The sequence below is a fragment of the Comamonas odontotermitis genome (genome assembly GCF_014207855.1).
Lineage (GTDB): Bacteria > Pseudomonadota > Gammaproteobacteria > Burkholderiales > Burkholderiaceae_C > Comamonas > Comamonas odontotermitis_A.
Window position 1 is genome coordinate 1 of the sequence record NZ_JACHKZ010000026.1, and the last position, 53,657, is coordinate 53,657.

Sequence of the window (53,657 nt, forward strand, 5' to 3'; positions counted from 1 at the left end):
TGGGTTGAGAGGGGTCTAACACGGTCGGTCTGCGCCAACAGCCGATAGCGGCTCTGGTCCCTCACCCCGACACCTGTAAACATACAAGCGGCTCTTATTTAAAAACGGCACGACAGCGTCTCCTCAGCCTGGATGGCCAGCGCATTCCACATGCGCTCGGTAGATGCATCAACAATGGCCGACTTCCCGAATTCGGGACGTTTTGAAACCAAGGCCGCGATAGCGTTCCCGTAGCGCCGATTGACGCGAAGCAGCAGCCATGAAGGGGTCAAGGTTTTCTAAGAACCTGTTCAAAGAAGCAGATCGCATATGCGCGGCGCTTGGCGGAGTCAGGCACACCCGTTGTGAATGTCTGTCACCCGATCGGCGCGAGGGGCAAGGCATGACACCGGCCAGAGAAAATTCGATGCCTTGGATGGCACCGAGCGTCAACGTCTGAATATCCTCAAAGGCGAGGAACAGGTCGAAATGGGCGCTCGGTAGCAGTGCCAGGATGCCAGAGGGATGAACGACGGACTGGTGTCGAGCAGCCACTCGCAGCGCTTTCACAGCCGGGGATTTTCTGCAGCCATGCAAAGCGGCACGCAATGCCACAGCGTTGGGGCATCACCTTGCACATGTGCAATTCACTGCGCTTGGCTATTTGCGCTGTCCCCCTGCGCCTGCGCCCTCAAAATACGCTTGACGCTTTGCGCAAAGGGCGGCCCTGTGCAGCCACTGTCGCACAATAGATGCAGCCTTTCAAAAAACCCGGGCTTGTATCCGCCATGCCCCTTTGATCGCATGCGCCAGACGCAGGGTATCTACCGCAATACGGGTTTTGATCCCCAGTCCCTCTTGCCCACTTCGTTGTCCGGTCGCACCATCACCCTGCACGGCCGCCGTATCCGTGTTCTTCATGCTTTACGCGTCCACGATCAAGATACGCGGCAGGCGTTGCGCCCGAGTCTCTTGCAAGCGGCACCCACCTGATTTTTAGCGCGCATCAGCAGGCCGCCACCTTTCCTGGCGCCGCCCGCTTCAGATCGCAACGTACGCATATGCAGTGCCCCTCTTGGGAAACTCCTCGGGCAGTATGCGCCACTGGCAACCGCTTCCGAGCAGATACAGCACCGCAATGAAAGCCACATACAAAGCGTGGAGCTGCCCTCCAGCGCGCACTCACCAGCATGGCGGCAGATCTCGAATGGGGCCCGGACAGCTCTTTCTCAAACCTTGGGGAAGACTTTGAACAGGTTCCCAGAAGAGACAGATCATTGAGAAGAGGAATTCAGCAAGCGGCTGATCTTGTTGCGACAAAACATGTAGGCCGGGTGCTCTACCCAGTGATAGTAGGCGGCAGATGCCAGTAGCAAAACCATCATGGTAGCAACCGCGACAATAATACGATAATGATTATTTAAATTACCCCATGGCAATAATGAAAGCATCATGCTAAACGCCAAGGTGTGCAACAAGTAGATGGCATAAGAGTAATCTCCCAATTTTGCGAATGCCAACGCAATTCTATTTCGGGGAGATGGCAATTTCAATGCCATGCCTACCATTGCCAATGCGGCCCCACCTATAAGCACTGCTCGCTCGGGCCAGTAGTAGGGGTTTGCCAAACCATATGGGCGATCTGCAAAATGCGGCGCCAAGTATATGATTAATGCAGCTAACACTATCGCAATCAATCCCCACATTTTCCATGATAGGCGAGAATTGTCTTTGATGTAATGATATAGGAAGTACCCCATGAAAAATTCAGCGACTATGGGCGCAATGTAAAACATCTGAATCCAATTGAAATCAGCATTGCCATTTACAGCAGAGCGCTTCACCAATAAATAGACATTCATCAAAACCAGAATTATGAAAAACAGTTTTAAAAAGAGGTGTCGATGCCGCTTCTGAAACAACAAGCCAATTGACAATATGACGTAAAAATACAATTCAAACATCAATGACCAGATCGCAATATTGATAAGACCTGATAGCTCTGTGAAGTAGAGAAAAAATGATGCTTTTAGATCGACTTGAGGACCAAGCTGATGCGTCACTTTGAAAAAAAAGACATACAGCAACATCGCTGGCCACCAGCCTGTATAAATCCGAGAAAAGCGAATAAGAAAAAAAGCACCTGCGGCACGCGGCCTATCAGGAGTGTTCTTTGTCGAGTGCGCCATAATGACGCCACTGATTACAAAAAAAATATCAACCCCTGCATATCCCCAATTGATGACAAAGTCCATCCAAGGGGCCACGCCCAAAAACATCCCTACCAACGCCCCATGAAAAATAGCAACCCAAACGGCTGCTACAAAGCGAAGTATTTGTATATACTCAATCATTTCATTGCTTTATAAATATTCCGCAAGATTCAAGCGAGGCAGAATAATTCTTTCGCCATAAATAAATCACAATTTCTGAAGTATTTGCCTGTTATTATTTAATCTAAAAAAAGCGATTTAATAGCAGCCTTGCCTAGATCCATGCCATCAAAATCATATTTATCATCAATTCTTAAAAATTACAAAGCATTTTATTATTGAGGATATTGATCAATCTGAAATCAAGACATCAATTATAACCAAGCGAAGCGGCTGCCATCGCAATCGCAATCACAATCACAATTGGTGATTGATTGTCCTGACTGTCATCCCAGGACAACGACATTTCTCCGGGATCATGGTTGCACCTATACCTGCCAAATTATAGTCCCCAATAACCCAATTTGTCGATAACCTCAATCGAAGATACCTCGCAAGGTGTCTTGTCAATGAATTCATTGCAGCAATTGACAAGCAAGAAAATGTGCCGGATTGCTCGATTTGGTATTCATATGAGGCGGGGGGGTGTTGCAGAGAATTTCTAGCCCAAAATGAAATTATTATTGAGCCATCGCAGTTTACGAAAAATGCACCATAGACTCTTCCACCCTCTCAATGGTTTATGGCGAAGGCATTCTATTTTTTGCTTATTTCCAGACATGCGGAATGGGTCTTTGAAAGATAATTTTTCATCAAAATACCCTACGGGTAGAGTGAAATAGCTTGACGACTTCATATATAGCTACCCCGATCTGGGTTGAATACCTTTCTCAAAGCATACCTTTTTCAAATTCATTATGTGTATTCAACAACAAATCGTGGACGAAATCGTTCGAATTGCGCTTTGAATTGCTTTTGGTTTTTCCGCAACCACAGTTGAATTTATTGTTTTTGATGACTTTTTTAGGGCGAAGTGGTGTTGCCTCTCTTCTGGATGGCTGCGATGCGCGATCCAGACCAGCCAGGCTGCTGTCAGCGTGGTATCTCTCGGCATGCCGGCCCATTCCCCAGAGCGAAGGGGTGGTGATGCCACGCTAGTGCGCTCATAGCGCCGAGACAGCTGATGAACAGTAAAACCCTCTGAAGCGCGCAACACCTCAAGCGTGAAGAGTACGGGGCGGCACTGGGTGTCGATTCTCAGTGCTCGCAGAACTGACGCGGACGGATCCGCCCAACCCCAGGCGTAGTTATGCAGTCGAAGCGTTCCTTCAAGGCATCTAGAATGCGGACCGCTCTGAACAGCTATTCCGAATCCCGCGAAAGAGTGGCGCTAGGGCGCCCAGCAACTGGCTCGGCGAGACTGGCTCTCCTCCGGGCTCCCAAGCGTTCTGGAATTCAGCAATCTCGACGCCTATCACTTTGCTCTGCGCAATCGTGTTGCATGCGCTTCTCAGATCGTCCAGCGAAAGTCCGCCTTCGTGCACATAGTCGGTTGGTACGATGCCGGGATTCAGAACGTCGCAATCCAGGTGAACGTACACCGGTCGTCCCGCGATCGCGGCGCGAAGTCTGGATTCAATATCCGGGCCAGGTTGAACGTGCGCAATGTGTCGCTGCCGCATGAGGTCAACTTCGAACGGATCCAAGTCGCGCTGGCCAACAAGAACGACGTTCTTCCAGTCCAACCCATCGCCAAAGCCTGATGCCCAGAGGCCCAATGATGCAGATAGCGCTAAGCCGCCAAGGTAGCCGGAGGTCGTCGATTCCGGGGTATTCAAATCCGCATGGGCGTCAAACCACACAACGCACGCTTCTGGATGATGGAGCGCAACCATCGGCAGCGTTGCAATGGAGGCTGCGCATCGGCTGGTCGCCGAGATGGCGCGATGTCCGCGCGAGTAGATGTCTTGGAGCCGTGCCTGCAATTGCTGGAGTGCCGGTCGCGCGTGCATCAGCTCAATGTCCCAGTTGGCGTTGAGTGCGGGTTCCGGCCTGCCGACCACAGTTGGCTCGATTCCGAGCAGATCGCTAATCGCCATGGCCAGTGACCGCGCTCCAAGCATTGCCAAATCGTTGTGATCGCCAACGCGGCCTTCGAAGAGGGTGAGTTCAATGGTCATAAATTGCAGGGGCAGGTGGAGATCAAATTTTATGCATGTCGCTTGAATTCAATTTGCGAATCAATCGCGCTATTCGGTCAGTTATGAAAAAATAATTCAAATACAGTCTTTACGATGAATTTTTATGTCAAACGCTGAACTTGATGATGTCGACCGCTCAATCCTGCGCAGCTTGCAATCGGATGCGACGCTCAGCAGCGCGACCCTGAGCGAAATGTTGTCGTTGACTGTTACAGCCTGCTGGCGTCGGCGAAAGCGGCTTGAAGAACTCGGCTTCATCACCGGAGTGCGAGCCACCTTGGATCGCAAAAAGCTTGAACTCGGCGTCCTGGCGTTCGTAGAAGTTCGGTTCGGCGATCAATCCGGGCAGGCGCCGGAGAGGTTTGAGCGTGCGATTCAAGGGCACGACGAGATCCTGTCCTGCCACGAGATAACTGGTAGCGCCGACTACATGCTGACCGTCGTCGCACGTGACCTCGAAAGCTATGGTCAATTTATCGAGAAAGTGGTTCGTCGACAGCCTGGCGTCATGTCAATCCAGTCGAGCCTGGCGCTGCGGGAAGTGAAAGCCTCGGCCAGGCTTCCTGTCTGAGGAGCTTCGTGGCTGACGGGGCCTGTCAGGGCCTGCTTCCGGCGCAAGCCACCGACTGGTGTGAAAACTCCAAGGGCCCATTCTTGGCCGATCTGCACCTGCCCTCTGAGCGGCCGGTTGAACCCATTGCTGTCGATTCGCACTGAGTTTTGAACCTTGTCATCTTCTGGCAACCGCGTTCGACCAAAGCAGTCTTAGCAACTTCCGGAAAAGGGAGGTCAAAAAGGTGAATTGTGTAGTAGTTTTAGCGACCGTCCAAGTCCAACATGGGATAACCAATTTCGGCGAGGTCTTCCTTGAGTGACTCCAAATCGAGTTCAGGATTGAGTCTTTGGCCGAGCGCCTCGCTAAGCGGTTGGTGACGGTAAATCGCAGAGACGTCGCTCAGATTGAGGTCCCGCTCATAGTAGTTCTTCGCGAATTCGACGTATTGCTCAGGTCGACCCGCAAGAATATTGAGCAGCTGGGCGGAGCCATCCGGATCTCCATCCGTGGAGAACTCAATCGGGCCACAAGACCAGCGCTCTTCATTGTCAAGACGCCAAATGCAGAAAGTGCTGTCTTGGGTAGTGAACGCCGGTTCGTGCAGTAGGTTAGCGTGGAACGCCTTTGGCAAACAGTTGAAGATTGCAGGCAATGGATGCCCAGGCCGGAAGGCAGGAGCCTCGTGCACAACGCCATGGAGAGCGACGCCTGCAGCACAGAAGATAGCAAACCACTGGTCCCCAGAGCCATCGCGCATCGAAGCCATCATCTCGCCGTCTGACCATGCATGATTGAACGAATAGTACCGATACTCCCACTCTGGCGACAGAATTGCGTCGAGTACTGCAAGCGATTGCGTCAGCCGCATCAGGCCCAGCGCATCTGGAAGCTCATTCAGATTTTTTGTTGAGATCGTCATATCGTTTGCGACAGTGACACATTGTTGATGAGGAATTCTAGGCGGCCGACGCGGCAGTGCCAGATAGGGCCCAAAATCTTCTGAAAAAGTCGACTCTAGCTTGATACCGAATGCCTGTTAATGGCCGACAGTGTCTGGCTGGACGCGATATCAGAGGGGCCAGAATGACGCCAATTGCGCCACGCGTTGGAAATGAAGTTCCATAAGGTAAGTACGCAAGATCGAACTGCCAAATGGCCATCGGTGAATTCCTTTGGATACGACTTCCTGATAGCACAATGCATTTCCGATTTATGAGTTCTCGCAGCTTACCGGTAATTGTCTTCTTCTGGCCGAGCCGCGACTGTGACTGGCCGCCCCAAAGAGGACACACGGGATTGTGAGTGTGCTCACCTATACTGGTCAAAAACCATGGAGAGCCAAAATAGTGCCGTTCCAATCGACCCTGAATTTTCGCTCAGTCCTCGTTGCCTCAGTTATCGCTCTGTCGTCTGTGTCAAGCTGGGCTGCGCGAGATTTCACACCTCAAGCTGGAACCTGGGTAATCAGCAGCGAGGTTGATGGTAAACCGGGCCGGGGCCTAGCGATTGACGTGCAAGGCAACACCTTTTTCATGCAGGTGTTTGGCTACGAGAAAAATGGCGACGCCACTTTTTACACGGCCACTGGCCAGATGGAAGGCCACAGCGTCACCGCACCACTGAAACGATACCAAGGTGGACGCAGCTTTGGCGGCGCGGCACGTGACGCGGTGGAAGATGGCTCGCCGGGGAGCGTTACGGTCAGCTTTGACAATGGGTTGCAGGGGGCGGTGCAATTTCCTGGGGAAGCCAAAGCAGCTATTGAGCGCTTTCAGATGAAGAGCGCTGAGTTTGAAACGCGTTACACCGAGACGGGAATGAGGCGTGTCTTTTTGGTTGGGACGTTTGATGCCGAAACGCAGCATCATTTTTTTTCCGAGCTCTCTATCGGGAATTCTGATGTAGCGGGTGAAGGCATAGTGATGATTTTACGTACGGAAGCCCATGCTAATCGGCAGCGCCTGTCCTGTGAGAAGTTAACCGGGCGCGACGCTTATTCCTGCAAGAGTAATGAATCTACAGGTGCCGTCCGAGAGGTTCAACTGAACGTTGCAAATACCGATGTCTATGGCACAGTCGACTTGTTGAAAGACGAAGTACTTCATCGCTTATCGATGCATGGCATTGCTGTAAGTGGTGGTGGTGGTGTGACCATTACCGGCTGCGGATTGGAGCGCGACGTATATGTAGCTGATATCAATAACTGCAAACAGGTGTCGACGCCAAGCAGCGGCACCTGGGTAATTGAAGATGAGTTGTCAGGCAAGCCTGGGCGAGGCTTTGCCATAGATGTGCAAAACGGCATGGTGCTTGCACAGGTGTTTAACTACCTACCCAGTGGGGAGCCGACCTTTCATATGGGAAGCGGCACTTACCAGTACATTGAACCGAGTTTTCCGCTGTACCGGTATGCAGGAGGACGTTGGTTTGGCGGCCCACCGGCGAGCGCCCATATGGCGGAATTCCCAGGGGATTTCCATATTCGATTTTCCGAAAATGAGGTGCAAAAAGGATTTGATGCTGCACGTTTGGTTGGCATTGCCCACATCCCAGGTGAAGCACCAAAGCGCATGGTGCGAATGGCATTGGAGTCCGGCGCAGTCTCTGCGCAAGGGCTGCTCGGCCAGTGGTGGCTCAGATTCCAGTCGAATACAGGTGTCCAACGAGAGGCCCGACTGGTGAACTTGACCACCGTGGATGGAGACCAAGTACTCAGTGACGACGGTGCCGTGGGCTGTGTTCGCCCCAATGCATCTAAACCTCAACGTGTTCAGTGCACATGGCAGCATGGTGGCGTGGACATGAAGGCTTACTTTCATCAGGAAACCAATAACCGTAGCTATAACGCACTGCAGATGCGCGACCGTCATGGCAACCTGATGGGGCTAGGGAGTGTCCCTCTGAATTGATTCACCGCTGGTAGGCGACTGTCTCAGATCGATCCGTTGCAGTCTTTCACGTGCGTTCATAATGAATTTGCTGGGCAGCTATTGTTGTCAACTCCGCTTGAAAAGTCGACGCCAGTTCTAGGGGCACTGCTGCGGCTCAAGCCTTAAAAACTCAAGTGTCTTAGCCAGCCAGAAGCATTGGCGATTCACGCAGCCTTACCCGAAATCCCTGTTGCCATGCGCATGAATCGATCGAAGGCGCGATCTGAAAGCAGGCCTCGCATAAAGATCATTGGTTTTGCACCGAAGCCGACTGCGTAGCGAGTTTTTGGACGGTTAGCTTTGACAGCCTTTCCAATGGTTTCTGCAATGAGCTCCGGCGGTGATTGACGCTTGCGACTGGCTTCGCCAACCATTGACTCGGCCATTGGTCGCGCTTGGCTTGCGTAGGCACCGTTACCAGAAACCTCACGCAACTTGTGCGCGGCGATTCCCGCCCATTCAGTCTTGATCCCTCCCGGTTCAATCACCACGACCTCGATGCCGAACGGCTGGACTTCCATACGCAAACAATCGCTGATGGCCTCTAGTGCAAATTTCGTGCCGTGATACCACGCACCTAGCGGTGTGTGGATCTTTCCGCCCATCGAAGTGATGTTGACGATGGTGCCCGCGCGGTTGCGACGCATATGAGGTAACGCGAGCTGTATTAGGCGAACGGCGCCGAATACATTGACTTCAAACTGAGCGCGAGCCTCTTCAAGCGACACATCTTCTACCGAACCATACGAGCCGTAGCCTGCATTGTTCACAAGCACATCAATGCACCCAGACATTGAAATGATTTTTTCGATTCCGGCCTGCATCGATGCGTCGTCGGTCACATCCAACGCCAAAACATTGATGCCAGCATCTGCAAGATCACGCATCCGGTCGATGCGTCGAGCGGCTGCATAAACGGTATAGCCAAGACCTTGCAGCTTGCGGGCTGTGGCGGCACCGATGCCGGAAGACGCACCGGTGACGAGAGCAACTTTGGAATTCATGGCTGGAGTCCTGTGGAGTGAGTTGAGGGTTGCGACTGCCTAGCTCGGCTTGCCTTCTATGTCATCAACTTTAGGGAACTAAGGTCGGCACGACTCTAGCGATTCACGCCACCCTTCAGGCAAACCGCGCCAGTTGGGTGGCTGTTGGTGCCAACTTCAGAGGGACCACTCCATGCTCTCTGAGGGCATTGCTCACGGTGCAGGGGTGCCGAGTCGAACCAATTCATCAGATGGCAGCACTACCACTCCACATGCGGCAGGAACGGTACGCACCAGCGCCAATGCAACCGCTTGTGCATGTACCGGCCGATAGATCCCCGGAAGCAAGGGCGCGAGAACCCTCGCAATGGGAATCGCAATCCGTTCTCCGAGCCGTGAAGGCTGATTCAGGCCCTCTCGCTTGTCGAGCAATAGAGAAGGCCGTGCCACTACCAAAGTCTCGAGGCTCAAGGCTTTCAGCGCATCTTCCAACTCACCTTTGATGCGGTTGTAGAACATGGACGATCTCGCATCGGCTCCGGCCGCGCTGACCAAGCCTACGCGACGTGCACCTGCTGCGACGGCTGCAACAGCCACCGCTAGATTGGCGTCCAGGTCGACGGAACGGAATGCGGCCTGGCTACCTGCCACTTTGATCGTGGTTCCCAATGCTAGATAGATCTCGTTTGTTTGCGGCAACTGAGGAAGGTTGTCAAAGTCTACGATGTGCAAACGGAGCTTGGCGTGTTTCGTGGGTAACGCTCGGCGGCTCAACGCATGCACCGCCGTGACCTGTGGATCGGCAAGCAGTGCTTTGAGCATCAAACCTCCGACCAGCCCCGTGGCGCCTGCAAGTAGCACGGTTCGTTGTGTTTTCATACCGATTTCCTCAGTTCAGCCGCAGGGCGTGACGTGCGCCATCGGGCGTTTGTCCAGTCCAGCCTTGGAAGGCACGATAGAAGGAGTTGGGGTCCTCGAAACCCAGTAAGAACGCGATTTCTCCGCCGGACATCGTCGTGTTACTGAGGTAATGGCGAGCCAGGCCTTCGCGTGTTCCATTGACTAACGCACGGAAGTTCTCACCCTCCTCTTCGAGGCGGCGCTGCAGGGTGCGTTTGCTCATGCCCAATCGTTCCGCAGCATTTTCGATGGTGGCGACATTGGCTGGCAGCAACTCCAGAAGAACAGCTCGCAAGCGCTCGGCTGTTGTGGCTGTCACATCGAGCTCACTGAGCCGACGGCGAAGCTCCGGTTCGAATACTCGCCACATCCCTTCGTTGACGGTCAGGAATGGACGCCAGACATCTGCTGCCGCAAAAGTAATGCTTGGGTGAGCGCTCTGTTGCACTGCTATGCCAAAGAAGCTTTCGTAGCGCCGCGCATACGCGCTGAGTGGGCTCTTGGAAAGAGTCACCCGAAGCGCCTTCATAGGCTCGCGGGTTGCTAAACGCGCCAACCGAAGCAGGAACGCCACCTCCGCAATCTCAAGCGATGGAGGTACTTCTAATTGCATCGCCTGCCACCGTGGCGAGACGGTCAGGTTCCCCACAGGGCTAACTTCGATCTCCAGACTCATCGGCGCTACAAGTTGCTTGAACTTACTGAGACGTTGTACGCCTTGCATCAGGTTGGCACTGCAAAGCGCAGCAAACAGCGGGGGACTGAAGGTATCTGCGGAAACGAGATCGACAAGCCGTAGTGGAAACATTGGGTCGCAGGCTTCCTCCTCCAGGCTTTTCCAGAACCTGAAGTAGTCTTGGCAGGAAATCTCCTGCGCCCCGCGCGAAAGCAGGTCTTCAGCCAGTTCGGCGCGACGCAACACATGCTCTGGCCGTAAGCCAAAGTCTTTGAGCAGTGCCTGCCAGCCAACATCCAGAGAAAAAAACCGATTGCGCGCCATGAAAGCTCCAGAGAGGGAAGAGCGGCTCCATAGTTGGCCGCGATCTTACGCGCCAGTCTAGTCACTTGCCCCGGAATGTGTTCTGGCCAGCCGCGCCAGATTAGATGCAGTCGGCGCCAATCATCCCGTTCATAAAGCCTTGCCTGCATACAGCAGCTACTAGAGCCCACCATCACACCCTCAACGGGAGCAATTGTTGTCGATTGACCTGTGATGGACAGAACTGCCATTCTCTTTTTGAGTCACGACTGACACAGTCAGCCTGCACCTGTCTTCCGGAGTTGCACTGCGGTTGTCCGCTTCTGGCCGTATGCCGTCACCCCAGCTCGAAGGCGCGCAGGGCACTGCCAGCCTGCAGCCTGCAGCCGGCACAAGCAGAAACTCCAACAGCACCTCCCGGTTCAGTCCTCAGTGATAAAAAAACTCACTGAGGACTGAACCGACAACCGACATCGCCTACACGATAAGAGACATCTTCTTGTAGCCGCATTTTCCCTTAGTCTTCAAAAATTAGAACGAGTGTGCTTTTTTTGCCGAAACTAAGCAGTTATCCCGTCGACAGCGCTTGGCTCACTTCGTATGCTGTCTCCCATTACCAACGCTTTTTCGACCCCGTTCAAGCAGTAAACAAGGAGACAAACCATGACTCATCAGGCAAAAAAATGGATGTTGGTGGCCGCCACGGCCATGCTCGCCAGCAGCGCCTATGCGCAAAAAGCAGGCGATTGGGTGATTGGCGGCGGCGCCCTGCTCTATGCCCCGCAGGACAGCACCACGCCGCTGCGTTTCGTAAGCCCGGTTGAGCGGGAACTGCCGGGATCGGGGGCAAGTGTGAAGAATGCCACCACACTCGGCCTGAACGTGCACTACTTTCTGACCGACAACTGGGCCGTTGAAGGCGTGCTTGGCATTCCGCCCAAGATCAAGCTCGATGGGGCTGGCACACTGGCTCCACTGGGTGAACTCGGCAGCGCCAAGCTGTATGCCCCATCGGTGCTGGGCAAGTACTTCTTTGGCAACCCCGATGACAAGTTCCGCGTATCGGTGGGTGCCGGTGTTACCTACTCCGCTTTCCGCAGCATTCGCCTGAGCCAGGGCCTGCAAAACACGCTGGGCGGCGCGCTCAAGCTGCCACCGGGCGCATCGTCCACTTCCGCCAGCATTGACAGCAAGTGGGCCCCCGTGTTCAACGTGGGGGCCAACTACGCCATCGACAAGAACTGGGGCGTGACTTTCTCGGTGTCCTATATCCCGATGAAGACCAACGCCACGCTGACCACGCAGGCTGGTGGCAAGACCGTAGCGGTGTCCAAAACACGTGTGACGCTGGACCCGATCGTCCCCTTCCTGTATGTAACCTACAAGTTCTGACGCGCCGCTCACGCGCCCTTGCGTTTTGCGATGGCTCCAAGCCATCCTTGTGCGCCCCGCTGCAAAGCCGGGCGCTTTTTTCATGGCTTGCAATGATCTGCCGTGAGCAACAAACGCCATCTTCATGTCGGCATGATGACTTTGTACCCGCACGGGCTGGGCAGTTTCCTCAATGGGCAAATGCGCAGCGGTCATCCACAATGTCTCGGCCCCCTGTTCTTTATTTCACTTGAGGAGTCTTACCCATGGCAGCGAAGAAAATACTGATGATCTGCGGCGACTACTGTGAAGACTATGAAACCATGGTGCCTTTCCAGGCGCTGCTGGCCGTGGGCCATACCGTGCATGCCGTCTGCCCCGACAAGAAGGCGGGTGACCAGATCAAGACCGCCATCCACGATTTCGAAGGCGCACAGACCTACAGCGAAAAGCCTGGCCACAACTTCACCTTGAACGCAACGTTTGCCGACATTCAGGCGCAGAGCTATGACGCCCTTGTCATTCCCGGTGGGCGCGGGCCCGAATACCTGCGCAATAACGCCGCCGTGCTGGCTGCGGTGCGCCATTTCTTCGATGCCAACAAACCAGTGGCCGCCGTGTGCCATGGCGCGCAGTTGCTGGCGGGCGCCGGTGTTCTGAAAGGGCGCACCTGCTCGGCCTACCCTGCGTGCAAGGCAGAGGTGGAGCTGGCCGGAGGCACCTACGCCGACATCGCCGTAGACCAAGCTCATACCGAAGGCAACCTGGTGAGCGCCCCGGCCTGGCCCGCCCACCCGCAGTGGCTCGCGCAGTTTCTGGCCTTGCTGGGCACGCGCATCCAACTCTGAGAACGTTTTTACGATGGAGCCGGCTGCTGGCGCGCGCGGCAAAAGCGCCAGCAGCTTCTGAAGCATTAGCAAATACAGCGCCGCCGCCTCCGCTGTTGAACGTGTGCACAAAGGGCCTGTTACCATCGCAGCCCTGCTCAAGAACTTGCCGCCGCGCCATGACTGCTGATACCTACTCCACCGAACTTGCTGCTGGCAACCAACTCGTCGCCCAGGCGCAGCAAGTGGCAACCACGGATTTCGCCGCCGCCCGTGCGCTGTGGCAGCAGGCGGGCCAGGCCTTCTACCGCGCGCACCAGGCCGACCGGGGCCAGCCCGAAGCCGCATTCCGCCTGGCCCAGGCCTGGATGGCCGAAGCCCATGCACTGCAGAAGGAAGGCTCGCCCAACGCACAGGTGATGTGGCGAAACGCCGCCGCTCAGTGCGAGCTGGCTTTTGACCAGGAGCCCACCAACGCCCGTGTCGCCATGGCTGCTGCCAGTTGCCACCACTTCGCGGGTGACGATGAATCGGCCGATGCGTGGATGCAGATCGGCAAGCATCTGGCCGGGCCAAATCCGGCACAAAGCTGATCACCGGCACAGCTCATATGGTGCTGGCCCATCGCATTCATCAATGGATGCGGCCATATGGGATATGGGCCATATTGCGCAACTGTCTGCAAGACAGGGCTAGACAGGCGCGAACCCTCGGCAAGCCGATTATGGCGAGGCAAACTGCAACCGATACGCTCGTGGCGATATCCTCAGCGCGCGCCGGAACTGATCGCGCAACACCTGCACACTACGGTATCCCGTCTGATCGGCGATCTGCTCCATGCTTAGGGTGCTGGTTTCCAGCAGCCGCTTGACTTCCTCCACCCGCACCTGCGCAACCCAGGCGCTGGGGGCCATGCCGGTGCCCTCAGTGAATCGACGCAGAAAGGTACGGCGGCTCATGGCCACGGAATCCGCCATGACATCCACGGCCCAATCGCGGCGAAGATCCCCGCGGATCTCATCCAGCAGGCGAGGTAGTTTGCCAGAATGGTCTGCCGCCACAGGCCTTTCAATGAACTGCGCCTGCCCTCCGCTGCGGTGCGCAGGTACCACCAGGCGTCGCGCCACGCTGTTAGCCGCCTGCACCCCGAAATCGCGCCGCACCAGGTGCAGCATCAGATCAATGCCCGCCGCGCTGCCCGCCGAGGTAAAAAGACGTTCTTCCTCCGTGTACAGCACCTGTGCATCGACTGCAATGGCCGGGTACTGCACAGCCAGCGCCTGCGCGTATCTCCAATGAGTGGCAGCACGCCGTCCATCCAGCAACCCTGTTGCCGCCAGCACAAAGGCACCTGAGCATATCGAGGCCAAGGTCGCACCGCGCTCCCACGCCCGCTGCAAGGCTTGGATCAGCGATGCAGGCACCGGTGCATCCTTGCCGCGCCAGCCGGGAACCACGATCAGATCTGCCTCATCCAGCAATTCGGCGCTTCCATGGCTCTGCACTACCAGCCCGCCCTGCGCACGCAGCAGCCCTTGCTCCACCGCCGCACTGGCAAAGCGGTACCAGCCAGCGCCCATCTCTGGTCGAGGCAGGCCAAACACCTCCGCAACAATGGAAAACTCGAAGGTGCACAGCCCGTCATAGACGGGCGCAACTACCAACGGACCTCGCGGAGCGGTACACATGGCGCAAATCTTTCTTTTTATGTCATTTGCGCCAATTGTAAAGAAACCAGCGAATTCGCAGAATCTTCTCCATGTTTCAACCGGAGAACCCCATGACGAGCCTTGTTACCCAGAATCCCGCAGCGCCGAGTTCCGATGCCCTCACACACTTTTCGCAATCGTTCCGTTTCGAGACCGATTGCTGGGACGTGCACGATGCCCTGCACCAAGGGCACCAGGATTTCGTCCTGCTGGATGTCCGCAACGCAGCACTCTATGCCAAGGGACATGTGCCGGGCGCCATCCATATGCCACACGGCAAGATCGTAGAGAGCAAGCTGGCCCAGTGGCCTGCAAACACGCTGTTTGTCACTTACTGTGCCGGCCCTCATTGCAACGGTGCGGCAAGAGGCGCCTTGCGTCTGGCACAGCTCGGGCGGCCGGTCAAGATCATGGTCGGCGGCATCACGGGATGGCGCGATGAAGGCTTTGCACTGACCTCCGAGAGCTGACTAACACTGCGGGCCTTCGCAACCCGTCGGAATGAGACCGCGATCAAAGGTAAATACTGACCTCGGCACAGCCCTGGACCAAAAAAGGAGTGCGTCACCGCACTCCTTTTTTCGTTAAGCCATGAAGCCCGCTGAACGCGGGGTTTGCCCCGCTGTCCTAGCGATGGCCCCACACCTCCCTTAGCTGCGCTGCGTTGTGCAGCATGGCCTGCGGGCCTGCAACGCCCAACAGGTACCAGATTCTCGGCTCCAGAAACACCACCCGGCCTTTCTTGCCCGCCTCGGTGTTCTTGATCGTGTCGTTGTCAAACAGCTCCTGGCTCGCTACCACGGGCTTGCCTTCGCGGTCGGTGGTGCTGCCGGTTCCAGCGTTGCGGTCGATCACGTACAGCCACGATGGGTTGATTTTGGCGATGTCGTCCATCTGCAGCGGCACGCCGCGCGGCTTGGCCAGGTCTGCTGGCAGGGCGGGTTTGACGCCCAGCACGTCGTACAGCAGTCCAAAGCGCGAGCCTGGCGTCTGGCCGTTCATGTTCTTGCTGACCGCCAGCACCAGAAGGCCCGTATCCTGCTGCTGCGCGATGGCGCGGGTGCTGTCCACTTCGGCGCGTACACGCTGCATCAGTTGCTGGCCCTCGGCCTGTTTGCCCCACAGGCTTGCCAGCGTGTTGACGTTGCGCTGCATGTCGTCGAGCAGGTGCTGGTTGTTCACCGTGAGGTCAATCGTTGGCGCGATCTTGCTCAGAATGTCGAACTTGCCTGCACTGCGTCCGGCAATCACGATCAGATCGGGCTGCAGGCGGCTGAGCGCATCAAAGTCGGGCTCGAACAGGCTGCCCGCCACGGCGTACCGCGCATCGGCATAGCCTCTCATGTAGGCCGGGAAGTTGGCCTTGGCCAGGCCCGCTACGGGCAGCTTCAGAGCCTGCATGGTGTCAAGCGATGCGAGGTCATACACCACCACCCGCTTGGGTGCATACGGCACCGTGGCCGAGCCCCTAGCATGCTGCACGGTGATGGAGGCAGGCTGCTGAGCGAGTGCCGTGCCTGCCATCGGCAGGATCGCCAGGCCCAGGGCGATGCTCCACAGTGGCCGCAGGGAGCGTGATCCCATAGCTGGCATTGCGTTCGCTGTCATTGTTCTTTCCTCATTGGTTCAAAAGCGATGGCGCCGCAGCGCGCCTGTGCGCGGCTGCGGCAAGAGGGGGTGAAGGCCAATCAGAAGCCTGCAGTCACCTTGGCCCAGTAGCGGCGGCCGTCATACACCGCGCCAAAGTCGGTGGTATCGACGCGCTTGTCGAACAGGTTGTAGACACCGGCGCTGAACTTGACGTTTTTTGACAGGGCGTAGTTCACGCCCAGATCCATGAAGGTGAAGGATGGCGTGCCCTTGGCCATGGAGGTTCGGCTCAGGTAATCCGATGCGGCGCCTCGGAAGTTGACACGGCTCCATAAACCCAGCTTGCTGCTGGCTTGCCAATCCACCGTGGCGTTGAGCATGTGCTTGGGCATCTTGTTCAAGGGCTTGCCCGCAAACGCACCGCTTTTCTGCTCCGAACGGGTGAAGGTGTAGTTGGTGGCCAGGCGCAGGTCGTCAGAAGCCTTCCAGGTGGCGGTGGCTTCGATGCCGCGCATCGTTGCCTCGTCCACGTTCACGCGGTCGCTGATGAACTTGTAGGGTGTGCCGTAGATGCTGCAGTTGCCGGTGACGATGGCGCGGCCGCCGCCTTCGGTGTCCTCGCAGCTGCGCACTTCGGTGATCTTGTCCTTGAAGTTGGTGTTGAACAAGGTCAGGCTGCTGCTGAAGTTCTGGCGGTTGTCCCAGATCAGGCCCAGCTCCTGGCTGGTGCTTTTCTCGGGCTTGAGGTTGGGGTTGCCGCGAATGATGGCCGGATCGCCCCCGCCCCCTGTAATTTGCCCCCAATCGGCCACCGCTGCGCGCAGGTTGGGCGCCTTGAAGCCGGTGGAGATGCCGCCCTTGACACTCAGCTGCGGCGTGGCGTGCCACACGCCGTAGATGCGCGGCGTCCAGTCGGTGCCGTAGTTCTGGTCGTGGTTCATGCGCAGGCCCGCTGTCAGCGCGATCTGGTCGGTGGCCCGCCATTCATTCTCGGCAAATACCGCCCACTGGTAGCGCTTGAGCGTGTCGATCGGGTTGGCCACCCGCATCTGGTTGCCCTTGTCCGTCAGCTTTTCCTGCTTGTAGAAGACGCCCACGGTCGTCAGGTTGCGCTCGCCCAGCGGCATCACGATCTGGCTGTTGAACTCGGTGTTCTTCACGTTCATCTCGCGCGAAGGGTTGTCCACCTCTTCATGCTGGAGGTAGGTGGTCGAGGTGCCGAATCCCCAGCGCCCGGTGTGCGAGAGCGCGAAGTGGTTGCGGGTGTAGTCGGAGTAGCTGGAGGTGCTGCTGGCGGTCTTGCCCTTGGTGGAGTAGCGGTCTTGCAAAGTGCGGCCCAGCTCCAGCGCCACGTCATGGTCCTTGTTGGGGGTCAGCGTGAGCTTGGCCGTGCCGGAGGTGCTGTCCTGTTCGTTGAATCCATTGACAAAGCGGTCTTCGAGGCGCCGCGATTTCTGGCCGTAGATCTGCAGGCCCAGCACATCGCTCTTGATCGGCCCGGCCAGGTAGAAATTGCTCTGGTACATGTCGCCCGAGCGCGATGACTCCTGCTGCGTGGTCTCGGCGCTCACCGTTCCCGTCCATTGCTTGGCTACCTTGCGGGTGATGATGTTGATCACCCCGCCCATGGCATCCGATCCATAGAGCGAGGACATCGGCCCGCGCACGACTTCGATGCGCTCAATGGCAGACAGTGGTGGCAGCCAGCCCTGCTCGATACCGGCGCCGTCGCTGTTGGGGCGGGTTTCGCGCGAGTTCTGCGGTTTGCCGTCGACCAGGATCAGGGTGTAGTTGGCCCCCATGCCGCGAATGCTGATGTCGCTGGAGGAGCCACCGCCCGTCAGCACCACGCCGGGCACGTCCTTGAGCGCATCGGTCACATCTCGGTAGGCTTTTTTCTCCAGCTCCTGGCGCGGAATCACGGTGATCGAGGCGGGCGCGTCTTCCACCGCCTGCTCAAAGCCCGAGGCGGTCACCACCATGGTCGCCAGCGTGCTTTCTGCCACGCCGCCGGTATCCGCCTGGGCCACGGTGACAGCGGCTTGCTGCTGCTCGGCGGCCTGCGCCATGGCCGCGCCTTGCAGGCCGGCCGCTGCCATCGCCAGCGCAACGGCCCGCAACCGGTGCTGGCCGGTTGCCAACGGCAGAACAGAGGTGGAAGAAAACGGACGTGCCAAAGCAGCGCCCACCGCAGCAAATGCGCAGGAGGACATGGGTAAGCTCAAAACTAGTGGTAAACAACAGTCACGCCGCGGGGCTCCACGGGCTGCGCGCGCAAGGCACGGTCAACCTGGAAGCTGGCAACGGACCAGCGAACATTCGCTTGTTGTGAGGGCGGCGGCCACGGTACTCAGAGAGGGAGTCCGTCCTGGCTACACACACCGGCTAGTGCGGCATGGACAATGGCAGCGGTTGCGCGTGGGCAAGTGCCATATGGCTGGGCAAAGGGAAAACGCGAATTGCCTGAATTGTAATGCGAACAATTCTCATTATAAACGTGAATGAAGAAATGTTGCCGAATGTGAAGTAATTGGACGGTAGCGGGCGGCCGCGATCTCTTCGAGACCAGGCCTGAAAACGCTTAAAGAACACCCACTGCCACTTGTCTGCCATGCGCAGCAGATTCAATTTGAAAGCGCGCGCCTAACCTGCCCCTAGCCGCCCCGCAAGCCACCCGAGCCAGAACAGCACAAAGCCGATCAGCCCGCCCACCAAGGTGCCGTTGATGCGGATGTATTGCAGGTCTCGGCCGATGTTCCACTCGATCAGGTCGCTCAACTCCTTCGCGTCCCAGCGCTTGACGGTATCGGCGATGTGGGTGCCGAAGAACTGCGAAATCTCTGGCGCCAGATCACGCACCCAGATCTCCATGCGCTCGTTCAGCGAAGCGCGCAGGGCATCGTCGGCGGACAGCGATTTGCCCAGCCACAGCCCCATGCCACGCACATTGCGCGCCACGGCCGAGTGCTCATTGGCCAGGTCGCGCTGCAGGCTGGCGCGCAGGCTTTGCCACAGCTCCTGCACATACTGGCCAACGGCGGCGTCGTGCTGCAGGTAGCGGCGCACTTCCTCGCCTTTCTGCTGCCATGCGGGATCCGCCTCCAGGCGGGCGATCCACTCCTGCATGGTTTCATCAAACTTGGCGCGCAACACATGGCCCGGGTTGTCGGCAATGGCATCGAGCAGGTGCTCCAGGCTGCTGGCAATCATGGCCGAGCCCTTGTCGCTCAGCCAGCCGGTGGGCAGCATCTTCTCCTTCAACGGATGCTCGGTCTTGAGCCAATGGGCAATCGTCTGCGCCATCAACTCCCGCGTCTCGGCTTCGCGCAGCAGCTCCACCAGCTTGTCGAGCGCCTGCTCCAGCAGTACCTGGTGACGGCCCTCGTGGGTCAACACGGTCAACACCCTGGACAGCGATCTGGACAGATCAAGCTGCCCCAACAGCGTGCGCAGCGCCAGCTTGATGAAACGCTCCACCTGTGCATCCTGCACCGTGGCCAGCGCCGCAGCCGCCAGGCGCGCTACCTGGTGGCCCAACAACTCGGCGTTGGCGGGCGAGCGCAGCCACTGCGCCATCTTGTCGGCAGGCTGGTGCGTGCGCACCAGTTGCACCAGTGAGTCACCGTCGAGAAAGCGCTCACGCACGAACACGGCCAGGTTCTCGCCGATGCGGTCCTTGTTGCGCGGAATGATGGCGGTGTGGCGCGAAATCCAGGGGATAGGAATGTGCTTGAAAAGTGCCGACACGGCAAACCAGTCAGCCAGCGCGCCCACCATGCCCGCCTCGGTCATCGCACGCAGGCAGCGCAGCGCCAGCTGCCAGCGCTCGGCGCGCGCAAAGGGCTGGCCCAGGCTCCAGCTGGCCAGCACAAACAACATCGCCACAGCAAGCAGCAGCAACAGCGGGGTATGCTTGGCGCGGCGCAGCAGGCTCTGCTGCTCTTCGGTCAGAAGCATCGGCATGGGCCCACTGTAGCGGCAAGCGGCGGCACTTGCCAAGTCTGCCAGATCCTCGCCTCTGCCACGTTGCGCGGGGCGTCAGTTTCATTTTCCAGCCATTTCTGGTCATTTCCGGCCTTCGGAATTTGCCCAACTCCTGACGGAATTGCAAAGCATGGACAATGGCGGCCATCCACTTTCAAGGCCAAGCATGACCGAGACCAACAACACCGACCGCCCCGCATTGCCCGACCACCTCTCCATCGACCCCAAGAGCCCGCACTTTGTACGTGAGGTGTTCAGCCACGACATCGGCATCCGCTTCAACGGCACCGAGCGCAATGATGTCGAGGAATACTGCGTGAGCGAAGGCTGGGTGAAGGTGCCCGCGGGCAAAACCGTCGACCGCAAGGGCCGCCCCCTGCTGATCAAGATCAAGGGCACCGTCGAGGCGTACTACAAGGACTGACGCCGGGCTGCACCGAGCGATACCGCGCTGCGGATGTCGCACCGACGCCCCGCAAAAAAATAAGCTGCCTGCGCATGTCTTGAGGGCATTTCAATGGAAAACCCATTGAACACCTTGAAGAACGAGCGCAGGCAGTTCTTTTTTACTGCCGTGCAACAGGCAAGGAAACGCGCCGCATCAGGCGAGTGCTTCGGCGGGGCCGAAGAACTCGTAGCGCACCTGCTTGTCGGGCACGCCCAGGCTGTGGAGCGAGCGCTTGAGCACATGCATGAAGGGACGCGGGCCGAGGAAGTACACATCTGCGTCGCGCGAAGCGGGCAGCCATTCACCCAGGCGTTGCTCGGTGATGTAGCCTTCGGCATCGACTGCGTCTTCCGGCACCGCGCGGTCATAGCAGTAGTAGCGCGTGAGCTGCGGGTGCTCAGCCGCCAGTTGGTCGATACGCTCACGGAAGGCATGCACCGAGCGATCCCTTGCGCAGTGGATGAAGGTGACCGGGCGCTGGGCGGCCAGCGCGGTGGCGAGCATCGGCAGCGTGGGCGTGATACCTACGCCGCCGCTGATCAACACCAGCGGCTTGCTGCTTTCCTGCAGCGTGAAATGACCAGCCGGGGGAAAGAGCTGCAGCGTGTCACCCACCTGCACCTGATCGTGCAGGAAGTTGGACACCTTGCCACCCGCCTCGCGCTTGACGCTGATGCGCAGGCGCTTGCCGTTGGCCGGGGCTGAGAGCGAATAGTTGCGGCGTTGCTCCACGCCATCCACCACCACGCGCAAACCGATGTACTGGCCCGGCAGATGGGCCATCACCGCGCCGCCATCGGCAGGCGCCAGGTAGAACGAGGTGATTTCGGCACTCTCCTGCACCTTCTTCTCCACCTTGAAGGCACGCTCGCCGCGCCAGCCGCCTTCGGCCTCGGCCGTGCGGTCGTACACGCTGCGCTCGGCGGCGATCAGAATGTCGGCGAGCTGCTGGTAGGCAGCGCCCCAGGCGGCGATCACCTCGTCAGTAGCAATTTCGGCGCCCAGCACCTCGCGGATGGCGCGCAACAGGCAGGTGCCAACAATGGGGTAGTGCTCAGCCTGCACCTGCAGGGCCACATGCTTGTTCACGATCTGCGCGGGAAGATCGCCCAGATTTTCCAGCTTGTCGATGTGCTTGGCATACATCAGCACGCTATTGGCCAGCGCGCGCGGCTGGGCGCCGCTTTGCTGGTGGGCCTGGTTGAACAGCGGGCGCACCTCGGCGTACTCGCTCAGCATGATCTTGTAGAAATGCGTGGTCAGGGCCTCGCCACCCGTCTCCAACAGGGGAACGGTGGATTTGACGATCTCTTTTTGACGCTCGGTCAGCATGCTTACTCCTTGGGTATGTCTGCCCTCTTATCCGCAAGCTGCATGCCAATACCCTCCCTTGAGTAATATCAATGATTTAGGTCAAGATAGATGTCAGAATGACTTCTAATTAGTGCTGTAATTTTGACATCCAAGGTTGTTTTGACATCATCCAAAATCCTCAACGCGGTGATTCCTCTGGTGGCCGATCTGGCACAGGAGCTGTCCGAGCGCGAACGCCTGCGCCGCCTGCTGGCTGCACTGCGCACCCTGTTGCCCGCGGATGCCGTGGCCCTGCTGCGCCTCGAAGGCGAATGGCTGCGGCCCGTTGCCATGGATGGCCTCGTGCCCGACGCCCTGGGCCGACGCTTCAAAGTGGCCGAACACCCGCGCCTTGCGCAGCTGCTGGCCGCAGGCCAGGCCATGCGCTTTGCCCCTGACAGCCCCTTGCCCGACCCCTACGACGGTCTGATTGCCCACAGCCTGCACCAAGGCCCGCTGCATGTGCATGACTGCATGGGCTGTGTGCTGCAGACCGGAGGCCTCGCCTGGGGCCTGCTCACGCTTGATGCGTTGCAACCCGGCCGCTTTGAAGGCAGCCAGGCACTGGAGCTGCTGCAGGCGTTCAGCAATCTGGCTGCGGCAACGGTCGCCACAGCAGAGCGTGTGCAGCAAATATCGCTGGCAGCACGCAACGCCAATGCACCCGCCGCACGCGGCCCCGCCCCAGGCGCACATGGCATGCGGCAGATACTGGGATCGAGCCCCGCCATCCGCCAGTTGCAAAAGCACATTTCCCTGGTCGCCGCCAGCGATCTGGCCGTTCTCATCACCGGCGAGACCGGCACTGGCAAAGAACTGGTGGCCCAGGCCGTGCATGCGCAGTCGGCGCGTGCAGACCGCCCGCTCATCAGCATCAACTGCGCGGCTCTGCCCGACAACCTGGTGGAAAGCGAGCTGTTTGGCCACGTGCGCGGCGCATTCACCGGCGCGCTGGCCGAGCGACGCGGCAAGTTCGAGCAGGCGCACCAGGGCACCCTGTTTCTCGACGAAGTAGGCGAGCTGTCGCTGCCCGTACAGGCCAAGCTGCTGCGGGTGCTGCAAAGCGGCCAGTTGCAGCGCCTGGGGTCGGACCGCGAGCATCTGGTGGACGTGCGCGTGATTGCAGCCACCAACCGCGATCTGGCCGATGAAGTGCGCGCCGGCCGCATGCGCGCCGACTTCTACCACCGCCTGTGCGTCTATCCGCTGGTGGTACCACCGCTGCGCGAACGTGACAGCGACACGCTGGTACTGGCTGGCAGCTTTCTCGAAGAAAACCGCTCACGCCTGCAACTGGGCGGCCTGCGGCTGGATTCCGCAGCGCAGGCAGCGCTCCTTCGCTACCCCTGGCCCGGCAATGTGCGCGAGCTGGAACACTGCATCAGCCGCGCCGTGCTCAAAGCCCTGAGCCGCACCCTGCCCCAGGGCAAGGACCGGGCACGGCCGCGCATGCTGAGCATTGGCGAAGAAGATCTTTGGGATGCCGCTGCAGCAGCTCCCATGCCGCCCGGGCTGGCGGCCGCAGCACCGCTTGCTTCTGCCGCGGCACCTACCGCCGAACCTGCCAGCACACTTGTGGCAGGCCAAGGCCTGCGGGACAGCATTCAGGCCTATGAGCGCCAGTTGGTCAGCGCCAGCCTCGCGCGCCACAATGGAAGCTGGGCCGCAGCGGCGCGCGAACTCCAGCTGGACCGGGCCAACCTGCAGCGGCTGGCCAAACGCCTGGGCATTGAGCGACACTGAAGCCACACCGCGCCCCATTCCAAGCACCCCAGATTTGCGTCACTTGTAGCAGAGCAACCTATGAAAACCGGCCGCTTTCCACCCCCAGGTCACCCCGCAGACCACGTGCCCTTTCGCCGCCTGAACTATGGCTTCGCCTTTGAATGGGTGGAAGAGCCCGGCAGCCTGGAAGCGCTTCTCGCACATCTGGACAGCCTGCGCGCCGCCGATCCGTCGCACCGCTATTTGTGTACCCTGGACGACACCGCCCAGTGCAGCTATACCAGCGGCCATGCTGGCAGCGATGAGCGACTACAGCTGGACGCGCCCGAAAACATGGACTGGGATGCCCCCGCCGAGCTCGCCGCCTGGGAGCTGGCCTGTCTGCAGCACCGCGTGCAACAACTGGCCAATCCCGAGCTGGCGCAGGTATGGAGCGATGTATGCAGTAGCCTCAATGCAGCCCCGCAGGACATCGCTTCGCTGGTATCTGTGAACGCCGCCCCCGACGCCTTGCTGGACGAGGTGGTCTACATCCAGCGCCTGCCGGTGCCGACAGATGACCTGATGATCGCCGGCCAGCCCAATGGCTATTTCAGCTGCGACTGGGACACGTTCCAGAACCATGCGGTCATTCGCCACCTGGCTGCGCAATGGAGCTACCGCTTCTTTGGAATGGGCGCCGCCTGGATGGGTTTTGTGCGCCATGCGCCGCTTGGCAGCGACGAAGCGCAGCGCCTGGTAGACGATCTGCGTGCCTTGTACGGCAGCGGCCAGGGCAGTGAGACGCAGCAGCACCCCGCGTGGCAAACCCTGGAGCAACTGCTGCAGACGCAGCGCACCCTGCTGCTGGGCTACACCGAGGATATGGGCGAGTATTGACTGGATGCCTACGGCAGGCACCCTGCCCTCCCCATGAAAAAGGCCTGGACACGGATTTCCGTGCCCAGGCCTTGCATCTACCGATGCGGCATCGGGAGAATGGCCTTTGAGAATGGCCTTTTACTGGCCCCTGATACCCAGCACCTCCACCTCGAAGTTCAAGGTTGCATTGGGGGGAATAACGCCGCCCGCACCACGCGCGCCGTAGGCAATGCCGGGAGGGCATGTCAACTTGGCCTTGCCGCCCACCTTCATCATCTGCACGCCTTCCGTCCAGCAGGGAATCACGCCTTGCAACGGAAATTCGATGGGCTCACCGCGCTTGTAGGAGCTGTCGAACTCCTTGCCACTGTCAGGGAAGGTGCCTTTGTAGTGCACCTTGACGGTGTCGCTGGCCTTGGGGCTGGCGCCCGTGCCTTCCTTCACGCTCTCGTACACCAGGCCGCTCTTGGTGGTAACGGGCTTGCTTTGGGCGTGGGCGAAGCCGGCGGTCAGGGCGATGGCAGCGCACAGGGCGCTGGCGGTCAATGCTTTCATGCTGAAAATCCGTTTCCTAAAACCAGAAAAAATGCATTTTGCGCGCTTCAGGTGCGCGCCAGCAGCTATCAAAACAGAAGTTAACCTTTGATACCCAAATCGTCCAGCCCTTTACGCAAGTGCCCCACGGTTCTGTCAACGTTGTGCCACTTGTCGAGGCCGAAGAGGCCGATGCGGAAGGTCTTGAAGTCCGGCCCTTCATCGCACATGAGCGGCACGCCAGCCGCCGTTTGCAGGCCGACGCTGGCAAATTTCTTGCTGTTCTGGATTTCCGGATCGGTGGTGTAACTCACCACCACGCCCGGCGCCTTGAAACCCTGCGCCGCAACGCTGGGGAAGCCCCGCGATTCGAGCAGCTCGCGCACCTGCTGGCCCAGCAGCATCTGCTCCTGCCGCAGCTTCTCAAAGCCGTAGGCTTCGGCCTCCTTCATCACATCGCGCAGGTGCAGCAAGGCATCGGTCGGCATGGTGGCGTGGTAGGCGTGCTGGCCTTTTTCGTAGCCTTCGGCAATCTGCATCCATTTCTTCAGGTCGCAAGAGAAGCTGCTGCTCTTGGTGTCCTCAATCGCCTTTCGCGCCCGCTCGGAGAGCATCACCATCGCACAGCAAGGCGTGCCGCTCCAGCCCTTTTGGGGCGCGGTGATGAGCACATCCACACCGGTCTTCTGCATGTCGACCCACATGGCGCCGCTGGCCACGCAGTCCAAAACCATGAGCGCACCCACTTCGTGCGCGGCCTCGCTGATTGCCCTGAGGTAATCATCGGGCAGGATGATGCCGCTGGCCGTTTCCACATGCGGCGCAAACACGACCTGGGGCTTTTCCTTGCGGATGGTGGCGGCCACTTCATCGGCTGGGCATGGTGCCCATGCGTCCTGCGCGCCATTGCCTGCGGGGCGCGCCTTGCAGATAACGGCGCCGCCGCCCAGGCCGCCTTCTTCAAAAATCTGCGTCCAGCGGTAGCTGAACCAGCCGTTGCGCACGATGAGCACCTTGGCCTTGTTGGCAAACTGGCGGGCGACGGCTTCCATGCCGAAGGTGCCGCTGCCGGGCACGATGACGGCCGTGTGCGCGTGGTAGGCGGTTTTGAGGATGTGGAGAATGTCGCCCATCACGCCAATGAATTTTTTGGACATGTGGTTGAGCGCGCGGTCGGTGTAGACAACCGAAAACTCCAGCAGGCCATCAGGATCAACGTCGGGCAGCAATCCAGGCATGGTGTCTCCTTGGGAAGGTTTGCAGGTAAGAGGGTACTGGGGCGTCAGCTTATCACGCAGCCTTGTCGGCTTGCGGGCCGTATTCATTTGATTGAAACACGGTGCAGACGCCTTTCCAGCAATTTATAAACATTCAAAAACAATAGCAAATCATCAACCTGCTGTCGCATAGTTGCGGTTGCCAAAAATCCCGCTACCAACGCGCACCAGGGTCGATCCGGCCTGCACGGCGGCTTGCAAATCCGCCGTCATGCCGAGCGACAAGGTATCCCACTGCGTCAGCTGGGGCAGGCCAAGTCTTGCAATATCGTCAAAAACGGCCTTGGCGCGCTGATGCAGCGCAAGTTGAGCTCCAAAATCGGGCGCAGCGTCGGGGATGCTCATGACGCCGCGCAGGCAAAGGCGGGGCAGTTGCGCCACTTCGCGCACCAACGCCTCCACATCGGCGGGCGCTACACCGGATTTGGTGGTGCCGCCATCCACGTTGACCTGGAGGCAGACCTGCAGCGGCCCCCGGTGTTCGGGGCGCTGCTCCGACAGGCGCTGGGCGATCTTGAGCCGGTCGATGGTGTGCACCCAGTCAAAGCGCTCGGCCACCAGACGGGTCTTGTTGCTTTGCACCGGGCCGATGCAATGCCAGATGAGGCCCTTGTCCCGGTATGCGGGCTGGTCGGCAAAGTATCCGATCTTCTCCACGCCTTCCTGAATGTAGTTTTCTCCAAACGCTTGCTGCCCTGCAGCAATGGCCTCTGCAATCGCATCCACACCAAAGGTTTTCGAGACGGCCAGCAGCGCCACACTGCCTGCGGGGCGCCCCGCAGCGCGGCAAGCCTCGTCGATTTGCTGGTGTATGTGCTGAATTTTTTCGACAATCGTGCTCATAATGCTTGGCAGAGTAACAAATCAGAGAGGGAACTGCAGTGGATATCACGCAATTGCTGGCATTCAGCGTCAAAAACAAGGCTTCTGACTTGCACTTGTCAGCTGGCCTGCCACCGATGATCCGGGTGCACGGCGATGTGCGCCGCATCAATGTCGATCCGCTGGACCACAAGCAGGTGCATTCCATGGTGTACGACATCATGAGCGATGCCCAGCGCAAGCAGTATGAAGAGTTTCTGGAAGTCGACTTTTCGTTCGAGATCGATGGCCTGGCGCGCTTTCGCGTCAACGCCTTCAACCAGAACCGGGGTGCGGGCGCCGTGTTCCGTACCATTCCGAGCAAGATTCTGACCTTGGAGCAACTCAACGCCCCCAAGATCTTTGCCGAGCTCTCGCTCAAGCCGCGCGGCCTGGTGCTGGTGACGGGCCCGACCGGTTCGGGCAAATCCACCACCCTGGCAGCCATGGTGAATTACCTGAACGAAAACGAATACGGCCACATCCTCACGGTGGAAGACCCGATCGAATTCGTGCACGAATCCAAAAAGTGCCTCATCAACCAGCGCGAAGTCGGTCCTCAGACCCTGTCGTTCAGTGCGGCGCTGCGCTCGGCGCTGCGTGAAGACCCGGACGCGATTCTGGTGGGCGAAATGCGCGACCTCGAAACCATTCGCCTCGCCATGACAGCGGCAGAAACCGGCCACCTGGTGTTTGGCACCTTGCACACCTCGTCGGCGGCCAAGACCATCGACCGTATCATCGACGTGTTCCCTGCCGAAGAAAAGGAAATGGTGCGCGCGATGCTGTCCGAATCGCTGCAGGCCGTGATCTCGCAGACCCTGTGCAAAACCAAGGACGGCCAGGGCCGTGTGGCTGCACACGAAATCATGCTGGGCACACCTGCCATCCGCAACCTGATCCGCGAAGCCAAGGTGGCGCAGATGTATTCCACCATCCAGACCAGCAATGCCGTGGGCATGCAGACCCTGGATCAGAACCTGACTGACCTGGTGCGCCGCAACGTGATCAGCCCTGCAGAGGCGCGCGGCAAGGCCAAGACGCCGGAGAATTTCCCAGGCTGAGGGCCTGCTTCACAAGCCTGCCCAGGCAACGGCTTCAGACGCACTGTCACAGCCCTTCACAATTGGCTGACAAACGGTTGCACGAAGGGCGCCAGCGGTGATTGCATGCGCTGCTGGCGCCCTTTATCCTTGAGCAAAGGAGAAGCAGCGCCATGAACAGCCCGTCCTTGCTCGCGCCCGTAGACGCCCAGGAAGAGTCCGAAACCGGCTTTTTCCTGCACGGCTTTCAGGAGGCCAGCGCTTCCGATGCCCCTTTCGTCCCCTGGAACCAGCGGCGCAAAGCCGTCCAGGCGCAGTTGCTGACGCCGACAGACCCCGCAGCGGCGCTGCGCCTCGTCTGGTCGCAAGATACTGCCCTGCGCTACCTGCAATCGCCTTTTATCGACCAGTTGGTGCAGTACCTGGAGTTCTACCATGTGCCTGCGCAGCAAACTCTCATCGCCCAGGGCGAGCAGGGCGATTACATGCTGATCCTTTTAAGCGGTCAGGTGTCGGTGAACCGCCGCATGCCCGATGGCAGCCAGGTGCACCTGGCAGACACCCAGGCTGGTGATGTACTGGGAGAAATGTCGCTGTTTGACAGCAGTCCACGCTTTTCTTCGTGCACCAGCAGCACCGACTGTGCCCTTGCCGTGCTGAAGGCCGATACACTGGATGCCATGATGGAGCTGGACGCATCCACCGCCGCCTACCTGCTGGCGCTGTTTGCACGCAAGCTATCCACCCGACTGCGCCAGACGACCGCCCGGATCGAGCCCTGACACCTTCCCTGTCCTGCTGACCGTGCCAGTCGCTGTTGCGCAAGTAACAACAGCGATACAGAGCGACATACAGAGAGGATCACCATGGAACGGGACCAGGCCAGTAAATTCATCAACGATTTGCTCAAGCTGATGGTGCAGCGCAATGGCAGTGACTTGTTCATCACCGCCGATTTTCCGCCCGCCATCAAAATCGACGGCAAGGTCACCAAGGTCTCCAGCCAGCCGCTCTCGCCCAACCACACCCTCACGCTTGCGCGCTCGATCATGAGCGACCGCCAGGTTGCCGAATTCGAAAAAACCAAGGAATGCAATTTCGCGATCTCGCCCGCAGGCATCGGGCGGTTCCGTGTCAACGCCTTTGTGCAGCAGGGCAGCGTAGGCCTGGTGCTGCGTACCATTCCGCTGACCCTGCCCACCATCGATGGCCTGGGTGTACCCCAGGTGCTCAAGGATGTGTCCATGGCCAAGCGCGGGCTGTGCATCATGGTGGGGGCCACGGGTTCTGGCAAATCCACCACCCTGGCGGCGATGGTGGACTGGCGCAATGAAAACTCCTTCGGCCACATCATCACCGTCGAAGACCCGGTGGAATTCGTCCACCCCCACAAGAATTGCGTCGTGACCCAGCGCGAAGTGGGGCTGGACACCGAAAGCTGGGAAGCGGCACTGAAGAACACGCTGCGTCAGGCCCCCGATGTGATCCTGATGGGTGAAATCCGCGACCGCGAGACCATGGAGCATGCCGTGGCCTTTGCCGAAACCGGCCACCTGTGCCTGGCGACCCTGCACGCCAACAGCGCCAACCAGGCGCTGGACCGCATTATCAACTTCTTCCCCGAAGAGCGCCGCGCGCAGCTGCTGATGGACCTGTCGCTGAATCTACGCGGCATGGTGTCGCAGCGCCTGCTGCCCAAGCAGGACAGCAAGGGCCGCGTGGCCGCCGTGGAAGTGATGCTGAACACGCCGCTGATCGCGGATCTGATCTTCAAGGGCGAGGTGGGCGAGATCAAGGAGATCATGAAAAAGAGCCGCAACCTGGGCATGCAGACCTTTGACCAGTCGCTGTTCGATCTGTATGAGGCCAACATGGTCACCTACGAAGACGCGCTGCGCAACGCCGACTCGGTCAACGACCTGCGCCTGCAGATCAAACTGGGTAGCCAGCGTGCCAAGCGCACCGACCTGGCCGAAGGCACCGAGCACCTCACAATCGTCTAGACTGTATGCAGAGCAGCCGCAGCAGGCTGCACCGCATTCACGGCGCGCCATTGCCATGCACCACGCAATGCGCGCCTTTTCTTTTTCAGGAGATTCCATGCCCAGCAGTATCCAAGCGCGTTCCTACGACTCAACTCCCTCGTTGAAAGTGGCCTTCATCGGTCTGGGCGTCATGGGCTACCCCATGGCTGGCCATCTCGCCCAGGCTGGCCACCAGGTCACCGTGTACAACCGCACTGCCAAGAAGGCCCAGGATTGGGTGGCCGAATTCGCCGCCAGCAAGGCCCCAGCCCACGCACCCACGCCGCGCGAGGCAGCGGCTGGTGCCGACATCGTGTTCTGCTGCGTCGGCAATGACGATGACCTGCGCTCGGTCACCACCGGCGAAGATGGCGCCTTTGCAGGCATGCAGCGCGGAGCGGTCTTTGTGGACCACACCACCGCATCGGCAGATGTGGCCCGCGAACTCTATGCCCAGGCCCAGGCGCTGGGCCTGCAGTTCATCGACGCGCCGGTCTCCGGCGGGCAGGCGGGCGCCGTCAATGGACAGCTGACGGTGATGTGCGGCGGTGATGAAGCGGTGTTCAACACCATCAAGCCCGTGGCCATGGCCTTCTCGCGTGCCTGTACCTACCTGGGCGAAAGCGGCTCGGGCCAGTTGGCCAAGATGGTCAACCAGATCTGCATTGCCGGCCTGGTGCAGGGCCTGTCAGAAGCCATTGCCTTTGGCATGAATGCGGGCCTGAATATGCCCCAGGTGCTGGATGTGGTGAGCAAGGGCGCGGCGCAGAGCTGGCAGATGGAAAACCGTGGCAAGACCATGGTGGAGGGCAAGTTCGACTTCGGTTTTGCCGTCGATTGGATGCGCAAAGACCTGGGCCTCGTGCTGGACGAGGCAAAGCGCAATGGCTCGCGCCTGCCGGTGACTGCATTGGTCGACCAGTTCTACGCCGATGTGCAGCAGATGGGTGGCAACCGCTGGGATACTTCCAGCCTGATTGCGCGCCTCAATAAAAAATAATAGCTACTGGCGCACATCCAGCGGCGCCAGATGCAAAAAAGGCCGCATATGCGGCCTTTTTTGCGGTACAGCGCAATCCCATCAGGGCTTGGTGGTAAAGCCATCATTGAGCGGCTGCACCGGGGTGCTGGTCACCGGCGAGGTCGTGACACCGGTGCTGACCGGTGTAGCGCCGCTGGCAGCGGCAGGGGTTTGGGCAGCGGCAGGCACCACGGTGGCGGGCTGGGTGCTTACCGGCGCCGCGCTGCCATCGCTCACCACCGGCGCGGCATTGCCGGTGCTGCGGTTCACGCTCAGCGACTTGAGTTCGTCTTCACTGATCACCTCGAACACGCGCACCACCTTCTGCACGTTGCTCACTCCGCGGGCAATCTCGGCCGCACGCTTGGACTCCCGCTCGGTCACACGTCCCATCAGGTACACCACGTTGCGCTCTGTCACGACCTTGATCGAGTTCGATGACAAGTCCTTGGCATCCACGATGCTGGCCTTGACCTTGCCAGTAATCAAGGTGTCCGTCGAGCGTTGCGACAGGCTGGAGTTGAACATCACGCCCAGCTCATTGACGACTGCCTTCACGTTCTGGCTGGCCTTGGCGGCCTCTTCGGCCTTTTGCTTGTAAGCCTCGTTGGGCACCTCGCCCGTCAGCAACACCTGGCGGTTATAGCTGGTCACGTTGATGTGGCCGTCGTTGCCCGCCTTCTCGCGGATCGCACTGGCCACACGCAGCTCAATGCTTTCGTCTTCCACCTGAATACCTGTGCTGCGGCGGTCGATCGCCACTACCGTACCGCCGACAGCGGCACCACCCAGAACCAGGGGCACACAGCCCGATACGGACGCCACCATGGCGCCGACTGCCACCAGGCCCAAGGTCACTCGCTTCCAAGACACAGGCATCATTCCTCTTCTCCTAACAACTGGGTATCAATTCCGTCCATCAGGCAATGCAGCACCAGCTGGTGCACTTCCCGAACGCGCGTTGGCCGATCATGGGGCACGCAGACCAGCACATCGGTTTCACTGAGCACCCCTGCCAGATTGCCGCCGCTGCGCCCCGTCAGCACGATGGCCGACATATCGCGCTCATGCGCCGCCTGTACCGCCGCCAGCAGAGAGCGGTCGTTACCGTCTACGCTGATCACCAGAAGCAGATCCCCGCTCTGGCCCAAAGTTCGCACCTGGCGCGCAGCCACCTGGTTCAGCTTGTCACCGGTCAGGTGCCCGCCCAGCTGCGCCTGTGCCAGCGGGCCGCCATCGATCACCAGAGCCGCCAGCTCGGGCCGTTCGCGGTCCAGGCCGGAGACGCACATGGCTGCAAACTGCGCCGCCTGCGCCCACGACAGGCCATTGCCGCAGCACATCACCTTGTTGCCACTGGTCACACAGGCCAGAAGGGCATAAACCGCATTGGCGACGCTCTCGCTGATCTCTTGTGACACCTGGTAGTGGAGATCGGCGCTATCGATGAAGTGCTGTTGGATGTGTTGCTCAAGCATGGAGGCCCGATGATAACCTTGGCGGATTTCCCCCTGGTAAAGAACCCGCCCAAAGTCGCTCAAGCGCTGCATCGCTGCTGAAGTGCTTCAAGGCCTCCTCTTTCGGCAGCGGCGGCGGTCGCGCAGAACCAGGACACTGCGCAAACTCTATGGCATTTTGAATGCTTGTCGCACATGTATCAAGCATTAATAGCTCTTATTTTTGTAGCAAAATATCTCAAATGCCTTCGCCTGCATCAAAGGCTGCCCGCAGCCAGGTGACGGCGGGCTCCACCAGCACCGCATCAAAGCGGCACGCTGGCAAGCGCGGTTGCGCGGCCAAGTAATGGCGTGCTGCCAGAACAATGCGCCGCTGCTTGGCAGCGCCAATGCTGCTGGCCGCGCCGCCGAAATCCGCCCGCCCGCGCTGGCGTACTTCCACAAACACCACCGTGCCATCGCGCTCCTGCATCACCAGATCAATCTCGCCCCCGCCACGGCCAGGAGTGCGGAAATTGCGCGCCAGAAGCTGGAGCCCCTGTTGTTGGAGATAATGGAGCGCCGCATCCTCAGCCGCCTTGCCGCGCACAGTCGTCGTGGCGGTTGCTTCCGGTGGTGCTCCGTCGCTCCCGGCAGGATGCGCGGCAGCGCGGCCCGGCGCGCGCCATTTTTCAAGGATCTTCCACGGTGTCCGCATCATTCTCCCTTGCCCTGCAAGCTGCCAAAGAAGCTGCAGGCCAGCAGCAATACCCAGCCTCCACGCTCTATACCGTGGCCACGCCCATCGGCAACCTGGCCGACATCACCCTGCGTGCACTGCACGTACTGGAGATGGCCGATGCCGTCGCCTGCGAGGACACTCGCCACACGCACAGCATGCTCCGCGCCTACGGCATTGGCAAGTCGGGCGCGCAGTTGATTGCAGTTCACCAACACAATGAGGCCGAGGCTGCGGAGCAGGTCATCGCCCGCCTGCAGCAAGGCCAGCGCATCGCCTACGTGAGCGACGCGGGGACGCCCGGCGTGAGCGACCCCGGCGCGCGCCTCGCAGCTGCCGTGGCGCGCGCAGGCCTGCGCGTCAGCCCCCTGCCCGGCGCCAGCAGCGTCACCGCCCTGGTCAGCGCCGCAGGGGCCGTGGCAGCGGATCACGCCAGCAGCGGCTTTGCCTTCATCGGCTTTCTTCCCACCAAGGCCCAGGAGCGCCAGCAGGCGGTGGCCAAACTGGCCGAAGATGCACGCACCCTCATCGTGCTCGAGGCGCCACACCGCATTGCCGATCTGGCCAAGGCTCTGGCCGTGCTGGGCGATCGCCCCGTGACCCTGGGGCGCGAGCTGACCAAGCAGTTTGAAGAAATTGCCACCCTGCCCGCGGCCGGGCTGAGCGACTGGCTGGCGCAGGATGCCAACCGCAGCAAAGGCGAATTTGCCGTGCTGCTGCACCCACAGACCGTGGCGCAGGATGGTGGCGACGCCCTGCGCGTACTGGCCCTGCTGCTGGCAGAGCTGCCGACCAAAACCGCCGTCAAGTTGGCCGCCGATATCACCGGCGCGCCACGCAACAGCCTGTACGACGCCGCACTGCAGATGAAACGCAATGCACACTCTGGCAGCGACGAAGAAGACAGCGAAGACTGATTTAGATGAAAGCAGGCTGCCAGCGCCTGCACAACAAACGCCAAAAGCTATTTAATTTATAGCATCAGATGCCCTGGCCATGTACCAGACCTGCGGCCACGCCACCAAACAGATCGCCTTCGACCTGTGGTGTGTCAGGAAACGCCTGCGCCAATGCCGCGCGCAGGGGCTGAAGTGCTGATGAGCCACCGGTCAGATAAATCGCATCGATCTGCGACTGCTGCAACCCGGCCAGTCGCACGCAGTGCAATGCGCAATCGGCCACCTGCGCCAGCAAAGCCTGCAGGCAGTGCTGCAGATCGGCGGGCTCCACCTCGGGGCTGAGCGCGGCTTCCAGCCACTCCACATCGAGGCGCTGAGCGCTTTGCTGGTTGGAGACGGAAATCTTGGCCTCTTCCACCACGTTGGCCAGGCGGTGACCCCAGTGCTCATGCAGCACGCGCATCAACCGATCATGCAAGGCCGTATTGCTGTAGTTGCTGCGCAAAGCCTGTGCATCACGCATTCGCTGTGCGGTGTACAGCCACTGAATCAAATGCCAGGTGGACAGATCATGGAACACACCGCTGGGCACTTCGCGGCCGCTCGGGCCCATATGGTCCAGCCCCAGCAAAGGCATGGCCGCATGCAGGCTCAGGCGCCGGTCAAAATCGGTGCCGCCGATGTGCACGCCGGTCGTGGCCAGAATGTCGCCAGCACGGTCGGCCTTGTGCATGCGGTCCGGCCCCAACCGCACCACGGTGAAGTCCGAGGTGCCGCCGCCAATGTCCACCACCAGCACCACCGATTCGCGTGTGATGCGCTGCTCATAATCCAGCGCAGCAGCAATCGGCTCCAGCTGAAAGCGCACATCGGCAAAACCCGCCGCGCGCGCCGCCTGCTCCAGCGCAGACTGCGCCTGCGCATCACGCACTGCATCATCATCGACAAAATGCACCGGGCGCCCCATCACCACCGTTGCGGGCAGCATGCCCAGCTGGCGCTTTGCCGTCGCAGCCAATTGCTGCACAAACATGGCCACGATGTCCTGGTACGCCACCAGCTTGCCATGCACTACAGTTTTCTCCTGCATCAGCGCGCTGCCCAGCAGGCTTTTGAGCGAGCGCATCAGGCGGCCTTCCGTACCCTCCAGGTAGCGTGCCACCGCATCGCGGCCAAAGTGGGTACTGTTTTCCTCGGTGTTAAAGAACACGGCCGTGGGCATGGCCAGCGATGCACCTTCTGCCTGCAATAGCTGCGAAGGGCCCGGCGCCGCACTCCCTTTGAATGCCATGGCCGAGTTGGAGGTACCGAAATCAATGCCCAGCAAGGCAGAAGAAGAAACGAAAGACATACACAAAACGAGCGATACGGACCACACCGCGCCCAGCGCACAAAGACAAAAGAAAGCGCCACGCAGAAGACGTAGCCGAACAAGGTAGGCAGCTGTCATCAGCCAGGCATCCCTGCAGGCGCCTGCCGATAACCCTGCGTTTACTGCATCTCAAAATGATGCAAGGTAAAACAGAAAAGCCTCAGCAACTTTGCAGATGCTGAGGCTTATGATTCCTGGTGGCCTGGCGCGGAATCGAACCACGGACACGCGGATTTTCAATCCGCTGCTCTACCAACTGAGCTACCGGGCCAACGAAGTGAATTATAGCGTGAAAAAAACGGCCCTTTTTGAAAAAACCGAAATTAATGCTTTTTATTGCGCGTGAGGTCTACGCCCAGCTGGCGCAGCTTGCGATACAGGTGAGTGCGCTCCAGCCCGGTCTTCTCGGCCACGCGGGTCATCGAGCCGCCTTCGCGCGCCAGATGGAATTCGAAATAGGCTTTTTCGAAACCGTCACGCGCTTCGCGCAGCGGGCGATCCAGATCAAAACCTTGGTGCGCATTCGGCATCGCATCTACCACCGCAGCCACAGTAGCGATGGCTGCCACCGGCGCCACATAGGTGCCTGCCGTGTAGCTGGCCACTACGGCCTTGCCGGCCACCGCGACTGGCGCGGCAGCGGGTGCTGGCACGTTGCGCTGCAAACCTTGTTCCACTGCCTTGAGCAGCTTTTGCATGGTGATGGGCTTTTCCAGAAACGAGAATGCGCCGATGCGCGTTGCTTCGACCGCCGTATCGATGGTCGCATGTCCGCTCATCATGATGACGGGCATGGTCAGCAACCCAGTCATCGACCACTCCTTGAGCAGAGACACACCATCGGTATCCGGCATCCAGATATCAAGCAGCACCAAGTCGTACTGATTTTCACCGCGGCAACCGCGCGCCTGCGTGGCGTTCTCAGCCACATCCACACTGTGTCCTTCGTCGTTCAGGATCTCTGACAAGAGATCTCGAATTCCCAATTCGTCATCGACAACCAGAATATTTGCCATATCTTCTTGAAAATCCAGTACTGCCAGTGCAAAGAGTGCTCAAATTGCCATTGCTTCTTCAATAGCGAATGATAGCGACACTTGGGCACCCAGGATTTTTCCTCCCTCAGTCTTGTTTGAGATTTCTATACGAGCACCATGCTCATCTGCAATTTTCTTGACTACGGCCAACCCCAAGCCAGTCCCTCTCGGCTTGGTCGTGACATAAGGCTCAAACGCCTTTTGTAATATATGTTCGGGAAAGCCGCAACCGAAGTCAGCAATTGTCAAACGAACACGCTTGTTATTGCTCGCATAACGGGTAGAAATCCGCACCGCAGGTGGCGTCTCATCCTTTCCGCCCCAAGCCTGCTCGGTGGCATCCTGCGCATTTTGCAGTAGGTTATGAATCACCTGACGCAGTTGCTGCGCATCTCCCAGAATGTGGGGCGCGGCCCCGTCAAGGTCCGCCTCAATGGGCACCACCGCATTCTCCGCGCCATACAGATGCAGCACATCGTGGATCAAGGCATTCAGATCCAGTGATTGCAGCATGGCCGCAGGCAGGCGGGCGTAGTCTCGGAACTCATTGACCAGGCGTTTCATCGCATCGACCTGGTCCACGATGGTGGTCACCGATTTTTTCAATACCGCTTGATCGGCACCTTCAAGTTTGTTGCCCAGCTTCATCTCCAGCCGCTCGGCTGACAACTGGATCGGTGTGAGCGGGTTCTTGATTTCATGGGCCAGACGGCGCGCCACTTCGCCCCAGGCCTGTGCGCGCTGGGCGGAAACGATTTCGGAGATATCGTCAAACACCAGCAGACGGCGGTTGTCCGGCAACGTGGCGCCGCGGGCGATGAGGTTGATGCTGTTCTGATTGGGGAGCTGGTTGTCACCGTGCAGGTCGAACGATTGCTGCCAGTGGTCCAGATAGTGTTCGCTGGTCGCATCATGCAGCCGCTGAAACTGATGGGCCACCTCATTCGCAAAGGCATCGAGCCCCGGCATGTCGCGCAGCGGCTTGCCTTCGTAGGCCGCCAGGGGCGCGCGCAGAATGCGGGTTGCCCCTGGATTGCTGGAGCGAATGACGCCTTCGGTATCGAGCACGATCACGCCCGCGGTCAGGTTGTCCAGAATCGTCTGCAGGCTTTGGCGCGCCTCATCGGTCTGGCGCATGCCCCGCTCGACGGCGCGGCGCGCGTCCAGCAGTTGCTGCGTCATCTCGGCAAACGATCGCGTAAGACCGCTGAGCTCGTCCTTGGTCGGCAACACCGGTTTGGGCCGTAGATTGCCTGCGGCCACTTCACGCACACCTTCAGCCAACACCAGAAGCGGCCGCACCAACTGGTTGCCCAACAAGGCCGCCAGCACCACCGCGCCAAATACCGCCAGGAACAGCGCCAAGGTCAGGGTGCCGATGTACATGCGACGCAGGCTGTCACGCGCCAGGGCGCGCTCCTGGTATTCACGGTTGGCCTCCTGCACCTTGATGGCATTGGTCACTAGTGCCGGTGGCAGCACCATCGTGGCCTGCAGAAATCGGCCATCGGGAATCACGCCCAGATCACCATTGGCAACCTGCACCAGGGTCTTGACCCTGACTTTGGATGCATCTCCCTTGATTACCCCATTGATGTCGGCCAGGTCATCAAGTCCATCGATCTGGAAAGCGCGCTGCTGCTGACCCGCCGTGCGCAGCAGGGCCGATGACGGCTTTTCCGGGTTGAGTACAAAGCGTGACTGCCCGGTGCTGGCAACCGCCTGGCCGCTGGCCGACCAGAGCACGACATCATCGGCGCCCAACTGGTCTTTGATGCGCTCCAGCACCAAACCCGCAGCGGCGTCAGACACCTGAGACAGCTGCGCGCTCGCAGTGCGCGTCTTGTCCGCCATGGCGTTGGCCGTGGTGTCCAGCGTGATGCGTGCCAGATTCACGCCGGCATCCAACGCGCCCTCCACCTTCACATCAAACCAGCTTTCGATCGAACGCGAAACAAACTGGTAGGACACAAAATAAATCACCACACCCGGCAGCACGCCCACCAGTGCAAATGTGGCCGCCAGCTTGAGCAGCAGCTTGCTGCCAAAGCGCCTGGCCATCAGGCGGCGCATCAGACTGACCACGCCCCACAGCACCACAAGGCCCAGCAGGCCTGCAACGCCAATGTTGATGCCCAGCAGCACACCGAAATACCGCTCGTAGAGCATGCGGTTGTTGGTGGCCAGCGATAGCAGGAAGAGCAACACCAGGCCAATGCCAATCATCGCCATCAGCCCCACAATCACCGGCCAGCGGGCCCGGCTGGGTGTATGGGCTACGCGCATCGACGAGCTTTTCTCGATCTTCATGGCGTGCTGGACTCAGGCAGCGGCAGCTGGCTCTTGATCTGCAGGTTCAGGCCGCTGTTGCCAAAGGGTGCGAACTGAAAGATGCGTGGCAACAAGGAGCTATCCAGCCGGAAACTGAACTTGACCAGATAATCGGCGCTGTCGGATAACTCAGCCGCGTCGGCAATCTTCCAGTTCCTCACGCGTTTGACGACGGCCAGCGCCTCATCCATGGTTTCGAAACTCTGGCCGAGCGATGCTGCCATGCCTGCCTCATTGAGAGGGCTGCTCGAAACATGCAGACGCCAGCGGCGTGTCAAGGGCTGGTAGCTCAGACGCAAGTAGCGGGCTGCCTTCTGTACCGTCTTGTCGCGCCAGTACCAGCGCTCGGAGATGATTTCCGCCTCTTCTACAAAATACAGCGCCACGCCCTTGTAGAGTGCATCCTCGATTTGCTCGGGCAGTGCAAACTGCAGCGCAGCCGATGCGAATGCGCCTTCTGCATTGCGCACCAGCTGCATCTCCACTTTTTTCTCCGCCTCTGCCGCCATGCCCGGCACCGCTGTGGCAAAACACAGCATCAGTGCCAGAAAGAGGTGTTGAATGAATCGCATACGGTTTAACCAAGGGGCTTTTGCAGCAGCGCGTAGTAGAAACCGTCATGGTCTTGCGCAAGTGTGCCCGGGCTATTGTCCACTGCATCCCGATGTTGTGGCAACAAATGCCCCGGCGCAGCCAGGCGCTTGGCCTCGGGCCATGCCTGCAAAAACCGTGCAATCTGCTCCTCCCCTTCCTCATGGAACACTGAGCAGGTGCAATACAGCAGGCGCCCGCCCGGCGCCACCAACGGCCACAGCGCTTCGAGCAGTTGGCGCTGAATGGCCGCAAGTTGTGCAATGTCACTGCTGCGACGCAGCCAGCGCACATCTGGCTGGCGCCTCACGATGCCTGAGGCGGAGCACGGTGCATCCAGCAAAATGGCATCAAACTGCTGCATTCGGTGACGCGCCTGCACCATCGGCAGCCAGCTGGCTACATCGCTGGCACTGGCAACCACCACGTCGGCCTTCAGGCCCAGGCGCTGCAAGGTGCTGCCAATGCGCTCTGCCCGCTTTGCGTCTATTTCCAGCGCAACAACATCCATAGCCGTGGGCGCGGCGGGGTCCGATTCCAGCAGGTGGGCAGTCTTGCCGCCTGGTGCGGCGCAGGCATCCAGTACATGCAATGTTGCGCCATCATGCGGCTGCAAGCCTTTCAGGAGCAACGGCGCAGCCATTTGAGCCGCGCTGTCTTGCACCGACACCCAGCCATCCGCAAAGCGCGGCAGCTGCTCCACCGGCACCGCTTTGACCAAGACAATCCCTGCATCGCCCACTCCCGCCACCGCATCGATACCGGCCTGCTCCAGCAATGCCAGATAGTCTGGCCTGCTGCAACGCTGCAGATTGACGCGCAATGCCATCGGAGCCTGGGCGTTGTTGGCATCGATGATGGCTTGCCAGTCCTTCGGATAATCTTTCTTCAAACGCGCCAACCACCATTGTGGATGGTTGTATTTTGCGACCGGGTCTGCAGCAACGGCGAGCAGAAGGTCGTCCCTTTCTCTCAGGAAAGTGCGCAAACAGCCATTGATGAAATTCGATTGGGCTCTGGTGGCAGAGCGTTTTTTGGCAGCTTCGACCGCCTGGTTTACCAGCGTGAACCCGTCATAGCGCGGCGTATCGGGAAGCAACAACGCCAATGCGGTGCACAGCAATGCATCGGCTGCAGCCGCCGGTTTGCGCGCTGCCAGCTCTGTGCGCACCGCCTCGGCCGTACCTAATACGCGCAGCACATCCATCAGCAAGGCTTGTACACCCGCACGCAGCGGTGCGTCCACCTCGCCCAGCACTGCGCGGGCAGATTGCCCCTGGCGCACGTCCTGCAGTGCGCGAGCCACCGCCACCAGTTGCTCTGCCAAGCTGGGGCCTTGGGTCGATGCGTTTGCAGGGCGGGAAGGATGGGTTTTGCGAGGTGCCTGGTTCATGCCATGAAGGAACAGATGCAAGCTGCCATCTGCCCGTGAAATTGCTGATTATTGAATAGTCCAGATGGGTTCCGGACACGCGTCGCACGCGCAAAACATAAAAAACCCGTAACTCCGCTGCGCGAAATTACGGGTCTTCTGAAATTCGCACCTGACAGGCAACGCCTGCCAGGCGGTCAGCGCTTTAGTCCGCTGCAGGGTCCGCAGCAGCGCCGCCAGCAGAAGCCTCGACTTCTTCCGACGCCGCAGCCAGCTCAGCAGCTTCTGCATCGGCAATGGCGCGGCGCTCGGCCTCGTCCATCTCGTCCTTGGCCTTGCGCGCCTGGTGGTAAGCCAGACCGGTACCGGCAGGGATCAGGCGACCCACGATGACGTTTTCCTTCAAGCCACGCAGCTCGTCGCGCTTGCCCATAATGGCAGCCTCGGTGAGCACGCGGGTCGTCTCCTGGAAGGAGGCGGCCGAGATGAAGGAGTCGGTCGACAGCGAAGCCTTGGTAATACCCAGCAGCACGTTCGAATACGTGGCTGGAATCTTGCCATCCTTCTGCGTTGCCTCGTTGGTGTTGAGCACTTCGGAGCGCTCCACCTGCTCACCCTGGATGTAGGTGGTATCGCCTGGGGCTTCGATCACGACACGACGCAGCATCTGGCGAACGATCACCTCGATGTGCTTGTCATTGATCTTCACGCCCTGCAAGCGGTACACATCCTGCACTTCGTCAACGATGTAGCGCGACAGCTCTTCGATGCCCAGCAGGCGCAGGATGTCCTGCGGATCGGCTGGACCGTCGACGATCAGCTCGCCCTTGTTCACCACTTGGCCTTCGTGCACCAGGATGTTGCGTTCCTTTGGAACCAGCTCTTCCCAGACCTTGCCTTCCAGATCGGTGATCTGCAGGCGCACCTTGCCCTTGGTTTCCTTACCGTAGGAAATGGTACCGGTCATTTCTGCCAGCGCACCCTTGTCCTTCGGCGTACGGGCTTCGAACAGCTCGGCCACACGTGGCAGACCACCGGTAATGTCGCGGGTCTTCTGGCCTTCCATTGGGATACGAGCCAGCACTTCGCCGGGGCCCACTTCCTGGCCATCACGCACCTGCAGCAGAGCGCCTACCTGGAAGCCGATCGTCACCGCATGGTCGGTACCAGGGATCTTGACTTCCTGGCCATTGGCATCGGCCAGCTTGACCTGCGGACGCACCACCTTGGCAGAACCACGGTGCTTCGGATCGATCACCACCAGCGTAGACAGACCGGTCACTTCGTCGACCTGCTTGGCCACCGTCAGACCTTCTTCCACGTTCTCGAACTTCACCTGACCGGCGTATTCGGTAATGATGGGTCGGGTCAACGGATCCCAGTTCGCCAGGATCGTACCGGCCTTGATCTGCTGATCAGGCTTGACGGTAAGCGTTGCGCCATAAGGCAGCTTGTGGCGCTCGCGCTCGCGGCCGTACTCGTCCTGGATCACGATCTCGCCCGAACGCGAAATCACCACCAGTTCGCCCTTGTTGTTGGTCACGTAGCGCATGGCGGCGTTGAAGCCGACCACACCGTTGGACTTGGCTTCCACGCTCGATGCCACAGCGGCGCGCGATGCAGCACCACCAATGTGGAAAGTACGCATGGTCAGCTGCGTGCCGGGCTCGCCGATGGACTGGGCAGCAATCACACCCACGGCTTCGCCGAGGTTGATCAGGCCACCACGGCCCAGGTCGCGGCCGTAGCAGGTTGCGCACAGGCCAAAGCGGGTTTCGCAGGTCAGCGCCGTGCGCACCTTCACTTCGTCCACGCCAGCAGCTTCCAGCTCTTCGATCAGATCTTCATCGAACAGATCGCCAGCCTTGGCCAGCACAGCACGGGTTTCAGGGTGCAGCACTTCGTCCGCCGCAGTACGGCCGAGGATACGGTCGCGCAGCGATTCGATCACTTCACCGCCTTCCACCACAGCGCGCATCAGCGTGCCGTTGTGCGTGCCGCAGTCCTGCTCGGTAATCACCAGATCTTGCGTCACGTCGACCAGACGGCGCGTCAGGTAACCCGAGTTCGCAGTCTTCAACGCCGTGTCGGCCAGACCCTTACGGGCGCCGTGCGTGGAGATGAAGTACTGCAACACGTTCAGGCCTTCGCGGAAGTTCGCGGTAATTGGCGTCTCGATGATGGAGCCATCCGGCTTGGCCATCAGACCACGCATACCAGCCAGCTGGCGGATCTGGGCAGCCGAGCCACGAGCACCGGAGTCGGCCATCATGTAAATCGCGTTGAACGATTCCTGATCGACTTCCTTGCCATGGCGGTCCACCACCTTTTCCTTGGCCAGCTGAGCCATCATGACCTTGGAGACTTCGTCACCGGCCTTGCCCCAGATATCCACGACCTTGTTGTAGCGCTCGCCCGAGGTCACCAGACCCGAGACGTACTGCTGCTCGATCTCCTTGACCTCAGTTTCGGCACGGCCAATGATCTCCGCCTTCTGCGGAGGCACCAGCATGTCGCCGATGGCGATCGAGATACCGGAGCGCGTTGCCAGACGGAAGCCGTTTTGCAGCAGCTTGTCGGCGAACACCACGGTTTCCTTCAAGCCGCACTTGCGGAACGAGATGTTGATGAGCTTGGAGATTTCCTTCTTCTTCAACGTCTTGTTGATCGTCGAGAAAGGCATGCCCTTGGGCAGAATCTCGGACAGCAGTGCACGGCCAACCGTGGTTTCCACCAGCTTGGTCGATGGCTCGAACTCACCGGTGGCCTTGTTCTTGGTCCACTCGGTCAGACGTACGCTGATCTTGGCTGCGCGCTCTGCTTCACCAGCATCCAGTGCACGCTGCACTTCGCCGATGTCAGCAAACACCATGCCTTCACCCTTGCCGTTGATCTTTTCACGGGTGGCTTGGTAAAGACCCAGCACCACGTCCTGAGAAGGCACGATCGAGGGTTCGCCCGAAGCAGGGAACAGCACGTTGTTGGATGCCAGCATCAGGGTGCGGGCTTCCATCTGTGCTTCCACCGACAGGGGAACGTGAACAGCCATCTGGTCACCGTCGAAGTCGGCGTTGAACGCCGCACAGACCAGCGGGTGCAGTTGCAGAGCCTTGCCTTCGATCAGGATAGGCTCGAACGCCTGAATACCCAGGCGGTGCAGCGTAGGCGCACGGTTGAGCATGATCGGATGCTCGCGGATCACCTCTTCCAGGATGTCCCACACCACGGGCGTGCCGGTTTCCACTTCCTTCTTGGCAGCCTTGATGGTCGTGGCGATGCCACGCGCTTCGAGTTGCGCGAAGATGAAAGGCTTGAACAGCTCCAGCGCCATCAGCTTGGGCAGACCGCACTGGTGCAGCTTGAGCGTTGGGCCCACGGTAATGACGGAACGGCCCGAGTAGTCGACGCGCTTGCCCAGCAGATTCTGGCGGAAGCGACCGCTCTTGCCCTTGATCATGTCGGCCAGCGACTTGAGAGCACGCTTGTTCGCGCCGGTCATCGCCTTGCCACGGCGGCCATTGTCCAGCAGCGAATCCACCGCTTCCTGCAGCATGCGCTTTTCGTTGCGCGCAATGATTTCAGGAGCCTTCAGCTCCAGCAGGCGACGCAGACGCGAATTGCGGTTGATGACGCGGCGGTACAGGTCGTTCAGGTCGGAAGTCGCAAAACGGCCACCATCCAGCGGCACCAGCGGACGCAGATCGGGAGGCAGCACGGGCAGCACTTCCATCACCATCCAGCCTGGCTTGATGCCGGACTTCTTGAACGCTTCCAGAAGTTTCAGGCGCTTGGCGTTCTTCTTGACCTTGACTTCGGAGCCGGTCAGGTCGTTGCGCAGGCGCTCGATTTCAGCATCGATTTCAATGCCTTCGAGCAGGTCCTTGATACCTTCGGCGCCCATCTTGGCAACGAACTCATCACCGTACTCTTCGACGTTCTTGTCGTACTCGTCTTCCGACATGATGCTGAACTTCTTCAGTGGGGTCATGCCAGGGTCGGTCACCACATACGCTTCGAAGTACAGCACGCGCTCGATGTCACGCAGCGTCATGTCGAGCACCAGGCCCAGACGCGAAGGCAGCGACTTCAGGAACCAGATGTGGGCGCAAGGCGCGGCCAGGTCGATGTGGCCCATGCGCTCGCGGCGCACCTTGGTCTGTGTGACTTCAACGCCGCACTTCTCGCAGATCACACCACGGTGCTTGAGGCGCTTGTACTTGCCGCACAGGCACTCGTAGTCCTTGATCGGGCCAAAGATCTTGGCGCAGAACAGACCATCGCGCTCTGGCTTGAAGGTACGGTAGTTGATGGTCTCGGGCTTCTTCACCTCGCCAAAAGACCACGAGCGGATCTTTTCGGGCGAAGCCAGACCGATCTTGATGGCATCGAAATGCTCATCAGGCGTAAATTGCTTGAACAGGTCGAGTAGCGATTTCATAGACTCTTACCCCCTTCAAATTAAGAACGTTCCAGTTCGATGTCCAGGCCCAAGGAACGGATTTCCTTGACCAGCACATTGAACGATTCCGGCATGCCGGCTTCGATGGCGTGTTCGCCCTTGACGATGGACTCGTACACCTTGGTACGGCCTTGCACGTCGTCGGACTTCACGGTCAGCATTTCCTGCAGCACATAAGCGGCGCCGTAAGCTTCCAGCGCCCACACTTCCATTTCACCGAAACGCTGGCCACCGAACTGGGCCTTGCCGCCCAGAGGTTGCTGCGTCACCAGCGAGTAAGGACCGGTGGAGCGCGCATGCATCTTGTCGTCGACCAGATGGTGCAGCTTCAGGTAGTGCATGTAGCCGATGGTGGTGGGACGCTCGAAGCGCTCACCGGTGCGGCCGTCATACAGGTAAGCCTGCGTACGTGGCTCGGTCAGGCCCTTGCGTGCCTGGATGTCATCAGGGTATGCCAGCTTCAGCATGTCCTTGATTTCCTGCTCCGAGGCGCCGTCGAACACTGGCGTTGCGAATGGCACGCCGTTCTTCAGGTTCTCGGCCATGGCCATGACCTGCTCATCGGACAGCTGCTTGAGGTCTTCCTTGCGGCCGCGGCTGTTGTACACCTCTTCCAGGAAGGAGCGCACTTCAGCAGCGCGGGCTTCGGCCTGCAGCATGTCGCCGATGCGCTGACCCAGGCCCTTGCCTGCCCAGCCCAGGTGGACTTCCAGCACCTGACCGATGTTCATGCGCGATGGCACGCCCAGCGGGTTCAGCACGATGTCGGCGGTGGTGCCGTCTGCCATGAATGGCATGTCTTCCACCGGCACGATCTTGGAGACCACACCCTTGTTACCGTGGCGGCCGGCCATCTTGTCACCAGGCTGCAGACGGCGCTTGACAGCCAGGTACACCTTGACCATCTTGAGCACGCCAGCCGGCAGCTCGTCGCCTTGCGTGAGCTTCTTGCGCTTTTCTTCGAAAGCCAGGTCGAAGTTGTGGCGCTGCTGCTCGATGGAGTTCTTGATGGACTCCAGCTGTGCAGCCACGTCATCTTCGGCTGGGCGAATGTCGAACCAGTGGAACTTCTCCACGCTGTCGAGGTACGCCTTGTCGATCTTCGTACCCTTGGCCAGCTTTTGCGGACCACCGTTGGCCACGCGGCCGTTGAGCAGCTTGGCAATACGGTCGAACGCGTCGGCTTCAACGATGCGCAACTGGTCGTTCAGGTCCAGACGGAAACGCTTGAGTTCATCGTCGATGATCTGCTGAGCACGCTTGTCGCGCTGGATGCCTTCACGGGTGAAGACCTGCACGTCGATCACGGTACCTTGCGAGCCCTGGTCCACGCGCAGCGAGGTGTCCTTCACATCGGATGCCTTCTCGCCGAAGATGGCGCGCAGCAGCTTCTCTTCTGGCGTCAGCGTGGTCTCGCCCTTTGGCGTGACCTTGCCCACCAGCACATCGCCAGGCTGCACTTCTGCACCCACGTAGATGATGCCGGACTCATCGAGGCGGTTGAGTTGCTGCTCGGACAGGTTCGGAATGTCGCGCGTGATTTCTTCGGCACCCAGCTTGGTGTCGCGAGCCATCACCACGAGTTCTTCGATGTGGATCGAGGTATAGCGGTCTTCCGCCACCACGCGTTCGGAGATCAGGATCGAGTCTTCGAAGTTGTAGCCGTTCCAGGTCATGAACGCGATCAGCATGTTCTGACCAATGGCGATTTCGCCCAGGTCGGTCGATGCGCCGTCGGCAATCACATCACCCTTGGCCAGAACGTCGCCACGCTTGACGACAGGGCGCTGGTGGATGTTGGTGTTCTGGTTGGAGCGCTGGTACTTGATGAGGTTGTAGATGTCCACACCCACTTCACCGGCCACAGCCTCTTCATCGTTCACGCGGATCACGATACGGGTCGCATCCACGTAATCAACGATACCGCCACGGGTAGCGGTCACCACCGTACCCGAGTCCACAGCGGCAACACGCTCGATACCGGTACCGACCATGGGCTTTTCAGGGCGCAGCACAGGCACGGCCTGGCGCGACATGTTGGCACCCATCAACGCGCGGTTCGCGTCATCGTGCTCCAGGAACGGAATCAGCGAAGCAGCCACCGACACGATCTGTGCAGGCGACACGTCCATGTACTGCACGCGCTCAGCCGACAGCAGGGTCGAATCACCGTTTTCACGGGCCGACACCAGGTCGCCCGTCAGGCGGCCGTCCTTGTCCAGCTCGGCATTGGCCTGAGCGATCACGTACTTGCCTTCCTCGATGGCAGACAGGTAATCGATCTCGTTCGTGACCTTGCCGTCCACCACGCGGCGGTATGGCGTTTCGATGAAGCCATACTCGTTCAAACGTGCGTACAGTGCCAGCGAGTTGATCAGGCCGATGTTCGGACCTTCAGGCGTTTCGATCGGGCAGACGCGACCATAGTGGGTCACGTGCACGTCACGCACTTCAAAGCCTGCACGTTCGCGGGTCAGACCGCCTGGGCCCAGAGCGGAAACACGACGCTTGTGCGTGATTTCTGCCAGCGGGTTGGTCTGGTCCATGAACTGCGACAGCTGCGAAGCGCCGAAGAACTCCTTCAGCGCAGCCGAGATCGGCTTGCTGTTGATGAGGTCGTGAGGCATCAGAGGCTCTTGCTCGGCCTGGCCCAGACGCTCCTTCACAGCCTTTTCGATACGCGCCAGGCCGGTGCGGAACTGGTTTTCGGCCAGCTCGCCCACGCAGCGCACGCGACGGTTGCCCAGGTGATCGATGTCGTCGACTTCGCCATTGCCGTTGCGCAGATCCACCAGGATCTTCACAACCTCCAGGATGTCTTCGTTGGACAGCACCATCGGGCCCGTCGGCGTGTTGCGGCCGATCTTGGCGTTGAACTTCATGCGGCCCACGCGCGACAGATCGTACGTGTCTTCGTTGTAGAACAAACGCTGGAACAGCGCTTGCACCGCATCTTCCGTTGGCGGCTCGCCAGGACGCATCATGCGATAGATGGCAACGCGGGCAGCGAACTCGTCCACGGTTTCATCGGTACGCAGCGTCTGCGAAATGTAGGCACCGTGGCTCAGCTCATTCGTGTAGATGCAAGGCAAATCCTTGATGCCAGCGCTGCGCAGCTTCTTGAGCAGCGCTTCGGTCAGCTCTTCGTTGGCCTTGGCAATGATCTCGCCGGTATCGGGATCAACGATGTTCTTGGCAACCACACGTCCGAGCAGGAAATCTTCTGGCACGCTGACAAACTGCGTGCCCGATTGCTCCAGCTCACGGGTATGGCGCGCGGTGATGCGCTTGTCCTTGGCCACCACCACCTTGCCCGACTTGTCGGTGATGTCGAAACGCGCAACTTCGCCCTTCAGACGGTCAGCCACAAACTCCATTTGTGCGCCGCTGTCCATCAGACGGAAATTGTCGTTTTCGTAGAAGGTCGCCAGGATCGACTCCGGCGTCATGCCAATGGCCTTCAGCAGAATCGACACCGGCATCTTGCGGCGACGGTCCACGCGGAAGTACAGCAGATCCTTGGGGTCGAATTCGAAGTCGAGCCACGAACCACGGTAAGGAATGATGCGCGCCGAGAACAGCAGCTTGCCCGAGCTGTGCGTCTTGCCCTTGTCGTGTTCAAAGAACACGCCAGGCGAGCGATGCAGCTGCGAGACGATCACACGCTCGGTGCCATTGACAATGAACGAGCCCTTGTCAGTCATCAGAGGCACTTCGCCCATGTAGACTTCCTGCTCCTTCACTTCCTTGACCACTTTGGATTGCGGCGTGGAGGACTCACGGTCGTAAATGATCAGCTGCACCTTGGCGCGCACGGCCGAGGAAAAAGTCAGACCACGGGTCTGGCATTCGCGCACGTCGAACGCGGGCTTGGCCAGGTTGTACTCCACAAACTTCATTTCCACGAAGCCGTTGTGGGAGACAATCGGGAAAGCAGAAGTGAAGGCAGCTTGCAGGCCTTCGTCAGTACGTTTTTTAGGGGCCGTGCCTGATTGCAAGAATGCCGTATAAGCATCTTTTTGCATTTGCAACAGGTAAGGCACTTCGAGCACGCTATCGCGGCTGCCGAAACTTTTGCGAATTCGCTTGCGTTCGGTGTAAGAATAGGCCATGAGATCTCCGGGCAAAGACATGAGTCCTGGGTCTTCGACGACAAACCCCTCAAAGGGGTTGCAGCTTGGCGGGTTGGCCACTACCAACCATGGCAGACGGTGGTGCATTGCACACCACCCGAACCAAGGGGTTTTCTAGTGTCGGATGTTAGAAAACACTACAAAACAATCAGATCAGAATGTTTTGTGGTGGCCTCTATACACAAAGGCTTTTCCAGAAGCACCAAAGGCTGGAGCACCTTTTCGGATACTCCAGCCTTGAAAAAGCCCTCAATTACTTGAGTTCGGCCTTTGCGCCAGCTTCGGTCAGCTTCTTGGCAGCAGCTTCGGCGTCAGCCTTGGGCATAGCTTCCTTCAGAACCTTAGGAGCGCCGTCGACCATGTCCTTGGCTTCCTTCAGACCCAGGCCGGTGATTTCACGCACGGCCTTGATCACGCCAACCTTGTTGGAACCAGCTTCAGCCAGCACCAGGTTGAACTCGGTCTTCTCTTCAGCAGCAGCAGCACCGCCAGCAGCGCCACCAGCAGCAGGAGCGGCCATAGCAGCAGCGCTCACGCCAAACTTCTCTTCAATTGCCTTGACCAGGTCGTTCAGTTCCAGAACAGTCATGCTGTCCAGGGCGGTCAGGAATGCGTCTTTATCGAATGCCATTTTGATTTCCTAAATATGTCGGTTGGTTTTGCCGCAATTAAGCTGCAGCAGCTTCGGCGCCTTCGCCCTTTTTGGCCGCCAGCGCGCCCAGCACAACGGCGGTACGCGAAATTGGCGACATGAGCAGGCCACACAATTGGGCCAGCAGCACTTCCTTGGAAGGCACGCTTGCCAGTTGCTTAACGCTATTAGCGTCCAACGCCTTTCCTTCGTATGCACCACCGCGAATCACCAACTTGTCGTTGGTCTTCGCGAAATCGGCCACCACCTTGGCAGCGGCGATTGCATCCTCAGAGAAACCGTAGATCAGCGGGCCGGTCATTTGGTCAGCCACCACTTCAAAGCTGCTACCAGCAACAGCGCGACGAGCCAGGGTGTTCTTCAGAACACTCAGCGTCACACCTTGCTTGCGTGCTTCCACGCGCAGCTTCGTCATGTCGGCGACCGTAATGCCACGGTATTCCGCGAACACAAGCGTTTGAGCTTTAGCGGCGAGGCTGGTCACTTCATTGATGACCGCTTCTTTCTCACTGCGATTCAGACTCAAGGTCTACTCCTTCAAATGCGCAAATCGGGGCGAGCCCCTCATGCGCGCTCTTGTTGCAGCGACCAACTGTTTTGGAAATTCATCCATCTGCAGCGGGATCGCCATCTGCGTTGGCCAAAGATTTAAGTGATCTTGCATCACACCAACGGTCTTGGATGGCCTGCTACGGAAATTTATTCAAAATCCATAGCAGCCCACCACACCAGACGGGCGCTACGCGCCAGTCTGACGATTTTTTAGCAATTACGCTGCGATGGTTTGTGCGTCAACGCGGACGCCCACACCCATCGTAGACGACACTGCCACCTTGCGCAGGTACAGGCCCTTGCTCGAAGCAGGCTTGGCCTTGTTCAGAGCATCCACCAGTGCAGCCAGATTGCCTTGCAGCTTGTCGTTCTCGAACGAGCGACGGCCGATGGTCGAGTGCACGATACCAGCCTTGTCAACACGGAACTGAACTTGACCAGCCTTGGCGTTCTTCACAGCCGTAGCCACATCAGGAGTCACCGTACCAACCTTGGGATTAGGCATCAGGCCACGTGGGCCCAGGATCTGGCCCAGGGTACCCACAACGCGCATGGCGTCAGGAGCAGCGATCACCACGTCGAAAGGCATGTCACCAGCCTTGACTTGCGCAGCCAGGTCGTCCATACCCACCACATCAGCACCTGCAGCCTTGGCTTCTTCAGCCTTGGCACCTTGTGCAAACACGGCAACGCGAGTGGTCTTGCCAGTGCCGTGAGGCAGCACCACGGCGCCACGCACCACTTGGTCCGACTTCTTGGCATCCACGCCCAGCTGAATTGCCACGTCGATGGACTCATCAAACTTGGCCGTTGCAGCTTCCTTGACGAGAGCTACTGCATCAGCAAATGCGTACAGCTTGGTGGTGTCCACCTTGCCTTGCAGGGCCTTTTGCTTCTTGGTCAACTTTGCCATTTCAGAGACCCTCCACCGTAACGCCCATGGAACGGGCAGAACCAGCCAACGTACGCACAGCGGCGTCCACATCAGCGGCGTTCATGTCCTTCAGCTTGGTCTTGGCGATCTCTTCCAGCTGAGCGCGGGTGATCTTGCCAACCTTGTTAGCCAGAGGATTGGACGAGCCCTTGTCCAGCTTGATAGCCTTCTTGATCAGCACCGTTGCAGGTGGGGTCTTGATCACGAAGGTGAAGCTCTTGTCCGCGAAAGCGGTGATCACCACAGGCAGTGGCAGACCTGGTTCAACACCTTGGGTCTGGGCGTTGAACGCCTTGCAGAATTCCATGATGTTCAAACCACGCTGACCCAGTGCGGGACCGATAGGTGGCGATGGATTGGCCTTACCAGCTGGCACTTGCAGCTTGATGAAGCCGACAATTTTCTTTGCCATTTTTAGCTCCTTGCGGGTACAAACGCCTGCACAACTACTGCACAGGCTCCCCGGGGTTAAGACTCTGTTTAGGCACCGAGTCCGTAAGTGCTTGAAAAGAAATCAGGTTTTTTGATGAAAAAGACTTAGGTCTTTTCAACCTGACCAAATTCGAGCTCAACAGGAGTTGAGCGGCCGAATATCATAACAGAAACGCGAAGTCGACTCTTTTCGTAGTTTACTTCTTCAACAGTTCCGTTGAAATCGGTGAAAGGGCCTTCCTTCACGCGGATCAGTTCGCCAACCATGAATTCGATCTTGTGGCGAGGCTTGTCTGAGCCTTCTTCCATCTGGTGGACGATCTTCTGCACTTCTGCTTCAGAGATCGGCGCGGGGCGATTTTTGGCGCCACCCACAAAACCGGTCACCTTGCTGGTGTGCTTCACCAAGTGCCAGGTATCGTCGTCCATCACCATTTCGACGAATACGTAGCCTGGGAACAAACGACGCTCGGTGGTCTTCTTCTGACCGTTGCGCACCTCCACCACCTCTTCGGTAGGCACCAGAATGCGGCCAAACTTGCTTTGCATGTCCGAACGGTTGATGCGCTCCTGGATATTGCGCTCCACCGCCTTTTCCATTCCCGAATAGGCATGCACGATGTACCAACGCAGATCTGGATTAGCAGCGCCAATAGGCGCCTCGGCGCCTGTATTCATTGTTTCGTCTGTGTTCGACATTACTTCCTCCAGCCCAGAACCAGGTCGTACAGAACCCACTCCAGCGTTTTATCAGTCATCCACAAGAACAACGACATGATGACAACAAACGCAAACACGTAAGCCGTCATCTGCAGCGTCTCTTTGCGCGAAGGCCAAACAACCTTTTTGACTTCGCGCCAGGAATCCTTGGCAAAACCAACAAACTGCTTACCAGGCTCAGACACTAGGAACACTGCAGCAGCAGCAATCAAGCCCACCAGCAACACAGCCCATTGCACCACCGAGCCTTGCTTGGACAGCAGGTAGAAACCTGCGATACCAGCAATGACCAATACTGCCACGGCAAACAGCTTGAGCTTGTCCGCACCAGAACTAACAGTTTCAACTTGTGTAGCAGCCATGTCGACAATCACATTAAAAAATAGGCATCATTCAAGACGCCGAAGCCCGCCATGATCTGGCGGGCTTGGTTTTCCACTTATTCAGTGGCAGGGGCAGTAGGAATCGAACCTACAACCTTCGGTTTTGGAGACCGACGCTCTGCCAATTGAGCTATACCCCTACGATCTCAAAGATTACGCAATGATCTTGGCAACCACGCCAGCGCCAACGGTACGGCCACCTTCGCGGATAGCGAAGCGCAGACCTTCTTCCATAGCGATAGGAGC

45 protein-coding genes, 2 tRNA genes and 1 pseudogene are annotated in these 53,657 nt (G+C 59.1%); 14 read left to right on the forward strand and 34 right to left on the reverse strand.

Annotated features, from left to right (window positions below):
• Positions 1 to 741: 741 nt before the first annotated feature.
• The 3 genes from HNP33_RS21365 to HNP33_RS16590 all read right to left on the reverse strand — a co-directional run bounded on the left by HNP33_RS21365 (position 742) and on the right by HNP33_RS16590 (position 4,372).
• Entirely contained in the window at positions 742 to 900 is a 159-nt protein-coding gene (locus HNP33_RS21365) for a hypothetical protein (protein ID WP_184710466.1), read from the reverse strand.
• A gap of 353 nt (positions 901 to 1,253) precedes the next feature.
• On the reverse strand, positions 1,254 to 2,333 hold the full coding sequence (locus HNP33_RS16585) for an acyltransferase family protein (protein WP_184710468.1): 1,080 nt from the start codon (positions 2,331 to 2,333) through the stop codon (positions 1,254 to 1,256).
• 1,196 nt (positions 2,334 to 3,529) lie between these two features.
• Complete coding sequence (locus tag HNP33_RS16590; RefSeq protein ID WP_184710470.1) at positions 3,530 to 4,372, reverse strand: arginase family protein; 843 nt, start codon at positions 4,370 to 4,372, stop codon at positions 3,530 to 3,532.
• A gap of 124 nt (positions 4,373 to 4,496) precedes the next feature.
• Here HNP33_RS16590 and HNP33_RS16595 point away from each other — a divergent pair, with 124 nt between their 5' ends.
• Complete coding sequence (locus HNP33_RS16595) at positions 4,497 to 4,964, forward strand: Lrp/AsnC family transcriptional regulator (RefSeq protein ID WP_184710472.1); 468 nt, start codon at positions 4,497 to 4,499, stop codon at positions 4,962 to 4,964.
• Positions 4,965 to 5,208: 244 nt separating this feature from the next.
• On the opposite strand, the gene HNP33_RS16600 is transcribed toward HNP33_RS16595, so the two are convergent.
• Positions 5,209 to 5,868: a hypothetical protein gene (locus HNP33_RS16600; protein ID WP_184710474.1), complete on the reverse strand. Its 660-nt coding sequence runs from the start codon at positions 5,866 to 5,868 to the stop codon at positions 5,209 to 5,211.
• Between the two features lie 379 nt (positions 5,869 to 6,247).
• Between HNP33_RS16600 and HNP33_RS16605 the strand changes: the two genes are divergently transcribed.
• Positions 6,248 to 7,858, forward strand: a complete 1,611-nt coding sequence (locus tag HNP33_RS16605; RefSeq protein ID WP_184710476.1) for a hypothetical protein — start codon at positions 6,248 to 6,250, stop codon at positions 7,856 to 7,858.
• A 185-nt stretch (positions 7,859 to 8,043) separates the two neighbouring features.
• On the opposite strand, the gene HNP33_RS16610 is transcribed toward HNP33_RS16605, so the two are convergent.
• The 3 genes from HNP33_RS16610 to HNP33_RS16620 all read right to left on the reverse strand — a co-directional run bounded on the left by HNP33_RS16610 (position 8,044) and on the right by HNP33_RS16620 (position 10,762).
• A complete protein-coding gene (locus HNP33_RS16610; RefSeq protein WP_184710478.1) occupies positions 8,044 to 8,883 on the reverse strand; it encodes an oxidoreductase in 840 nt (279 codons plus the stop codon).
• A 192-nt stretch (positions 8,884 to 9,075) separates the two neighbouring features.
• Positions 9,076 to 9,741: an NAD(P)H-binding protein gene (locus HNP33_RS16615; protein ID WP_184710480.1), complete on the reverse strand. Its 666-nt coding sequence runs from the start codon at positions 9,739 to 9,741 to the stop codon at positions 9,076 to 9,078.
• A 10-nt stretch (positions 9,742 to 9,751) separates the two neighbouring features.
• Complete coding sequence (locus tag HNP33_RS16620; RefSeq protein ID WP_184710482.1) at positions 9,752 to 10,762, reverse strand: AraC family transcriptional regulator; 1,011 nt, start codon at positions 10,760 to 10,762, stop codon at positions 9,752 to 9,754.
• Positions 10,763 to 11,404: 642 nt separating this feature from the next.
• Between HNP33_RS16620 and HNP33_RS16625 the strand changes: the two genes are divergently transcribed.
• The 3 genes from HNP33_RS16625 to HNP33_RS16635 all read left to right on the forward strand — a co-directional run bounded on the left by HNP33_RS16625 (position 11,405) and on the right by HNP33_RS16635 (position 13,532).
• Entirely contained in the window at positions 11,405 to 12,133 is a 729-nt protein-coding gene (locus HNP33_RS16625; protein ID WP_233464571.1) for an OmpW/AlkL family protein, read from the forward strand.
• A gap of 245 nt (positions 12,134 to 12,378) precedes the next feature.
• Positions 12,379 to 12,960: a DJ-1/PfpI family protein gene (locus HNP33_RS16630; protein ID WP_184710484.1), complete on the forward strand. Its 582-nt coding sequence runs from the start codon at positions 12,379 to 12,381 to the stop codon at positions 12,958 to 12,960.
• Positions 12,961 to 13,118: 158 nt separating this feature from the next.
• A complete protein-coding gene (locus tag HNP33_RS16635) occupies positions 13,119 to 13,532 on the forward strand; it encodes a hypothetical protein (protein WP_184710486.1) in 414 nt (137 codons plus the stop codon).
• Positions 13,533 to 13,661: 129 nt separating this feature from the next.
• On the opposite strand, the gene ftrA is transcribed toward HNP33_RS16635, so the two are convergent.
• Entirely contained in the window at positions 13,662 to 14,627 is a 966-nt protein-coding gene (gene ftrA, locus HNP33_RS16640) for a transcriptional regulator FtrA (protein ID WP_184710488.1), read from the reverse strand.
• A 92-nt stretch (positions 14,628 to 14,719) separates the two neighbouring features.
• On the opposite strand from ftrA, the gene HNP33_RS16645 reads away from it, so the two are divergent.
• On the forward strand, positions 14,720 to 15,118 hold the full coding sequence (locus tag HNP33_RS16645; protein ID WP_184710490.1) for a rhodanese-like domain-containing protein: 399 nt from the start codon (positions 14,720 to 14,722) through the stop codon (positions 15,116 to 15,118).
• A 157-nt stretch (positions 15,119 to 15,275) separates the two neighbouring features.
• On the opposite strand, the gene HNP33_RS16650 is transcribed toward HNP33_RS16645, so the two are convergent.
• The 3 genes from HNP33_RS16650 to HNP33_RS16660 form a co-directional block, all read right to left on the reverse strand.
• Entirely contained in the window at positions 15,276 to 16,232 is a 957-nt protein-coding gene (locus HNP33_RS16650) for a siderophore ABC transporter substrate-binding protein (protein WP_233464572.1), read from the reverse strand.
• A 104-nt stretch (positions 16,233 to 16,336) separates the two neighbouring features.
• Entirely contained in the window at positions 16,337 to 18,451 is a 2,115-nt protein-coding gene (locus HNP33_RS16655) for a ligand-gated channel protein (RefSeq protein WP_221452105.1), read from the reverse strand.
• A 430-nt stretch (positions 18,452 to 18,881) separates the two neighbouring features.
• Positions 18,882 to 20,201, reverse strand: a complete 1,320-nt coding sequence (locus HNP33_RS16660; protein ID WP_233464573.1) for a DUF445 domain-containing protein — start codon at positions 20,199 to 20,201, stop codon at positions 18,882 to 18,884.
• Positions 20,202 to 20,388: 187 nt separating this feature from the next.
• Between HNP33_RS16660 and HNP33_RS16665 the strand changes: the two genes are divergently transcribed.
• Complete coding sequence (locus HNP33_RS16665; protein WP_184710491.1) at positions 20,389 to 20,646, forward strand: DUF3297 family protein; 258 nt, start codon at positions 20,389 to 20,391, stop codon at positions 20,644 to 20,646.
• Positions 20,647 to 20,823: 177 nt separating this feature from the next.
• On the opposite strand, the gene hmpA is transcribed toward HNP33_RS16665, so the two are convergent.
• Complete coding sequence (gene hmpA, locus HNP33_RS16670; RefSeq protein ID WP_184710493.1) at positions 20,824 to 22,002, reverse strand: NO-inducible flavohemoprotein; 1,179 nt, start codon at positions 22,000 to 22,002, stop codon at positions 20,824 to 20,826.
• A 141-nt stretch (positions 22,003 to 22,143) separates the two neighbouring features.
• Between hmpA and norR the strand changes: the two genes are divergently transcribed.
• Positions 22,144 to 23,766, forward strand: a complete 1,623-nt coding sequence (norR, locus tag HNP33_RS16675; protein WP_184710495.1) for a nitric oxide reductase transcriptional regulator NorR — start codon at positions 22,144 to 22,146, stop codon at positions 23,764 to 23,766.
• 60 nt (positions 23,767 to 23,826) lie between these two features.
• The gene (locus HNP33_RS16680; protein ID WP_184710497.1) at positions 23,827 to 24,627 is read left to right on the forward strand and encodes a hypothetical protein; all 801 of its coding nucleotides are present in this window, start codon (positions 23,827 to 23,829) and stop codon (positions 24,625 to 24,627) included.
• A 120-nt stretch (positions 24,628 to 24,747) separates the two neighbouring features.
• On the opposite strand, the gene HNP33_RS16685 is transcribed toward HNP33_RS16680, so the two are convergent.
• From HNP33_RS16685 to HNP33_RS16695, 3 genes are all read right to left on the reverse strand, one after another.
• Positions 24,748 to 25,164, reverse strand: a complete 417-nt coding sequence (locus tag HNP33_RS16685) for an FKBP-type peptidyl-prolyl cis-trans isomerase (protein ID WP_184710499.1) — start codon at positions 25,162 to 25,164, stop codon at positions 24,748 to 24,750.
• A gap of 80 nt (positions 25,165 to 25,244) precedes the next feature.
• Positions 25,245 to 26,381, reverse strand: coding sequence for an aminotransferase class V-fold PLP-dependent enzyme (locus tag HNP33_RS16690; protein ID WP_184710501.1), 1,137 nt, complete (start codon positions 26,379 to 26,381; stop codon positions 25,245 to 25,247).
• A 153-nt stretch (positions 26,382 to 26,534) separates the two neighbouring features.
• A complete protein-coding gene (locus tag HNP33_RS16695; RefSeq protein WP_184710503.1) occupies positions 26,535 to 27,263 on the reverse strand; it encodes a YggS family pyridoxal phosphate-dependent enzyme in 729 nt (242 codons plus the stop codon).
• Between the two features lie 38 nt (positions 27,264 to 27,301).
• Here HNP33_RS16695 and HNP33_RS16700 point away from each other — a divergent pair, with 38 nt between their 5' ends.
• The 4 genes from HNP33_RS16700 to HNP33_RS16715 all read left to right on the forward strand — a co-directional run bounded on the left by HNP33_RS16700 (position 27,302) and on the right by HNP33_RS16715 (position 31,348).
• On the forward strand, positions 27,302 to 28,345 hold the full coding sequence (locus tag HNP33_RS16700) for a type IV pilus twitching motility protein PilT (protein WP_184710505.1): 1,044 nt from the start codon (positions 27,302 to 27,304) through the stop codon (positions 28,343 to 28,345).
• Positions 28,346 to 28,497: 152 nt separating this feature from the next.
• Positions 28,498 to 29,106, forward strand: a complete 609-nt coding sequence (locus HNP33_RS16705; protein ID WP_184710507.1) for a cyclic nucleotide-binding domain-containing protein — start codon at positions 28,498 to 28,500, stop codon at positions 29,104 to 29,106.
• Between the two features lie 84 nt (positions 29,107 to 29,190).
• Positions 29,191 to 30,327, forward strand: a complete 1,137-nt coding sequence (locus tag HNP33_RS16710) for a PilT/PilU family type 4a pilus ATPase (protein ID WP_184710509.1) — start codon at positions 29,191 to 29,193, stop codon at positions 30,325 to 30,327.
• Positions 30,275 to 31,348 carry an NAD(P)-dependent oxidoreductase gene (locus tag HNP33_RS16715; RefSeq protein ID WP_325064949.1) on the forward strand — a complete coding sequence of 358 codons (1,074 nt, stop codon included), beginning with the start codon at positions 30,275 to 30,277 and terminating at the stop codon, positions 31,346 to 31,348. The genes HNP33_RS16710 and HNP33_RS16715 overlap by 53 nt, the downstream gene beginning before the upstream one ends.
• An 81-nt stretch (positions 31,349 to 31,429) precedes the next feature.
• Here the strand turns inward: HNP33_RS16715 and HNP33_RS16720 are convergent, their stop codons facing one another.
• From HNP33_RS16720 to HNP33_RS16730, 3 genes are all read right to left on the reverse strand, one after another.
• Positions 31,430 to 32,248 carry a BON domain-containing protein gene (locus tag HNP33_RS16720; RefSeq protein WP_184710541.1) on the reverse strand — a complete coding sequence of 273 codons (819 nt, stop codon included), beginning with the start codon at positions 32,246 to 32,248 and terminating at the stop codon, positions 31,430 to 31,432.
• Positions 32,248 to 32,847, reverse strand: a complete 600-nt coding sequence (locus HNP33_RS16725) for an SIS domain-containing protein (RefSeq protein WP_184710511.1) — start codon at positions 32,845 to 32,847, stop codon at positions 32,248 to 32,250. Before HNP33_RS16725 ends, HNP33_RS16720 begins: the two co-directional genes overlap by 1 nt.
• 217 nt (positions 32,848 to 33,064) lie before the next feature.
• The gene (locus HNP33_RS16730) at positions 33,065 to 33,523 is read right to left on the reverse strand and encodes a YraN family protein (RefSeq protein WP_184710513.1); all 459 of its coding nucleotides are present in this window, start codon (positions 33,521 to 33,523) and stop codon (positions 33,065 to 33,067) included.
• Between HNP33_RS16730 and rsmI the strand changes: the two genes are divergently transcribed.
• Positions 33,514 to 34,461: a 16S rRNA (cytidine(1402)-2'-O)-methyltransferase gene (gene rsmI, locus HNP33_RS16735; protein WP_184710515.1), complete on the forward strand. Its 948-nt coding sequence runs from the start codon at positions 33,514 to 33,516 to the stop codon at positions 34,459 to 34,461. The genes HNP33_RS16730 and rsmI overlap by 10 nt on opposite strands.
• Positions 34,462 to 34,525: 64 nt before the next feature.
• Here the strand turns inward: rsmI and HNP33_RS16740 are convergent, their stop codons facing one another.
• The 16 genes and pseudogenes from HNP33_RS16740 to HNP33_RS16815 form a co-directional block, all read right to left on the reverse strand.
• Positions 34,526 to 35,794 (reverse strand): Hsp70 family protein, encoded by a 1,269-nt coding sequence (locus HNP33_RS16740; protein WP_184710517.1) that lies wholly within the window; start codon positions 35,792 to 35,794, stop codon positions 34,526 to 34,528.
• Positions 35,795 to 36,010: 216 nt separating this feature from the next.
• Positions 36,011 to 36,086 (reverse strand) — tRNA-Phe (locus HNP33_RS16745).
• Positions 36,087 to 36,138: 52 nt separating this feature from the next.
• Entirely contained in the window at positions 36,139 to 36,831 is a 693-nt protein-coding gene (locus HNP33_RS16750) for a response regulator (protein WP_184710519.1), read from the reverse strand.
• A 39-nt stretch (positions 36,832 to 36,870) separates the two neighbouring features.
• Positions 36,871 to 39,162: a sensor histidine kinase gene (locus HNP33_RS16755; RefSeq protein WP_221452107.1), complete on the reverse strand. Its 2,292-nt coding sequence runs from the start codon at positions 39,160 to 39,162 to the stop codon at positions 36,871 to 36,873.
• Positions 39,159 to 39,755 (reverse strand): DUF4390 domain-containing protein, encoded by a 597-nt coding sequence (locus tag HNP33_RS16760; RefSeq protein WP_233464575.1) that lies wholly within the window; start codon positions 39,753 to 39,755, stop codon positions 39,159 to 39,161. Before HNP33_RS16760 ends, HNP33_RS16755 begins: the two co-directional genes overlap by 4 nt.
• A 5-nt stretch (positions 39,756 to 39,760) precedes the next feature.
• Positions 39,761 to 41,167 carry a 16S rRNA (cytosine(967)-C(5))-methyltransferase RsmB gene (gene rsmB, locus HNP33_RS16765; protein WP_184710547.1) on the reverse strand — a complete coding sequence of 469 codons (1,407 nt, stop codon included), beginning with the start codon at positions 41,165 to 41,167 and terminating at the stop codon, positions 39,761 to 39,763.
• Positions 41,168 to 41,351: 184 nt separating this feature from the next.
• On the reverse strand, positions 41,352 to 45,584 hold the full coding sequence (rpoC, locus tag HNP33_RS16770) for a DNA-directed RNA polymerase subunit beta' (RefSeq protein WP_184710521.1): 4,233 nt from the start codon (positions 45,582 to 45,584) through the stop codon (positions 41,352 to 41,354).
• A gap of 20 nt (positions 45,585 to 45,604) precedes the next feature.
• On the reverse strand, positions 45,605 to 49,717 hold the full coding sequence (gene rpoB / locus HNP33_RS16775) for a DNA-directed RNA polymerase subunit beta (RefSeq protein WP_184710523.1): 4,113 nt from the start codon (positions 49,715 to 49,717) through the stop codon (positions 45,605 to 45,607).
• A 274-nt stretch (positions 49,718 to 49,991) separates the two neighbouring features.
• The gene (gene rplL / locus HNP33_RS16780; protein ID WP_184710525.1) at positions 49,992 to 50,369 is read right to left on the reverse strand and encodes a 50S ribosomal protein L7/L12; all 378 of its coding nucleotides are present in this window, start codon (positions 50,367 to 50,369) and stop codon (positions 49,992 to 49,994) included.
• Positions 50,370 to 50,406: 37 nt separating this feature from the next.
• On the reverse strand, positions 50,407 to 50,916 hold the full coding sequence (gene rplJ / locus HNP33_RS16785) for a 50S ribosomal protein L10 (RefSeq protein WP_184710527.1): 510 nt from the start codon (positions 50,914 to 50,916) through the stop codon (positions 50,407 to 50,409).
• 243 nt (positions 50,917 to 51,159) lie between these two features.
• Positions 51,160 to 51,855: a 50S ribosomal protein L1 gene (gene rplA / locus HNP33_RS16790; protein ID WP_184710529.1), complete on the reverse strand. Its 696-nt coding sequence runs from the start codon at positions 51,853 to 51,855 to the stop codon at positions 51,160 to 51,162.
• A 1-nt stretch (position 51,856) separates the two neighbouring features.
• Positions 51,857 to 52,288 carry a 50S ribosomal protein L11 gene (gene rplK, locus HNP33_RS16795; protein WP_184710530.1) on the reverse strand — a complete coding sequence of 144 codons (432 nt, stop codon included), beginning with the start codon at positions 52,286 to 52,288 and terminating at the stop codon, positions 51,857 to 51,859.
• Between the two features lie 125 nt (positions 52,289 to 52,413).
• Positions 52,414 to 53,007: a transcription termination/antitermination protein NusG gene (nusG, locus tag HNP33_RS16800; RefSeq protein WP_184710532.1), complete on the reverse strand. Its 594-nt coding sequence runs from the start codon at positions 53,005 to 53,007 to the stop codon at positions 52,414 to 52,416.
• Complete coding sequence (secE, locus tag HNP33_RS16805; RefSeq protein WP_184710549.1) at positions 53,007 to 53,390, reverse strand: preprotein translocase subunit SecE; 384 nt, start codon at positions 53,388 to 53,390, stop codon at positions 53,007 to 53,009. The genes nusG and secE overlap by 1 nt, the downstream gene beginning before the upstream one ends.
• An 85-nt stretch (positions 53,391 to 53,475) precedes the next feature.
• Positions 53,476 to 53,551, reverse strand: a tRNA-Trp gene (locus HNP33_RS16810).
• A 13-nt stretch (positions 53,552 to 53,564) separates the two neighbouring features.
• Positions 53,565 to 53,657 (reverse strand): annotated as a pseudogene (locus HNP33_RS16815) (elongation factor Tu); the annotation flags it as partial.

Excerpts from the sequence above, each read along its gene's own strand:
- HNP33_RS21365 (WP_184710466.1), bottom strand. The coding sequence starts at position 900 with ATGAAGAACACGGATACGGCGGCCGTGCAGGGTGATGGTGCGACCGGA.
- HNP33_RS16585 (WP_184710468.1), bottom strand. The coding sequence starts at position 2,333 with ATGATTGAGTATATACAAATACTTCGCTTTGTAGCAGCCGTTTGGGTT.
- HNP33_RS16590 (WP_184710470.1), bottom strand. The coding sequence starts at position 4,372 with ATGACCATTGAACTCACCCTCTTCGAAGGCCGCGTTGGCGATCACAAC.
- HNP33_RS16595 (WP_184710472.1), top strand. The coding sequence starts at position 4,497 with ATGTCAAACGCTGAACTTGATGATGTCGACCGCTCAATCCTGCGCAGC.
- HNP33_RS16600 (WP_184710474.1), bottom strand. The coding sequence starts at position 5,868 with ATGACGATCTCAACAAAAAATCTGAATGAGCTTCCAGATGCGCTGGGC.
- HNP33_RS16610 (WP_184710478.1), bottom strand. The coding sequence starts at position 8,883 with ATGAATTCCAAAGTTGCTCTCGTCACCGGTGCGTCTTCCGGCATCGGT.
- HNP33_RS16615 (WP_184710480.1), bottom strand. The coding sequence starts at position 9,741 with ATGAAAACACAACGAACCGTGCTACTTGCAGGCGCCACGGGGCTGGTC.
- HNP33_RS16620 (WP_184710482.1), bottom strand. The coding sequence starts at position 10,762 with ATGGCGCGCAATCGGTTTTTTTCTCTGGATGTTGGCTGGCAGGCACTG.
- HNP33_RS16625 (WP_233464571.1), top strand. The coding sequence starts at position 11,405 with ATGACTCATCAGGCAAAAAAATGGATGTTGGTGGCCGCCACGGCCATG.
- HNP33_RS16630 (WP_184710484.1), top strand. The coding sequence starts at position 12,379 with ATGGCAGCGAAGAAAATACTGATGATCTGCGGCGACTACTGTGAAGAC.
- HNP33_RS16635 (WP_184710486.1), top strand. The coding sequence starts at position 13,119 with ATGACTGCTGATACCTACTCCACCGAACTTGCTGCTGGCAACCAACTC.
- ftrA (WP_184710488.1), bottom strand. The coding sequence starts at position 14,627 with ATGTGTACCGCTCCGCGAGGTCCGTTGGTAGTTGCGCCCGTCTATGAC.
- HNP33_RS16645 (WP_184710490.1), top strand. The coding sequence starts at position 14,720 with ATGACGAGCCTTGTTACCCAGAATCCCGCAGCGCCGAGTTCCGATGCC.
- HNP33_RS16650 (WP_233464572.1), bottom strand. The coding sequence starts at position 16,232 with ATGGGATCACGCTCCCTGCGGCCACTGTGGAGCATCGCCCTGGGCCTG.
- HNP33_RS16655 (WP_221452105.1), bottom strand. The coding sequence starts at position 18,451 with ATGTCCTCCTGCGCATTTGCTGCGGTGGGCGCTGCTTTGGCACGTCCG.
- HNP33_RS16660 (WP_233464573.1), bottom strand. The coding sequence starts at position 20,201 with ATGCCGATGCTTCTGACCGAAGAGCAGCAGAGCCTGCTGCGCCGCGCC.
- HNP33_RS16665 (WP_184710491.1), top strand. The coding sequence starts at position 20,389 with ATGACCGAGACCAACAACACCGACCGCCCCGCATTGCCCGACCACCTC.
- hmpA (WP_184710493.1), bottom strand. The coding sequence starts at position 22,002 with ATGCTGACCGAGCGTCAAAAAGAGATCGTCAAATCCACCGTTCCCCTG.
- HNP33_RS16680 (WP_184710497.1), top strand. The coding sequence starts at position 23,827 with ATGAAAACCGGCCGCTTTCCACCCCCAGGTCACCCCGCAGACCACGTG.
- HNP33_RS16685 (WP_184710499.1), bottom strand. The coding sequence starts at position 25,164 with ATGAAAGCATTGACCGCCAGCGCCCTGTGCGCTGCCATCGCCCTGACC.
- HNP33_RS16690 (WP_184710501.1), bottom strand. The coding sequence starts at position 26,381 with ATGCCTGGATTGCTGCCCGACGTTGATCCTGATGGCCTGCTGGAGTTT.
- HNP33_RS16695 (WP_184710503.1), bottom strand. The coding sequence starts at position 27,263 with ATGAGCACGATTGTCGAAAAAATTCAGCACATACACCAGCAAATCGAC.
- HNP33_RS16705 (WP_184710507.1), top strand. The coding sequence starts at position 28,498 with ATGAACAGCCCGTCCTTGCTCGCGCCCGTAGACGCCCAGGAAGAGTCC.
- HNP33_RS16710 (WP_184710509.1), top strand. The coding sequence starts at position 29,191 with ATGGAACGGGACCAGGCCAGTAAATTCATCAACGATTTGCTCAAGCTG.
- HNP33_RS16720 (WP_184710541.1), bottom strand. The coding sequence starts at position 32,248 with ATGCCTGTGTCTTGGAAGCGAGTGACCTTGGGCCTGGTGGCAGTCGGC.
- HNP33_RS16725 (WP_184710511.1), bottom strand. The coding sequence starts at position 32,847 with ATGCTTGAGCAACACATCCAACAGCACTTCATCGATAGCGCCGATCTC.
- HNP33_RS16730 (WP_184710513.1), bottom strand. The coding sequence starts at position 33,523 with ATGCGGACACCGTGGAAGATCCTTGAAAAATGGCGCGCGCCGGGCCGC.
- HNP33_RS16740 (WP_184710517.1), bottom strand. The coding sequence starts at position 35,794 with ATGTCTTTCGTTTCTTCTTCTGCCTTGCTGGGCATTGATTTCGGTACC.
- HNP33_RS16750 (WP_184710519.1), bottom strand. The coding sequence starts at position 36,831 with ATGGCAAATATTCTGGTTGTCGATGACGAATTGGGAATTCGAGATCTC.
- HNP33_RS16755 (WP_221452107.1), bottom strand. The coding sequence starts at position 39,162 with ATGAAGATCGAGAAAAGCTCGTCGATGCGCGTAGCCCATACACCCAGC.
- HNP33_RS16760 (WP_233464575.1), bottom strand. The coding sequence starts at position 39,755 with ATGCGATTCATTCAACACCTCTTTCTGGCACTGATGCTGTGTTTTGCC.
- rsmB (WP_184710547.1), bottom strand. The coding sequence starts at position 41,167 with ATGAACCAGGCACCTCGCAAAACCCATCCTTCCCGCCCTGCAAACGCA.
- rpoC (WP_184710521.1), bottom strand. The coding sequence starts at position 45,584 with ATGAAATCGCTACTCGACCTGTTCAAGCAATTTACGCCTGATGAGCAT.
- rpoB (WP_184710523.1), bottom strand. The coding sequence starts at position 49,717 with ATGGCCTATTCTTACACCGAACGCAAGCGAATTCGCAAAAGTTTCGGC.
- rplL (WP_184710525.1), bottom strand. The coding sequence starts at position 50,369 with ATGGCATTCGATAAAGACGCATTCCTGACCGCCCTGGACAGCATGACT.
- rplA (WP_184710529.1), bottom strand. The coding sequence starts at position 51,855 with ATGGCAAAGTTGACCAAGAAGCAAAAGGCCCTGCAAGGCAAGGTGGAC.
- rplK (WP_184710530.1), bottom strand. The coding sequence starts at position 52,288 with ATGGCAAAGAAAATTGTCGGCTTCATCAAGCTGCAAGTGCCAGCTGGT.
- nusG (WP_184710532.1), bottom strand. The coding sequence starts at position 53,007 with ATGTCGAACACAGACGAAACAATGAATACAGGCGCCGAGGCGCCTATT.
- secE (WP_184710549.1), bottom strand. The coding sequence starts at position 53,390 with ATGGCTGCTACACAAGTTGAAACTGTTAGTTCTGGTGCGGACAAGCTC.